Genomic DNA, 57671 nt, shown 5'->3' with positions numbered 1-57671 from the left:
TTGGCAGCTGGGATTCATTGGGATGCACCTGTTGCACCAAGTCGTCAGCCGCTGAATGGCGAGAGTTGGGTGATTACTGGAACATTGAGTACCATGGGGCGTGATGAAGCGACGCAAATGCTTCAAGCCTTAGGCGCACGTGTCAGTGGTAGTGTTTCGGGTAAAACCAAATGTGTGGTTGCGGGTGAAAAGGCAGGTTCTAAATTAGAAAAGGCTGAAAAACTGGGTATTCCGGTGATGAGCGAAGACGAGTTTATTGCCTTTGTACAACAGCATAATGCTTCTTAAGTATTGAAAATCAAACCTGAAAAGGTTGTGACTTTTGAACAAACGCCTGATGCATTGCATTGGGCGTTTTTATTTTGCTGCTTAACATGATTGCGTCAGCCTATCAGTTGTTGATGATAGATCAGACATCATTCCTCAACATCACTCACGAAATATTTTGTTAAAGCGTGAATGTATTGAGATACAATTTTAGCCATAAAAAAAAGCAGCTTAGGAGCTGCTTTTTTTATTCAGTGATCACATTATTCTTGATCAACTTTCATTGGTTTTACATCCATTTCTTGATATGAAACCAACTTGGTTTTGTGTTTCCACTTATAACCAAACCAAATGGCAAGGAATAAGAAAATACCAATATAGGTAGAAACAACGGCTAACCACTCACCATCTAAAACGGCTTGATAGTTCTGACCAAGGACCACGATGGCACACAAAATAAAGGCAAACCAAGGTGCAAATGGGAAGAATTTTGCACGGTAAGCAAGATCTTCCAATTTATTGCCTTGAGCCAAGTAGCCTTTACGGAAGCGATAATGTGAAACTGCAATACCGAGCCACACAATAAAGCCACACATACCAGACATGTTCAGTAACCAGTTAAAGACCGCTTGTTCACCGATAAAGGTGGTTAAGAAGCACAGTGCCGCAATCGCTGTTGTTGCATAAAGTGCATTCATTGGTACACCACGTGAATCTAAGCGACCAAAGACTTTCGGCGCACTGCCTTTACGTGCCATATCAAAGAGCATACGGGTAGAGGAGTACATACCAGAGTTACCCGCTGATAAAATCGCGGTTAAGATCACTGCATTCATTACTGATGCAGCAAAGGCAAAACCTGCTTTTTCATACAGTAAGGTAAATGGTGATAGTGCAATATTTTCAGTAGATGCCGCTTGTAATAAACGTGGGTCATCATAGGCAATGAGTGTACCGATAATGAAAATACACACGATATAAAACAACAAGATACGCCAGAAAATTTGCTTAATGGCAATAGGGATGGTCTTTTCAGGATCTTTCGATTCACCAGCAGCCACACCAACCATTTCAGTCCCTTGGAAAGAGAAACCGGCAATCATGGCTACACCAATCAAGGCAGATAAACCGCCGACAAATGGGGCTTCACCCTTGCTCCAGTTGGCAAATGTTTCTACGCCCGGTGTCAGCATGATTTTGCCAATCATAAACAAACCGATAATGATAAAGGCAACAATTGCGAGCACTTTAACTAGGGAGAAGAAGAATTCTGATTCACCAAAGCCTTTTACGGTCAGTGCATTAATGGCAAAGACGATTGCGAGGAAAATCGCACTCCAGTAGAAGCCCGGAATATCTGGAAACCAGAATTTCATAATGAATTGGACTGCAACCAATTCAAATGCCACGGTAATCGCCCAGTTATACCAATAGTTCCAACCCAAAGCGAAGCCGAAACCACCCTCGACATATTTGGTGCCGTAGGTAAAGAATGCACCCGAAGTTGGATTATGTGTTGCAAGCTCACCTAGACTGGTCATCAAGAAGTAAATCATGATACCAATTAAGCAGTATGCAAGCAGGGCGCCACCCGGGCCTGCATTGGCAATGGTTGCACCTGAGGCAAGGAATAAACCTGTACCAATTGATCCACCAATTGCAATCATGTTGAGATGGCGAGCACCCAACTTACGCTGAAGCTGAGCTGGTTTTTGAGTTTCGCTCATCATTGTTCCTTAAGATTTTTTTGCGTGCTCGCAAACAAGACTTTAAATCCTTGTTGGTCGGCTTTGATTGTACATTGACCGTAATGTTGCTCAATTAAAGTCGGATAATTGAGGAATCGGTTGGCAACAATCCAAAGCTCACCCCCAGACTTCAAATGTCTGCGCGAAGTTTTGCATAGATTTTCACTGGCATTGTAGTCGGTTTGAATCCCTTGATGGAAGGGTGGATTGCTGACTATGGCATGTAAAAATAATGGAGCATCCTCGATTCCTGTGACCGCTTTAATCTCAAGTTGTTCAGGTTCAAGCAAATTTTGTTCAAATGTCATTTGTGTAGACGCTAGTGCAAAGGCATCTACATCCATGGCAAAGATACGATTTTTAGGATTCAGTTTGGCTAAATAAGCACTGATAACACCCGCACCACAGCCAAAATCTGCAATTTTGCCAGAAGTCACCTGTGACAAATAAGGCAATAATGTAGCCGTACCCACATCTAAACGGTTCTGGCTAAATACACCCGGCAGTGCGCAAATCGTAAGCTCACCATTTGGGGTCTCTACTGGATATTTTTGCACCCAATCTTGCAGTGGCTTCAGTGTGACAGTTTTTTCCAATAGGGTTTGCCACATTTGACAGTGACGCGCACTATCAATTTTTAGGGTTTTACCAAAGGGTTGTAATTGTTTTGCTGCGCGTTCAACACCGCCTTTTTTCTCACCCACGAGGAAAATAGACGCACCTTGAGCAAGATGACTTGCGACATTGTGTAATAAATAATTCAGCAGTTCTTTTGATTTCGGAACAAAAATAACCGCTTGATCAAACTGACCTTCAGGAAAATCGACACCAAAATGGACGTTTGACTGTTGATTTTGAAAGTACTGAAAATCATTAAAATTCCAGCACCAAATCGATGGCTTAATATTGTCATTCAATTGACTGAGTAAGTCATCTGTCGGTGCATTTACGAAAAGCACGCGATCTTGTAATAAATCGATCTGTCGTATAACGACTTCACTTGTGAGATCCATAGATTTCTCCATCATAAAAAACACTGCCTAGGGCGGAACCTAGGCAGTGTTCTTTGACAAATGAACTTACTTCTTCACTTCAGGAAGAACAATATTCAAAATAAGGGCAGCGATACCACCAGTGGCAACGCCTGAACTGAAGATATTACGGAACAATTCAGGAAGATGTTCAAGGATTTGTGGTACTTGTGCAACACCTAGACCCAATGCCAATGAAATCGCAATGATTAATAGTGCGCGGCGGTCTAAATGAATGCCTGACAAGATATTAATACCCGAGGCAGCCACGGCACCGAACATGACCATTACAGCACCACCAAGCACGGCTTGTGGAACTGCCTGAATGACACCTGCTACAGCAGGAAGTAAGCCTAAAATAACCAATAGGGCAGCAATCCAAATGCCTACATAGCGGCTTGCAACACCTGTTAACTGAATAACACCGTTGTTTTGCGCAAATACAGAACTTGGGAATGTGTTAAAGATACCGGCAAGGAATGAGTTTGCACCATTCACCAATACACCACCTTTAATACGCTTCATCCATTCAGGGCCATCTACAGCTTGATTTGAAAGCTTAGAAGTCGCGGTAATATCGCCAATCGCTTCCAAAGATGTCACAAGGTAGATAAATGCCATTGGAATAAACAAGCTCCAAGAGAAGCTTAAGCCAAAGTGCATCGGTGTTGGAATTTGAACCAGTGGCGCATCTTTTAAACCATCAAAGTTTAAATGACCCATAAAGCCTGCAAGGATGTAACCGACGACTAAGGCAATGAGGATGGCAGAACTTTTTACCCATGTAATACGCACACGGTTCAATAAAATGATCAGTGCCAAAACGGTACATGACATGATGAGGTTGTCTGTATTGGCAAATGTTTTATCGCCCATGGCTTGATAACCACCACCCATGCTGATCAGGCCTTCTTTAATTAAAGTCAGACCAATCAATAGCACCACAATACCTGTTACCAATGGGGTAATCAGTTTTTTCACCCACGGTAAGATCCGTGACACACCCATTTCAATGAATGAACCTGCGATCACGACACCAAAAATTGCCGCCATAACTGCTTCTACAGGTGTACCTGCCGCAACCATTGCAGAACCAATACCGATAATAGGACCAATAAAGTTAAAGCTGGTTCCTTGTACAATCAGGAGACCTGCACCAAATGGACCGACTTTTTTACATTGTAAAAAGGTTGCGATACCAGAGATCACCAATGACATCGACAGAATCATATTGGTGTCTTCTTTTGACACACCAAGTGCCAAACAGATCAGCAGACCCGGCGTCACAATTGGGACAATAATGGCCAATAAATGTTGAAACGCAGCGAGAAAAGCAATAAAAGGTTTTGGTCGATCATTCAATCCATAGACTAAATCGAGTTGATCTTTTGCTTCGGGAGATTGGTTTAAATCAGACATGCGGCACTGAAAATTAAGGCTAGGTGGCGCTATTCTAATCTGTTTACACAGCTTTACAAAACCAAAAGCGTGCCAGTCGTCAAAAAAAATGCGATTGTCAATAAACTGTCACTACTAAAATCTATATTTTTTCTGTATAATTTGCCCTCAAACTTTAGGCGTATCGAATTCACATGTCAGATATTAAAACTCTCCGTAACATTGCCATCATCGCGCACGTCGACCATGGTAAAACTACTCTTGTAGACAAACTTTTACAGCAATCAGGTGCTCTTGGCGATCGCGCAGGCGAGATCGAACGTGTAATGGATTCTGGCGCTATTGAAAGTGAACGTGGTATTACCATTCTTGCAAAAAACACTGCAATCAAATGGTTAGACAAGCGTACTAACACTGAATACCGTATCAATATTGTGGATACCCCGGGACACGCCGACTTCGGTGGTGAAGTAGAACGTGTAATGTCAATGGTTGACTGCGTACTTCTTCTTGTTGACTCTCAAGAAGGCCCAATGCCACAAACTCGTTTTGTAACGCAAAAAGCGTTCGCACGTGGTTTGAAACCAATCGTAATTATTAACAAAGTCGACAAGCCAAACGCTCGTCCAGACTGGGTAATTGACCAAGTATTTGATTTGTTCGACAACCTTGGTGGTTCTGACGAACAGTTAGACTTCCCAGTTGTATATGCTTCAGGTCTTCGTGGTGTGGCTGGTCCATCTCCAGAAGAACTTGCTGAAGACATGACTCCATTGTTCGAAACAATTGTAGACATCGTTGAACCACCAGCGGTTGACGTTGACGGTCCATTCCAAATGCAAGTGTCTTCACTTGACTATAACAGCTTCGTAGGTGTTATCGGTGTTGGTCGTATTCAACGTGGTTCAGTGAAATTAAACACTCCTGTAACTGTAATCGACAAAGACGGTAAAACACGTAACGGTCGTATCTTAAAAATCATGGGTTACCATGGATTAGAGCGTATCGATGTTGAATCAGCTTCTGCTGGTGACATCGTTTGTGTAACGGGTATTGATGAACTTCATATCTCTGACACAATCTGTGATCCAAAAGCAGTTGAAGCTTTACCTGCACTTTCTGTAGACGAACCTACAGTATCGATGACTTTCCAAGTAAACAACTCACCGTTTGCTGGTAAAGAAGGTAAATTCGTAACTTCACGTAATATCCGTGAACGTCTAGATCGCGAATTGATTCACAACGTAGCATTACGTGTTGAAGATACTGACAGTCCTGACCGTTTCAAAGTGTCTGGTCGTGGTGAGCTTCACCTTTCAGTTCTTATTGAAAACATGCGTCGTGAAGGCTTCGAAATGGGCGTATCACGTCCACAAGTAATCATCAAAGAAATTGATGGTGAAAAACAAGAGCCATACGAAAACGTAACTTTTGACGTTGAAGAGCAGCACCAAGGCGCTGTAATGGAACAAATGGGTCACCGTAAAGGTGAAATGACCAATATGGAAGTTGACGGTAAAGGCCGTATCCGTATTGAAGCAACTGTTCCTTCACGTGGTTTGATTGGTTTCCGTTCTGAATTCTTAACAATGACTTCAGGTACAGGTATCATGACTTCAAGCTTCTCGCACTACGGTCCAATGAAACAAGGTACTGTTGCGAAACGTCAAAACGGTGTGTTGATTTCTATGGTTCAAGGTACTTGCTTGGGCTATGCATTGTTCAGCTTACAAGACCGCGGCCGTCTATTTGCACGTCCACAGTTAGAAGTTTATGAAGGTATGATCGTTGGTATTAACTCACGTTCAGACGACATGACTGTTAACCCAACTAAAGCGAAACAGTTAACTAACGTACGTGCTTCTGGTACTGATGATGCGTTGACTCTTGTTCCTGCAATTGAATATACGCTTGAACAAGCGCTTGAATTCATTGAAGACGACGAATTAGTTGAAGTAACGCCTAAGTCAATCCGTATCCGTAAACGCTGGTTGACTGAAAACGAACGTAAACGTAACCGTAACGGTTAATTTTACAGTTTCAAAAAAAACCGCTGACTTAGGTTAGCGGTTTTTTTATGCATGGGTGTTTTGAATAAAAAGGGAAAACTTGAATGACTTTATTCATTTGATCCGACATGCATAATATTGATAAATCCTTTTTAATAGAGTGAATTACTATAGTGAAAAATGTTTTGTGTGAATTTTTATACATGGTATTTAGAATCTAATATAAACCAAGTAAATTAGGTGGAAATGGTTATACAGATATAATGTATACTTCGTCACAAAATTAAAGCTGAAAAAATTTCTGGAGATCACATGAGTATTATTCAAGAATTTAGAGAATTTGCCATAAAAGGCAACGTGATGGACTTGGCTGTCGGTGTCATCATTGGTGGTGCGTTCGGTAAAATCATCGATTCCATGGTAAAAGACATTATCATGCCTTTTATTTCTTGGATCCTTGGTGGTGACGTTGATTATTCAAATTGGTTCGTTGTATTAGGCGATAATCCAAATAACCTCACCACGCTCAAAGCTGCACAAGATGCAGGCCTTAATGTTTTGGCTTACGGTAACTTCTTAACTATCTTAATCAACTTCTTGCTTTTGGCATGGGTCGTATTCTGGTTAGTGAAATTGATGAACAAATTGCGCCGTCAAAAAGTTGAAGAGCCAGCTCCAGAGGCGACTCCAGAAGATATCGAATTACTTCGTGAAATTCGTGATGAATTAAAACGTAAAGGTTAATCCTTTAGCAGTGAAAACGGCGCTTAAAGCGCCGTTTTTTATTGTGAATTTTGTTGAGGCGTCATTTTCATAAACTTAGGTTCTGATGTCGAAAAAACAATGCCATTTCGAATGCCTGTAAATACTTCATTTGCTTCTTCAGGTGATTCGGGTGCGCAGGCTTGTTGACCTAATATAAATAAGACTAAAGGGTGATTTTTGGATAATTTGCTAATTTGCTGTATCGCATCATACCATTTTGATTCATCGTTACGATTCCCATCTAAATCTAGTGCCAACTGGACTTCACCATGAGGGTTCATATCTTGATCATCATATAATGCTTGGATAAGTGCATGCTTTCGTTCACCTCGAATGATTGTAAAATCTGTTGTATCGACAGTGCCAAGACGAAAATAGTTGTAATAGCCCAATGGAATGTCCTTTGTTTATTATTAAGTAGAATTGATTTAGTGCAATGTTATCTGGTTGCTATGATTTATATTATATGATTGAAAACCGCCAGCCAATGTTCTGAACGATTGAAAAAAATACTGGGATTATGTGCTTTAAGATGAAAAGCACATATTCGCGATATACTCGTTATAGCATGTTCAATGTGGGTGCTATGTTACATCCGAAACTTAATTTCTAATAAATGCCAGCCAAATTGGCTTTTGATCGGACCATGCAGTTCACGTTCAGGTAGGGTAAATACCGCTTTATCAATTGGACCAACCAGTTGGCCTTTTTTAATGTCGCCAAGCTCACCGCCTTTTTTACCCGAAGGGCATGTCGAATGCTGCTTTGCAATTTTGGCAAAGTCCGCACCGCCTTTGATTTTCTTTTTCAGTTGCTCACATAGTTCTTTATCTTTGACTAATATGTGGCGAACAATCGCAGACTTCATGCTTTATTTCCTTTCAGGGTTTTCTTAGTCAGCATTTTAACCTTTTTTAAAGGTTGGCACTCAGGGCAAAACACCGAAGCACGCTGTCCCAGTTTGATATTTTGCATGGTGGTTTCACAGTTGATGCACATTTCACCTGCGCGTCCGTAGGCGAGTAGGGTTTGTTGGAAATAACCATTTTCGCCCATCGCATTGCTGTAATCGCGTAAAGTTGAACCGCCTAAATCAATCGCCTGTTTTAAAATACGTTTGATTTCGATGACCATTTTTTCAACTTGTTCAAAACTCAAACTCGATGCAGGCTGCGCAGGGTGTATGCCGAGGTTAAATAAGCTTTCCGTTGCATAAATATTGCCGACACCGACTACGATATGATTGTCCATGATCGATACTTTGATACCGGTCTGCTTATTTTTAAATTTTTGGAATAAGTATTCAGCATTAAACGCATCACTCAGCGGTTCAGGGCCAAGCGTGTCAATCAGTTTGCTTTGAGATGATGCATCTAACCATAAAATACAGCCAAAACGGCGCGGATCATGATAGCGTAATTGCATATCTTCAAAATGAATCACCAGATGATCATGCTTTCGTAATGCTTCATGACCTTCACAAATCCGAAAACTGCCAGACATGCCCAAATGCCACAACATGCTGTCCTGTTCAAATTCAGCCAAAATATATTTTGATCGACGGCTGAGCTGAAGCAGCTTTTGACCGACGAGTTTTTGAATGTCGTCAGGAATAGGCCAACGCAGGCTCGACTGAAAAACCTCAACTTTGAGAACCTTTTCATTCAATAATGGCAATAAACTGGTTTTAGTGGTTTCTACTTCTGGTAATTCAGGCATAAAGGTCGAAGCAATGGATCATTCAAGTTATGCATACTATTGGGCCTAGCCCTACAGAATGCAAGTTTCATCGCGGCCTAAGGGAGTGTATGAATAGGTTATTGATTATTAATTGTGAGAATAATAAACCAACAAGTCACAATAATGAGTTTGAATAAGCGATCAGAAGTTAAACAATTGAATTAATAGATATATAAGATATTGAAAAATAATCACTAAAAATATTGCATAACAATAGATTTATTTAAAATCATTTATTGATAAATTAAAGTTTTGTGAATGATAAAAATAATGCTGAGATAGAACGTGAAAAATTATGTAATTTTTGTGACATTAGATTTCAAGCCTTGTGGCTTGTCTAGAGACTCTCTCCAGATTTAGGTTTTACCATGAAAAAATACAGTCTAGCTCTTCTACCTGCATTTGTTGCAGCAGCCATGACACATGTTCACGCCGCAGAAGCATTCGACACTAAAGGTCAGTACATGCTCGGGGATTGGGATGGTAAACGTACCGAACTTGCACAACAAGGTGTGAAGTTTGAGGCCAATATTGCTGCTGATGCTGCCTATCTTGCTGATGGTGGTCGTAATCCGGGACATTCAGCAACGGTAGCCAGCCAATTGTGGTTAGGTACACAGCTTGATATGGAAAAACTTGCAGGTTGGGATGGCGTGACTGTGCGTGCTGTAATGACTGCTCGTCAAGGTCAAAGTACCTCAGTTCGTGATTTGCAAGGGGATGTTCCTCAATTGGCAAATGCACAAGCCAATTTTGGTCGTGGTAATCAGAAAACTCGCTTATCTGAACTGTCTATTGAAAAGCAATTTAAACAGCAAGGCTTAAGCATTAAAGCAGGCCGTTTAGGTTTGGGCATGGACTTTAACGTGATGGGCTGTGACTTTGCCAGTACTGCGTTTTGCGCTGCGCAAATGGGTAAATGGCAAGGCAATATTTGGATGAATACCCCAGTTTCACAGTGGGGCGCACGTGTGAAGCAAGAGCTTAGCCCAGAACTTGCTGTACAAGCGGGTGTGTATGAATACAACCCTGAAAATGCTTTGGAACGCCATGGTTGGAATTTGGATACCGATGATGCCGATGGTGTAACTATTCCTGTAGAAATCATTTGGACACCGAAAGCATTGGTGAATGGCTTACCGGGCAGCTACCGCTTTGGTGCGATGTACAACACTGCAGATAATGTAAAAAATCAAAAAGACATTATTTCGGGTGAAGCTGAAGATCGTACCTTTGGTGGTTGGGTAGCGATTGAGCAACAGTTAACGTCTACAGGTGAAGGCAAACGTGGTTTGCATAGCTTTGCCAATTTTACTTGGCATGATCGTGTCACCACAAAAGTTGATAACTCACAGCAGTTGGGTTTGAAATACATTGGATTGGCCGATCGTTTACCTAACGATATGGTGGGCTTGGGCGTGAACCGTGTACATGTCAATGATCGACTTTCTGCTGAGAAATTTGATGCAAGTGCAGAATATAATGTCGAGTTGAACTATAGCCATAACCCGACGAAATGGTTGATGATTCGCCCTAGTTTACAATATGTGATTAACCCAGGCTCAACAAATCGAGTTGATGATGCTTTCCTAATTGGTTTAAGCTCTAAGGTAATCTTCTAATGTCAAAATAGGTGCTCTATGCAAAGTAAATTTAACGTCACATCATTTAAGACACATTTACTTTGCCTGACGGCATGTATTAGCCAACAGCTGTATGCAGAAACAGGTTCTACGGAACCTGTTTTACTTCCTGAGATTACCATTGAAGCACCACGAACCAATACCACGTGGTTAAAAACACCTGCATCGGTATACCGTGTACAGCAGGCTGAAAATAATAACAATACGGGTGTAAATCTGTCCGAAACCTTAAAAGGTGTGCCCGGCCTGCAACTGAATAACCGTGAAAACTACGCACAAGACTTGCAACTGTCTATGCGAGGCTTTGGCGCACGTTCAACATTTGGTGTGCGTGGTATCCGTTTATATGTTGATGGAATCCCTGCGACCATGCCGGATGGTCAGGGACAGACGTCAAATATCGATATGAGTAGCTTAAATCATATCGAGGTATTGGGCGGGCCATTTTCCTCTTTATATGGTAACTCTTCGGGTGGGGCGATTTTAACAACGACCAAGCAAGGTACTGGAAAAGACTCCATCGAACTCGGCTATTCAGGCGGCAGTCATAATAAAAGCCGTGCTGATATTGTGCTGCAAGGTGGCTCAGAACAGGCCAATGAACCTAGCTATGTTGTGAGTTCTTCTTATTTTGAAACCGATGGCTACCGTGATCATAGTGCTGCAAATAAGGTACTCAGCAATGCAAAACTGACGTGGGATTTGGATGATGGTTCCAAGGTCAATTGGATTGTGAATCATGTGGATATCAATGCCGATGATCCACAAGGTCTGAATCGGGAGCAATTGCGTCAAAATCCGAAACAAGTTAATGATGCCAATAATACCTATGATGTACGTAAGGAAATTAGCCAAACTCAAACTGGGTTGACGTGGAAAAAACCATTGAATGAGCAGCATGAACTCAATGCAATGGTGTATATGGGGCAACGTGATGTGGTGCAGTATCAGTCCATCCCCAAAAATCCACAAAATAATGCGCGCCATGCAGGTGGTGTGATTGATTTTAGCCGTGATTATTATGGAACAGATATTCGCTGGACAGGCAAAGACCTTTTGCCGAATACGCGTTTTACTGCAGGCCTTGCCTTTGATTATATGGATGAAGACCGTAAGGGCTATGAAAATTTTGATGCCAATGGAAATTTTGGCAAGAATGGCAATATTCGTCGAAATGAAAATAACACCTTGTGGAATTTAGATCCCTATGTCCAAGCTTCGTGGAATTTTTTACCCAATTGGACTTTAGATACAGGGCTACGATATAGCAATGTTCATTATGAATCTGACGATAAATATGTCGTGGGTTTAAATAAGGATGACAGCGGTAAAACCGACTATGACAAAGTTTTACCTTCAGCAGCGTTAAGCTGGAATATTGCACCTCAACTCAATGCCTATGTCAGTTATGCCAAAGGTTTTGAAACACCGACCTTTACAGAAATGGCCTATTCTAAAGATGACGGCATGAATTTTGATTTAAAACCGGCCAGTAGCGATAACTACGAGCTTGGGCTTAAATCACAAAATGCATGGGGGAATTTCACTGCAGCGGTATTCCAAAGCAAAACTCAAGATGACATCGTCTCTGCAGGAAGTATCAATGGTCGTGCAATCTATAAAAATGCCGATAAAACCTTACGTGAAGGTGTTGAGCTTTCATGGAATAAACAGCTATGGCGAGATTTAAGTGCGCAAGCAAGCTACAGTTATATCGATGCTACATTTGATACCGCAATACCTGACAGTGATGTCGTCAGAGGCACCTATATTCCGGGTATTGCCAAAAACCAAGCGTTTGCCGCACTGAATTGGCTGCCAGATATTGGCTTTAATGCCGGCCTAGATGTTCGCTATATGGATAAAGTCTATGTCGATGATGCCAACAGTGATGCTGCGTCGAGCTATACCGTGGTTTCTGCCAACGCTGGTTATGTGTGGAAACAAGCAGATTGGAAAGTTAAAACCTATGTACGTGTAGATAATTTGTTTGATGAAAACTATGTCGGTTCAGTGATCGTCAATGATGGAAATGGACGCTTCTTTGAACCCGCGGATGGTTTGAATTGGAGTGCAGGATTAAGTGTGACCAAAGCCTTCTAAAAGGAGAGTAATGTGGCGTTGTTATTTCAACCAATTCAGTTTGGAACATTGGGGCTGACTAATCGAATCGTGATTGCACCCATGTGTCAATATTCTGCCAATGAGCAAGGGGAGTTAAGCTATTGGCATGAGCAACAATGGGCGAATTATGCCTTGTCAGGTGCCGGACTATGTATCATCGAGGCAACGGCCGTACAGGCAGAGGGGCGCATTAGCTATGCAGACCTCGGCCTTTGGAATGATATGCAACGTGCACAGATGAAGGCACTATTGGCCAAGGTGAAATCACTTTCACCTATGCCATTTGCTATCCAACTGGCACATGCGGGTCGTAAGGCATCGACAGATAAACCGTGGGCAGGACGTGGACAATTACCTCCAAATCATCCTCAAGGATGGCAAACTGTTTCAGCCAGTGATTTGCCCTTTAATGCCACAGATCATGCACCCCATGCTTTAAGCCGAGATGAAATCCAGCAGATCATTCAAGACTTTGCCGATTCAGCAAAACGTGCGGTAGATGCAGGCTTTGACTTAATTGAGCTACATGCTGCACATGGTTATTTGCTGCATCAATTTATGTCGCCATTGTCGAATCGGCGTAGCGATGAATATGGTGGCAGTCTGGAAAATCGCATTCGGCTGACGCTTGAAGTGTTCCAAGCCATGAAAAATGCCGTTCCTGAAGATTATCCAATTGGGGTACGTATTTCCGCAACTGACTGGATGGAATATACTGAAGCACCGAGTTGGGATCTAGACTCGGCAATTGGCTTGTCAAAAGCGCTTGCACAACTAGGAACAGCCTATATTCATGTTTCTAGTGGCGGCTTAGATGTTGCGCAAAAAATTCAATTACAAGCCAGTTATCAAGTGCCTTTTGCTGAAGCCATTAAGCAAGCCGTTCAGGTTCCCGTAATTGCTGTGGGTTTAATTACCGAAGCAATGCAAGCCGAAGGCATCTTACAATATGGTATGGCAGATGCGATTGGTCTAGCTCGTGCAATTCAATATGACCCGCGTTGGCCATGGCATGCTGCTGCAGAACTCGGTGAAAATTTAAAAATTTCTCCGCAGTACTTACGCTGTCAGCCGCATGCACAAAGAAGTCAATTTACGGCTTTCTAATTTTCAAAATAGAGGTCCGCTCCACACTCTCAGGTTGAGGGTGTGGATGGAAGAGTCTATTACACAGGATATTTCGTATGGTCTTTGAGGTGATTGGTCCAATCTTTTTTCTTTTGGCCTTGGGATATCTGTCGGTAAAATGCAGTTTATTGAGTAAAGAACAGGTCGGAACCATTGGTGCATTTGTGATTAAGATTGCACTGCCGGCTTTGTTTTTTCAGTCATTAGCTTCTAAAGATTTGCATCAAATTTGGTATCCCGGCTATTTCTTTGTTTATACCGGAGTCACGTTTTTACTGTATTGCATGGCCTATTGGCTATTGTCGACACATTTTAAAAATAATATGTCGCAAACAGCGGTACTGTCACTAGGCGCTGGCATGTCAAATACAGGCTTAATTGGCACTGCAGTGCTAAGCTTGTTGGTCGGTCAAAATGCGATGACCTATACCTCATTAATCGTCATCATTGAAAGTGTGCTGCTGATTCCAACGGTGCTGGTCCTTGCGCAATTAGGAAGTTCACAGCAAAAAGCCAATATTGGCGACATCATCAAAAATACCTTATTAACCCTGTTAAAAAATCCACTCTTTGCAGGGGTAATGCTAGGGATTGGGTTTGCAATTTTCCAAATCCGTTTGCCTCATCAAATCAATGATGTACTGGCGATGTTAGGTCAAACGGCTTCACCACTGGCGCTGTTTGCAATTGGTGGTGGGATTGTCGGTATGAGCTTAAAGTATATGAATGCTCAGAGCTTCTATTTGGTGATTTCAAGCAACTTGGTGATGCCTTTACTGACTTATTTAGGCTTACGCTATTTGACCGATGTCAGCCAAGAGATGTTATATGCAGGGACGATTATTGCCGCATTACCGATGCCGACGATTTTTGCCATGCTAGGACAAGTTTATGACTTAAATGAAAAGACCTTAACGCCTTTATTGATGAGTACCATCTTGGGCTTTGTCGTAACAGGTGTATTAATCAGTTTGTGGTGGGCGTGATTTTGATCAGCTCAAGATTTGCTTAAACCCATGAAAAAAGCCCTGCATGTGCAGGGCTTTTTTTAATGCTCAATTAACTCTTTTTCGCATTGGCTTTTGGCGCTTTGGCTTGTTCAGCAATCATTTTATCCACGGTTGCTAAAGATTCTTTGGCTTGTGGAATATTTTCTTTGGCTAAAGCGCTAAATATTTTTTTAGCTTCAGGCAAATTTTGCGGGATGATATTGCCATTTACAAACATATTGCCCACCGCCATCAATGCAGGGACATAGCCTTTTTTTGCTAATTCTTGAATGCTATTCAGACCTTGCTGAATAGGCTTTTCATTTTTAGTTTTAAAGCCCGCACTGATGTCATAAAGTGCTTTGGCATGAATCGCAGGGTAGTTGCCTTTTTTAATCAGCGGATCAAGTTTGCTGAGTGCCAATTTATCTGACTCAGGTTTATTTTCTGCAAAAAGTAAAATGGCATAGTCGATGGAGGCATCGTCAAAACCTGCCGAAGATGCGCGTTCTAAATATTGTTTGGCCTTATTGGTGTCTTGTTTTAAGCCCAGTGTGCCCGTTGCATAATTTTTACCTAAAACATAGTTAGCAACAGGGTAGCCTTTGGCTGCAGCCTGTTCATAGAGTTGGATGGCTTTTTTCTCATCCTTCGCTACGCCTTGACCTGTTTGAGTAAGATAGCCCAAATTATAAATAGCCTGAGCATTACCTTTTGCTGCAAGTTTGCTCAGTGTTTGGTAGGCGCCATTCATATCTTTGGCCTTGACCATGGCTTCCACTTTAGCAAATTCAGGATCGACGGCATCTGTTTTAGTTTCAGCAAAAGCCAATTGAGCGCTCATTGCTATAATGCTTGCGAGTAGGATTTTTTTCATCTTGAAACCTTTTGTAAATCATACACATAATTCCGTTTATGTGTTTTGGTGGTTATTTTTGTCGGTTTTTACATCATAGGTAGATTTACGTAAATGTAAAGTGAGGAATTGTGATTTAAAGCGTTTTTATAAAATAATGTTGATTGCCCTTAGCGCTTTAAATGCTATGACTTTATTGCATCAAAAGCCTTTGCAAAAAAGCAGGACTCTGATTTAATCGCGCATTGTTATTTTCTCTGGGGCAGCGCGATGTTTATTAAAGGCATTAAACGCAATTACGATAAAATTAATGCAGATGAATCGATTGCGGATGAAGATAAAATTGATGCGCTTTTGATGAAACTGGGTGCAGAGTTTTTAGTCAGTAAAGAGGATCGTGTTTATATTTTCAAAAAAGGCGATTTAGAAGCTAAATTTGATGCCAAACATGCGCGCGCCTATCATTTTAAAGAATATGTATGCAAAGATATGAATAAGTTATTTCATGGATTTTGATTAAAATCATGATTTAAAAACGAAGACGTGAGGGGGAATACAGTTCCTCCTTATTTTGACTGTTGTGTACTGTAACAGCGTATGTGATTAAAAAAACTTTAATTTTCAAAAGTATAATATTTTCTAAAAATATAAATTGAATAAAATAGATACAAGGCATCTATGATGAATACAGATATATATGATTCATTGAGATGTATTTAAATATGATAAAAATAAGCGCCATCTTGATCCTTGGTTTCGTCTGTTCAATGACCAGTTGGGCTCAACAACCCAAGCTTGTACCTCATCCAATCCATTTAAAAAATGGCAAGCAGTTTTCATTAAATTTGCCTGCAAATTTCGAGATCATTTCTGCTGCTGAAGGTCTCAAACGGGTACGCTTTTTTGCGCAAGCGCCTGATCGCAGAATGTTTGTCACGGATATGTATGATCTAACAGATAATAAAAAAGGTACTGTATATATATTGGATGATTGGAATGCTGACACAGGTAAATTTGGCAAAATCATTCCTTATCTGACCGGTTTGAGAAATCCAAATTCAGTTCAGTTTTATACCGATGCTCAAGGACAGGATTGGCTCTATTTGGCGGAAACGCACCAACTGACACGGCAAAAATTCAACAAAGGAGAAACTCAGCCTTCGAGTAAGGCTGAAGTTTTAGCGACATTTCCCGATTATGGTTTGAGTTATAAATACGGCGGTTGGCATCTGACGCGGACGATTGCAGTCGGTGGAAATGGGAAGATTTATGTGTCGGTTGGCTCGAGTTGTAACGCCTGTGTAGAAAAAGAAAAAGTGCGAGCCTCAGTCATCGAGATGAATCCTGATGGTTCAGAGCAACGGATGTATGCGACAGGTTTGCGTAATGCAGTTGGATTAAAATGGATCGGTAGATTTCTATTTGCGACCAATCAAGGTTCTGATCATTTGGGAAGTAAAAAGCCAGATGAAACTTTTTATGCGTTAAAGCGGGATATCGATTATGGCTGGCCCGCATGTTATTCATGGCAGGGCAAAGTCTTGGCGGATGCTAAATTTAAACGTGCATCAGGCTGTAAAAATGTTCCATCGCCCTATGCTTATTTCCCTTCGCATTCCTCAGCACTGGGTTTTGATTATTTTGATCATCCAGACACAGATGCCACCATTAAAAATGCATTTTTAGTGGCCTTGCATGGCTCTACCGACGAGGCGATTGGTCATGGCTATCAAATTGCAATGATGCGTAAAGGACAAAAACTTGAAACCTTTATGGATGGTTTTTTAGTCGGTAAAACGGTAAATGGGCGACCCGCGGATATTTATAAGATCGATGAAAAATCTTTTTATTTTTCGGATGATCGGGCAGGGGTGATTTATTATGTGAGTGAAAAAAATGAGTGATAAAAAGCCAAAGTCTTTAGGCTTTGGCTTTGAGTGCTTAGGGATAGTCTGAAAATTTAGATGGTCAGACCAGATGTCAAAATTCTAGTTTATATACGGTCAAAAATGGCTAATCATAGCGTTTCAGTTCTAAGTCTTCATTCTTGAAATGGGCAATCGAAATATGATTATTTGCTGCAATATTCTTAAAGCGTAACCATAGAAAAAATTCAATAAGATTGATTCCAATTCCCCAAAAAGATGTATTTAAGAGGGTGAGTTGGGTGTCGTAGGCAACATGAAACTCGAAGCCTGTGCTACTGAAGCCAAAAGAGCTTTGCATAAAGAGAAAAAAGCCAGTTGTTACTTTTGGATAGTAAATGACTAAGGGTGTGATAATAATCGGGACAAGGCTTAAGCTGATCCAAAACAGTATTTTCAAGCCTAGAACATCTCTTTTCCAATATTTGATAGCGCCCATTAGCATGAAAAAGAGTTGGACATACAGTACAATAATAATAATCAAAACAAGTAGAGATAGCTGAATTGAAAGCAATTGATTGCCGAGTATGACCATGCCTAGAAGAGCAAAAAATCCGTAATAAAGGGCAATGATCTTGTGCTTTGGGTCTTGAAATTGTGTCTGATGCATCGTTATATAGTTTATTGTTAAAATTCGGAGTGCATTTTAGTTTAAAAATAGTCAAATTAACATGATGAATTTTAAAATTTAAAACTTAGATTTATTATAAAAGAAGATAGCTAAATGTAGCTATCTTCTGAATTTATTTAAGCTGACTGCGGACGTGCCACATCACCATTTAATGCTTCAGGCAAGGCTAAAACAGTTACATCTAACTCTTCTAAAGCTTCTGGGCGTGCCACAACTAAAGCTACATAACCATTTTCTACAGCCGCGCTATTGACCACTTGTACGCCTTTATTCAGCTGTTCGCCTTGTGCAGGCGCAGTTCCTGTGCCTTGAATTGCATGCAACCAAGCTTTTGGTTTGGCTTTAAACCATAAACGTGCAATCACTTCCTGACCCAAATAACAACCTTTGTCATAGTGGACGCCTTCACGCTGATGTAGACGTAACTCTTGCGGTTGGAACACATGTTCAATGGCTTGGTCAATATAGGCCTGACCCGCTTGAATCGCTTGAATTTCCCATGCTGCAACATCCGTCGGTTCCGAAGCAAATGTCGTTTCATCACCGACTAAACTTGGAAAAACTGTACCAGTTTCTTCAAGTTTCATCTTAGAAAATGCACCAAATTTTTTAATATGTTTGGCAAATTCTTCGGCTTGATCTGCTGTAGTGACAATAGAAAAACTTTCAGCACTGTGTTTGGTGAGCCATAAACCAAAGTGAATACGGCCTTTGAGGTCGCAGATTGCAGTATAACGTGTTGCATTTTCTTCAAGGCGTTCAACATGCAAAGTCACTTGCCCTTGTAGAAATTTTTGTGCATCGACACCGTTGAGAGAAAAAGATGTGAATGCCATAGACGTTGTCATGACCAGCCTCAGTATAAATTTTAGATATCATTAATCATGTTATTTTGCAGCAAGCCGCAGTGTTAGGCAAACAAAAAGCCCATATTGATATGGGCTTTTGTACAGCATAGATCGGTCTTAGTGATTGTGTGTCGGCATATCGCTTGCAGTCATATCTATAGTGGAATGATGTGAAGGCGGTTCACTATTACAATCATATTGGTCGCCACAAATACGCACGGTTTCCATCATGCCTTGATCTTCATGGTCTAAAATATGGCAGTGCAGCACGAAGTCGCCTTCAAATTTTTCGTACTTGCTGCGCACAAAGATTTTATAGCCCTGTTTGACGAAGAGCGTATCTTTCCAAACGCCTTTCATTCCATGATATTGCGAGTCAATATTTCCTGCACCATCTTTATCTGAGCTGCCGATCGCACTGACATCGACACCATTTTCATTCAATATTTTCACGACTTGGAATGGATTGACATGAATATGGAAGGGATGACTGGCAACATTACTGCTCAACTCCCACTCTTGGGTTTGCCCGATTGGAAGCTTGCGGACATAGCTATGGTGGGTATGGTCTTCATCATGGTAGGCATCGCCAAAGCTGATCAAGGTACCTTCTTCGGCATGACGAATACCAAATTTAAAGCTGCCATCTGTATTGAACAGAATGTCAAAGTTGGTGATTTGCTTCGCCATCGTTTTGAGCATTTCATCGACTTCAGCAGTCATTAAACTCGCATGCGAGATAAAGGCTGATAAATCACCCTGTTCGAGCTGTGCAATCACTTCTGGTGCCAGTTTTAGTTGGGTGGCCTGACTTTTTAAGAAGTTAAACGGCGTTTGCTGCGGTAGTTGGGTTGCTTGCACATTGACTCAACCGAGGAGCTGCGTATTGAGTTTTTCTTCCGGTGCGCGACGCAGTAGCGGACTTGATTCAGGCGCATTAATTTCATCTTCTAGATTCAGCTTGGCATCGTATACACAGTATTTATTGGTGGTCGGGAAAGAGAGCATGGCATCAAAGCGATAACCCGGCTGAAAAATTTCAATCCCTTGCTTTTGGATTTTTCTCATGGTCAAGCCGTCTTGTGCAAGGGTATATAATGGTAATGTTTTCAGCGTTTTAAACTGTGAAGACATCGACTTGCTTTGATATTTTTGACATTCACTAAGGGTTTGCTCTGCGGTAAAGAGCGCAGAATCAGGCAGTTCTTTGATGGTCAAAGCAATGGTGTCACGGATACCGCCGTGAATCATGCGCCAGCGGTGGTATTGGTTCTGATCCACCTTAATTTCACCAAACATTTTGCCATTGATACTGGTAAAACGATTTTCATCCGCCCATGAGGTGGGTATATCGAGTTTTGAATAATCTTCTAAGCTATAGATGCAGGGTGTACCATTCACTTGGCTTAAATTGCTGTCGCAATCTTCATTGTATTGAATCTGCTGGAATAGCATGATTTTTTCATGATCATACTGCTGGGTTTTTTGATTTTTCCATAAGACGTCCAAATCTCCAGTCTGCTGAATTTGCCCCTGACGAATGACAGGTTTCCGCTCTCCCTCAATAATCAAAGGGCCAGCCATGCCGCTTGAGACCTGAATCGCGGTTGAACCATGCACATGAGAGTGATACCAAAATGTTCCCGCAGGATGATTCGGTTCGATCTTAAATTCGTAATGAAAATCTTGCTGAGGTTTTAAGCTCAAAAATACGTTGTCACTATTTCCTTGCGGGCTAACCCAAAGACCATGTGTATGTAAATTTGTGGTGTTAAAACAGTTCCCTTGGTTAATATTGGTCACTGGACTTGGGCAGGTCTCTGTCGATTCAACAGGGAGATGATTGACCAGATGGATTTTTAAATTGTCACCTTGTTTCGCACGAATTTGTGGGCCAACCAGTACATCAGAAACACTGCCATCGGTATTTTTTGAGTTCCAGAGTTCAGGTTTAGTCAGATAGCCTCTGACTTGTAATAGATCATTCTCACCCGTTTCAGGGTCGTATAAGGCTTGGCGTTTATAGGCAATCAGCAGTTCATGCTCACCTTGTGCATTGGCTTTCAAACGTGGTGGATTCGAGACGACAGTCGGTGAGTCTACTTCCTCTTCTTGAATCGTCGAATCCGTTGTCGATTGGTCGTTGTCGCCACAGGCAATGAAGCTAAGACAGCTTAAGAGGCAGCCAGCCCCAATGATGGTTTTAAATTTTGTCATGATCTTTCCCCAAAGCATAATGACGGTAGAACAGTAATCGCTGATTTATTTAGCTAAGATTTTGTAAATATTGTGATTATTTTGGCGAGTACAGCGAATTACTGTTCTTGTATGTCGTGCTTTTATTATCTGAGAGAGGGGTGATTCGACGCTATCCCTGCAAATAGGGATAAATTGAGAATTAAGATAAAATAAATAATAAAACTGTGTTTTGATTCACATTGTGGCTTTGAGGCGCAATGAGCTAATGAAGTAATTTAATGCCTTGATTATTAAATACTAAAATTGATAAGACTGATTTTTAATCAATTTGGTTGATATTTAGATTAAATATTATGCAGTGCAATTTACCTTAGACTAAAGAATGAGGCGGATTTGCAGCTATTTTTCAAAAAAATTCATATTTAGAGCGAATATTCCAAAGTTAGTGTAACTAAATATTTCAAAAACCCCTATTTTTATATTTAACTATATGAAATATATGAGATTTGGGAAATGGGTTTTCGGCAGTGTAGTATGCCTATCGAACAAAGATGAATTGTCTATGAAAAAGACAACGCAAAAAAATGAAAGACCGAGGGCAGGAACGCTATGAACAACAACTACCGTAAACCGCTGCAAGGCACCCAGCTAGAATACTTCGATGTACGCCAAGCCGTAGAAGATATTCAGCCAGGCGCATACGCAAAACTCCCATATACATCTAAAGTCCTTGCAGAGCAGTTGGTTCGTAAATGCGACCCTGCAATCTTAGAACAGTCTTTAAAAGAACTGATTAACCGCAAACAAGACCACGATTTCCCTTGGTACCCTGCACGTGTGGTGTGTCATGACATCCTCGGTCAAACCGCATTGGTTGACCTTGCAGGCTTGCGTGATGCGATTGCAGACCAAGGCGGCGACCCATCAAAAGTCAATCCTGTTGTTCCAACGCAGCTGATTGTCGATCACTCTTTAGCTGTAGAGTTTGGCGGTTTTGACCCAGACGCATTTGAGAAAAACCGCGCGATTGAAGACCGCCGTAACGAAGACCGTTTCCATTTTATTGAATGGACCAAAACAGCCTTTGAAAATGTCGATGTGATCCCTGCGGGCAACGGTATCATGCACCAAATTAACTTGGAGAAAATGTCTCCAGTAATTCAAAACCGTGATGGTTTAGCATTCCCTGATACCTGTGTGGGTACAGATTCACATACCCCACATACTGATGCATTGGGCGTAATCTCTGTAGGTGTCGGCGGTCTAGAAGCTGAAAACGTGATGCTCGGCCGTGCATCTTGGATGCGTCTGCCAGACATCATTGGTGTAGAACTTGTTGGTCAGCGTCAAGCGGGCATTACCGCAACTGACATCGTGTTAGCACTTACTGAATTCTTGCGTAAAGAACGTGTAGTCGGTGCTTATTTAGAGTTCTTCGGTGAAGGTGCTGACAGCATGTCAGTGGGTGACCGTGCAACGATCTCGAACATGACCCCTGAATATGGCGCAACGGCTGCGATGTTCTACATTGACCAAAACACCATTGATTACCTGACTTTGACAGGCCGTGAAGCGGATCAAGTGAAATTGGTTGAAGGCTATGCCAAAGAAATCGGTCTTTGGGCGTCTGATATGACCGCTGCGGAATACCCGCGTGTACTGCGTTTTGATTTGTCGAAAGTAACCCGTAACATTGCAGGTCCATCGAACCCGCATGCGCGTGTATCGACGGCTGACTTAAAAGCGAAAGGCATTGCAGGAAACTTAGAAGCAGCACGTGCGCAAGAAGCAGAAGGTTTAATGCCAGATGGCGCGGTGATTATTGCTGCCATTACCTCTTGTACCAATACCTCTAACCCACGTAATACCGTTGCAGCAGGTTTGTTGGCACGTAAAGCAAATGAATTGGGTTTAGTGCGTAAACCTTGGGTGAAATCATCATTTGCACCGGGTTCTAAAGCAGCCGCTTTATACCTAGAAGAAGCAGGTGTACTCGGTGATTTAGAAAAACTGGGCTTTGGTATCGTGGCATATGCATGTACCACGTGTAATGGTATGTCAGGTGCTTTAGATCCAAAAATCCAACAAGAAATTATTGATCGTGATTTGTACGCAACTGCGGTACTTTCAGGTAACCGTAACTTCGATGGTCGTATCCATCCTTATGCAAAACAAGCGTTCTTGGCTTCGCCTCCACTCGTTGTGGCGTATGCCATTGCAGGGACGATTCGTTTTGATATCGAAACCGATTCACTGGGTAATGACAAAGACGGTAATCCAATTTACTTAAAAGACATTTGGCCGTCTGATGCTGAAATTGATGCATTGGTGAAAGAAGCGGTTAAACCTGAACAGTTTAAGAAAGTGTATATCCCAATGTTTGATTTGGGTGAGCGTGAAAAAGCGGCAAGCCCACTATACGACTGGCGTCCGCAAAGTACTTATATCCGCCGTCCGCCGTATTGGGAAGGGGCATTGGCTGCACCGCGTACCTTGTCAAATATGCGTCCGCTTGCGATCTTGCCTGACAATATCACCACAGACCATTTATCGCCTTCAAATGCGATCATGATGGATTCGGCTGCAGGTGAGTACTTACATAAAATGGGCGTGCCTGAAGAAGACTTTAACTCATACGCAACCCACCGCGGTGACCATTTGACTGCGCAGCGTGCAACATTTGCTAACCCGAAATTGTTCAATGAAATGGTGGTTCGTTCTGACGGCACGATCAAACAAGGTTCAAAAGCGCGTGTAGAGCCTGAAGGCGAAGTGATGCGTATGTGGGAAGCGATTGAAACTTATATGAACCGTAAGCAGCCGCTCATCATCATTGCAGGTAAAGACTACGGTCAGGGTTCGAGCCGTGACTGGGCTGCCAAAGGTGTGCGCCTTGCAGGTGTGGAAGTGATTGTGGCGGAAGGTTTTGAGCGTATTCACCGTACAAATTTGGTGGGTATGGGTGTGTTACCGCTTGAGTTTAAAGCAGGGACTGACCGTAAAACCTTGAAGCTTGATGGTACTGAGTTGTATAGCGTGATTGGTAATATTGCGCCGCGTTCTGACCTGACTTTGGTGGTAGAGCGTTCAACTGCTGATGGTAAAAATGAAATCATTAAAGTGCCTGTGACTTGCCGTTTGGATACCGAAGAAGAAGTGCATGTGTATGAAGCGGGCGGTGTATTGCAGCGTTTTGCACAGGATTTCTTGGAAGGGAATGTGGCTTGATGTAATTCTTTAAATCCTCCCCTTACGGAATATATTCCTCACCTTTGAAAAAGGAGGGAGTTCCCCTTTTTAAAAGATGAGAAGTATTACTTCGCAAGGGGGAGATTAAAGTATTTGATATTGTTTAAAAAAGACCCTACATTGATGTAGGGTTTTTTTGAGTTGGGAATATGAAGTTTACTAAAGAGATAAAAGTTCAATTAGAAAGAATATTTCAAGATTTCAAATTAACAGATCCTTCATCTGAAACTAAATTAGATGAAAAAACAGTAATATCTATTTCTCGTGAAGATTTTCCAGTAGAGTCTATACTCTTATTTACTCTTCATAAAATATGTGGATTTAGAACAATATCCAGATGGGATAAAATGCATTGGGGGATAATTTTTGAATATAAAGGTGCAGTAAATTTAATTAGCTCTCACAAATTTGGTTTAAGATTGTATAGTGAACGAATAGCAGATGTTGAGGCTATTCAGAAAGAATTAATTAATAAATTAAAGAAAAATATTAAGTTTATTGAAAAGAATATTTTGAATCAGTATGCAGAAAATCAAGTTGCATTAAATAATTTTACAATTCCAAATCTTTTCCATAAATTAAGTGGTCAATATTATTATTTTCGCGACCAATCTAAAAAAATTTTTAAAAAAGAAATTGATAACGTTATTAAGAATAAAGACTTTTCTAGCATGTTGAATACATTTTTTGCTAAAAGAGATTTAGAGCAGTACGCAGTGTATAACTCCTTGGCAATGATTGATTCATATTTTAGTCGGTTAGAACATATTTTAGTGCTTGCATTGCCTTTTTCAAAAAATAAGAAGGAATATGATATTAAGAAATTTATTGGTGAGTTTTGGTCTAAAAAATACAGTGAAGTTTTTGACTTAAGTAATCCAAATAGTAAAAGAATACATGATGAACTCACTTTAATTAAAGAGAAGTATAGGAATACTTTTGCTCATGGTGGTTTTGAAAAGAAAGGGCAATCATTTCATTTTCATTTAGAAAATTATGGAGTAGTTCCTGCGACAATGTCAGATTATAAAGATAGTGTTCACTTTAACTTTATACCGCTGAATGAAAGTGAATTTGAAAATATTTGTCTTTTTTTTGATGAAGTAGATAATTTTTTTAAAGAAAACTTAGAGGTTGCATGGATGTTTTGTAATAGTGGCTTAGATCTAGTAATGGATGATAAATCGCTCTCACAACTGCTAAAGAAAGCAGAGGATATAGATGTTTTTGGAGACTGGCTAGATAGTGAGAATGAGCACTTATGTAATTATATCAATGCTAATTATTAACATTAAAAACTCACACTGATTTTTACAAGATATTTATATTTTTGATTGAAAAACACTCAATAAATACCTATCATAAGATATATATCAAAACTGATGGAGTAGCCCTATGACTACCGCAAAAGTTTTTATGACAGGTCGCAGCCAAGCTATTCGCTTACCCAAAGAATTTCGCTTTGAAGGCAAAGAAGTTGAAATCTTCCGCCGTGGTGACGAAGTCATATTGCGTGAAAAACCGGTCACAGCAGATCAATTATTTAAAGTTTTGGCACAAATGCCAGACGACTTTTATGCAGAAACAAGAGTGGATGAACCACCGCAAGAACGAGAAGAGTTCTAATGCCAACACAATATTTATTAGATACCAATATTTGTATTTATATCACCAAGCATCAACCCGAAATTGTACGTCAGCATTTTGAAAAACATTTACCTGACGGCAATATTTTTATTTCAGTGATTACTTTAGGTGAACTTCGCTTTGGTGCGGAAAAAAGCCAATGGAAAGACAAAGCTTTCAAAGTTATCGATGAATTAACTTCAATCATTCCTGTTATAGAGTTAGATGAACACACCGCCGTACACTATGCTCAAATTCGAAAACAGTTAGCGCTTCAGGGGAAAATGATTGGCAATAACGATTTATGGCTAGCTGCGCATGCACGATCAAATAATTGGGTCATGGTCACAAACAATGAAAAAGAATTTCTGCGTGTAGACGAACTACAAGTAGAAAACTGGCTCAGCAAATCGCTGTAAACCCACCAAAATTTCCATTCGAAATTATGCTTTGCCTAAATGCCATTATCAATTGTCGAAATGACCAATAGACATTCATCACAAGAGAGTTATACTGAATCTACCATTTCTAAAAACACATGGAGAACAAAAATGGTTACTGCTGGTCAAAAACCCGGAACAGGCTTCTATTTTTGTGTTCAATGCGGACACCGCGTCTACTTAGAAATTGGTACTGATCGTTTACCACCGTGTACCAAATGCCAAGGCAATCAATTTAACAATAAGAATGCCTAAGCTGCAAAACACTAACAGTTATCCGCTGTTTAGAAAGAAAAGCCCTATCACTCGATAGGGCTTTTTGCTAACGTATAACACAGCATATATAAAAACAAATTGTACGTTTAACCGTTCGGAGAAGCCCATGGAAACAATATTAGGACTGTGTATCGGTATTGGCTTAAGTGCTGCCTGTGGCTTCCGTGTCTTTGTACCTTTATTGGCGATGAGTGTTGCTTCCATTTTAGGACTATTCGAACCAATGAAAGGATTCGAATGGTTGTCTATGCCTGCAGTATGTATCGGCTTAGCAATTGCGACGGTTTGTGAAATCGCCGCATACTATATTCCTTGGGTAGATAATGCCCTCGACACCATTTCAACACCTGCAGCCATGATTGCAGGGACCATCGCTACAATGGCAGTAAGCTCAGGTGAAATGTCACAGTTTGCCAGTTGGGCGGCAGCAATTATCGTGGGTGGTGGTACAGCAACAGCAGTGCAAATGAGTACCGTCGCTGCACGTGGCGTATCTACCGCAACCACAGGTGGTGTTGCAAATCCAATCTTATCTACAGGGGAATGGATTGGTGCTGCAGTCTTGTCAGTATTGGCCTTTTTAGTCCCATTTTTCGTGGTGATCTTAGTGATTGCAATCGTGATCTGGTTGGTTCGCCGCATACGCCAAAAACGAACTGTACAGGTCGATACCCCTTTATAAACCAATCAATATTTCACTCTAAAATGAATCCATCTTTTAGAGTGGGTGATCTGCGTTTTGTTTAATAAATATAAAATTAAAAATCAGAAACTGAGTATTAGCAAAGTTTGATAAAGATTATAAAAATTATAAGAAGCGCTACTGATACACAGACCATCATACAGTTAGAGACAGTACTTTCGGTTGTGTGATTTGGACGCCGTATTTGTTGATGTCAGTTCGAGTGAAAAATACCTTTACTCAACATTCCAAGCACTTGGCTTAAGCGCAAAAAATGCAATCGAGCAATCAATCGCACCTATCCGTCCTAAAAGAGCACATCATTATGCGTTTAAGTCATCCAAGAGACGCCTAAAAAAATCTTTAAATTCGATTGATTTTTGAACAATAAAGGCATAATTTTAATATGTGATTATAAATCACATAATTTTTATATGGATTTATTAATCTTTTGAATTTTATAAAAAATAAAGAGGGGAATGGTAGATGATTAAATTTATAGTGGATGAAAATGCCTTATCGAATGGCTCGCATTTAATTCACAATGGCACGCAAGGATGCGTAGATATGCCGCAATTTGACCAGCAAATATTGATTGGTTATTTTGCCAATTTCGAACTCGCTTATAAGCGTGCGCGTATGAGCTGGCCAACAGAAAAAGTTGTTGGTTGCGATAAATGCTGTAATCAAAACTAGAAATTGAACATGCATTAACCTTGAAATAACGCTGTATATCCAAGAAAAATGGCGCAGAAATTGCTAACTAAAACAGGTAATCGCGTTATTTATAGGATATGCAGCATGACCACAGAAACCATCCGTTCTACAAAATATCCAGCACAGGCACATACCTATGCAGCATGGCCTTTGATCCTGATCATCATTGGTGGTGCGATTGGACTGGTATATGCTGTGATTGCTTATCTGATCAATCTCAAAATATATGCATCAGACCTCAGTCCAATGAATAAAATTTTGGCCAATTTACTTTGTGGCATGGCGGCATATAGTGGTTGGTGGTTTAGCGCACAGTGGGTACAAAGCTATTTAGCTCAATGACCAATCATGCGTTGAAAAGATCAACCCTAATATCTGCAGAACATGGATAGGCTTAGAGCTCTACTCAAAGGGCGGAGTTTTGTATGAAGTTAAGGGATGAATGTTCAGCGGCGATATATTTTTAAATTTGACGCTGTGTTTGGACGTTTTGTCTGTTGTAAAAGAAAATTTTCTTATAATTGGGCAAATCTGCAGATAAAAAACGCTGAAATGAGCTGAAAAGATAAAATATCCTGCTAAACCTAAAATGGCTGAAAAAATTTGCTGAATTTGCAGAAAATTAGAAAAACTTAGGAAATTAATCCCGATCCTCTTTGGTTAAAGTATATCTCAAGGGTGTGATAGAGATTGAAAAGAGTAGCATGCTGTCAGTGGTGCAAAACACGTGTACAGTACTCACCCAAAAGGTCTCGATTCAGCTTAGGACGCTATAAACCAGAAGTTTATAGGCTATAAGATCATGACTTACAAAGTGATGATAGTTGAAGTAAACAACATTGTTTTCTCTTATACCACCCCAAAAATTTAAGCCAAAATAAAAAAGAATAATGAATCATTACTCCTTTAATCTGCACAAAACAAACCACACCAGTGAAATCAGCACAAGCTCAAAGATCGTCAGGCATCTCTCTTAAAAATAGTCCAAATCTAAGCGGAAATTTAAAAGCAATATTCAATTGCTCGAAAGGGGCATAAACTAAGGATAAAAATACGCTTAGGAGATTTGCCATGAACTTGAGTCATTTAAGCGATTTCTTGCTGTATAGCTTAGTGATTAACTATCTGATTTTAATCATTTGGTTTGTGGTATTTGTCTTTGCTAAAGATTGGATGAAACGCCTGCATGGGCAGTGGTTTAAGTTGAGCGATCAGCAGTTTGACGCTATTCATTATGGTGGAATGGCTGTCTATAAAATTGGTATTTTACTTTTGAATTTAACCCCCTACATTGCATTGCACTATCTAAAATAAGCTTAAATCATAAAAAATATTGGGTGTAAAAGCACAAGCTGCTTGCATTAAATTTAGGCAAAACAGTATGCTCAAAAGAACATAAAATTCAATTGGGCAAGGCAAGAATGAACGGGAAAGTAGAATGCCGTACTTGTTTGGTGTGCAAAAAAAGTTTCCCACTGAAAAATATGATTCCAATGGGAACCGTGCGTAAAGTCATTACAGAAGAAATTGCTCAGGATTTTCCTGAATCTGGTGCTCAGGACTATATATGCCAAACTGATTTAACCAAATACCGTATGCAGTATGTGCAGTCAATTCTGAACTCCGAACAAGGCGAAGTCTCCAATTTAGAATATGAGGTGCTGAACAGCATGCAGCAGCATGATCTGATTAGCAAAAATGTTGAAGAAAAGCTGGATCAGTAGTGGAGTTTTGGCGAAAGGCTAGCGGATAAAATTGCAACATTTGGCGGTAGCTGGGCATTTCTTATTTGTTTTACATTGTTTTTAGCGGTGTGGATTTTAGTCAATACTGTGGTGATGGTGAAGCATCCTGCTGATCCTTATCCTTTTATTTTGCTGAATTTGATGTTGTCTTGCCTCGCTGCCATACAAGCGCCCATTATTATGATGAGCCAGAACCGTCAAGAAGCTAAAGACCGCATGCGTTCGGAGAATGATTATCAGGTGAATTTAAAAGCTGAATTAGAAATTCGCCATTTACATGAAAAGATAGATCATTTGTTGATGCATCAATGGGATCGTCTTGCCAAGATTCAGGAAATTCAGCTGGATTTGCTGTCTGAAATGAGTAAAAAGAAGTAATAGTTTGCTTTGAACAGCATAAATAATTGTTGTTTGAGTACTAAGTTGTGGCGGAAATTCTCGGAAAAAGTCATTTATAAGATGGAAAAAATGCTAAAAAATGATACAAGGAGAAAATATTTTCAATATATCTTTAAATGTGAAAAATATTTTTAAAATAAGCCAAAAACAGTAATTTTCAGGGAAACAATCCCTCTTCGATATCACTACTATATATCTCAAGGGTGTTACAGAGATTGAAAAGAGTAGCATGCTGTCAGTGGTGCAAAACACGTGTACAGTACTCACCCAAAAGGTCTCGATTCAGCTTAGGACGCTATAAACCAGAAGTTTATAGGCTATAAGATCATGACTTACAAAGTGATGATAGTTGAAGTAAACAACACTGTTTTCTCTTACACCCTAAAAAATTTTAAAGAATTCAATCGAATAATAAATCCTTCCATCTTTTTCAAAATTCCAGACTTCGCATGTATTCCCAACAAACTTTGATCATTGCTGATGTAATAAATATCACGCAGAAGATAGCAAAATTAAGCAAACCTTTAGATTGTCCTTTACCACAAAGTTGTTATGCTTAACTATCTAAATTTTAAATAATTTTGTTATGGGTTATCTGGATCAATTGATACAGGATTGTCTGCAGGCACAGCAGACTAAAGCTGAGCGTATATTTGAGTTTTCAAGCTTTGATGATCTTGCTCAACATGCACTTTATATTTACGTGATAGAGCTAGTCGGTGGCGATATACAGCAGACATATCAGGACTATGCCGCATTTAAGGCATTGAAAACCCATGCCTGTGCCAAGTTAAATCAACCCAATCACATTTTGTATGTCGGATCATCACGGACAGGGATAAAGAGCCGTTTAAAACAACATTTAGGTCTTGGGCCTAAACAAACCTATGCCTTGCATTTGTCGCAGTGGTTTCAGGGCGAATATCGCATCACACTACATCAGTATCCATCAACCACGAGTTCAAGCATCTTACAATTACTGGAGGATGATTTGTCTCATTCATTAGCACCTGCCTTTGGTAAATTGGGGACCAATAATCGTTAGGGTAGAACCTGATCGGTCAAAGTCGATTGACAGCGAATTAGTCAGTTGTTATTTTGCCGACATTCTCCCAGTACACAGTCTGTCCATGCCTTTAGATCCCAACTTTGTCTATGCGCCGCCTCAAGGTCCTCTACGTATTTTGTATGAAGATGCAGACTTGGTTGTCATCGAAAAACCAGCGGAATTGTTGTCGGTTCCGGGACGTTTGCCTGAGCATCATGACAGTGCCTATCTTCGTGTTTTGGAGCAGTATCCTGCTGCAAAAATTACCCATCGTTTAGACATGGCAACATCAGGCATTTTGATGTTTGCGAAACACCGCGATGCAGAAGTGGCGGTGAGTAAAATGTTCCAAGCGAGGACGGTTCAAAAGCAATATGTGGCTTTGGTTCAAGGCAAACTCGAAGGTGAGGGTAGTGTTGAAGTGCCCCTCATTACGGACTGGGAAAATCGCCCACGACAGATGGTGCATTTTGAATTGGGCAAACCTTCAAAAACCTTGTATCAAGCCATCAGCTATGACGCAAGCAAGGATATTAGCCGAGTATTATTAACACCAGTGACTGGGCGTTCTCATCAGCTACGTGTACACATGATGCATATTGGGCACCCAATTACTGGGGATCAACTGTATCACCCGAATGCCAAACAGAGCTCACTCGGACGGATGGCTTTACATGCTTGCGATCTGGCATTTACCCAGCCCTTAACCCAACAAGCTGTTCATATTCATTGCGCGGCAGAATTTTAAAGCATATTCATGTGAATGCTCATTGTTCATAAAACCTGCTGTGTTGCATTGAAACTTTTAGGGTATGTAAAAAGCGCAGAATATCTACAGCTTTAAATTAGTTTTTCTGCTTAAAAATGAAACATGATATACGCCATATCCCCAATTCTGGGGATATATAAATAATTTAAATATCTCTATAAAGTGTGTGAAAAATTTAGAAAGATTGATATTAAATTTATTTGTATCTTTTAGTAAATAAATACCATTTCTAAAGTTTTATTATATTTTCTAATGAATATTGATTGATTATTTTTTAATATGAAAAATATTTTATTAAATTTATTTAAAACAGTATTTTAGTTAAATTGTGTGCAAGTGTGTATTTGGTCAGATAAATACATTTTTTTGCATTTATTCTGCTAATATGAAATAAATTATTGATTTTAATTTTTATAAATTAGGTTTGTTTTGGGGAATAAACTTAAATTATTGAAGCTTATTTTGAGGATTGGCAAATGATCAATATTGCTTTAATCGTCCTTATCATCCTATTAATTGTGGCTCTCCTTTTTGTTTATAACCGCAAATTGAAAAATGATAAAACCCTACGTTCACTGCAGGAAAACTTCGATCGTGCACGGTTAAAACTGGCTAAAACAGAGTCGCAACAAGATGAACTGAATTATGAAATCAGTCAATTACGCATTCAAAACAGTGGCTTAAAAATCCAAGTCGATAAAGTAGCGAAATATCAACATATTGTGGATATTGAACAATATGTTGAGTATCGAACTTTACAGGCAGATGGCTTGTTAGAAGTCACCAAGGCCAATGCAGATATCATGTTGAATGATATTCGCGCACAGATCGAACAAGTGCGTCAGTATTTGAGCAAATATCAAGAAAAAGCCAAATTACAAACGCAGGAACAAGCCCGTGCCGAGTTAAAGGGTTTATATAGCCAAGCGCTGGATCAACAGCATTTGGAAAATATCAACCGTGCTTTGGACAACAAAATACGGGGCTATCAGTCAGCGTTCTTTTTGCCTTTACAGAGTGTATTAGAACAGCTGATGGATGGCATGAATGAATCTGCGGCAAAGCAAAATTTGACTGCGGTGCGTTGCAAAATGATTGATGCGATGGAGCAGCAATCGACTGCAAACTGTAACTATGTCGATGAAGAGCGTCGTTTGGCTGCGATGCAACTATTTACATTGGTGTTTAATAGTCGTGCTGACTTGTATTTGGCCCAATTAAATACCGAAAACTTAGGTGAGCTATTGCAGGCTTTGGCGGATGATTTCACCTTGCTCAATGCGCATGGTGTACATTTTAGTCAGGCACGGGTACTCGACAGTTATCTACAATTACGCTTAGAAGAATTGAAAATGGCAGCTTTGGTTTTACATCTTAAAGAAACTCAGGCCCACATGGATGTTGTGGTTTAATTTGAATTGTTATCAGAAAGATCACTTCGGCGGTCTATTTCTGATTAAAGAGATTTAGCTAATGCAAATTGCAACAATTATCCGTTAATCTAAGTCAACAGAATAAAATTCATAAACGATAAGGGAAAGTACAATGACTCGTGATTTTAAACAATTTCCAGATGATGATAATGGCAATGTGCTGTGGCAGATGCAGCAAGATGGTGATGATTTATCTGTGCCGCACGAAATCGAATATTCAATTGCCTTTTCGAACGAAGCGCAGGCTGAACAGTGTGCATTGTATTTATTGAAAGAAGAGCAAAAAATTTCATTGTTCCAAGATGAAGAATCAGATCGCGTGGAATGGATTATCACGGTCTATGTTTATATGGAACCTGATTATGAAGATATCGTTGATTTAGAGCAGTGGTTTATTAAAATTGCGGAACAACATTCGGGCGAATATGATGGCTGGGGTTGTATGGCTTATATCTATGAAGATGATGATCTGGAAGAAGATGAAGCACAATTGAGCTAAGTCTCACTATTGCATCTTTAGCAACAAGAACCCAGTCTTTCAACTGGGTTTTTTATTATTTAAATTTTAGAGAAATTGTGTAAAATTTTGATTTTTCAATATTTTTATAAAAAATCAATATGAATGCAGCTCACAAAACATAACACGGCATTGCGTTAAAGTGATGGGATCAATCTGTAGGATTCACTATAGTATTGAACAGCAATGACCTTTCTCGCATGTCTCAAAGCTGTTTCATTTAGAACGTTTCAGTGTGATAAAAATGGACGATAAAGCGAGGGTGAATGCATGTGGATGATTCAGTGAAAACAATGACACAAGGACATCATCATGAGCAATACTGTTCGATTACATCGTGTTTTTAGTGCGCCTGTAGAGCGCGTTTATCGTGCCTTTGTGGAGCCAGATGCTTTGGTGAAATGGATGGCACCGCATGGATTTACGGCCCATGTGGAGCATTCGGATGTGCGTGTAGGTGGCTCGTACCGCATGTCATTTCAAAATTTTTCAACGGGAACCACACACGCTTTTCATGGTGATTATCATGAAGTCGTGCCGAATCATTTACTGCGCTATACAGACCAATTTGATATGCCAGAGTTGGCCGGTCAAATCGAGGTCACTGTTGAGTTTAAAGCGGTATCAGTAGGAACCGAAGTGACGATTGTACAGGCAGGGTTGCCGAGCGTTATTCCACCTGATGCTTGTTATTTGGGTTGGCAGGAGTCTTTACAGTTACTGGCTTTTTTAGTAAATCCAGCGATCCCCGATGAATAATCTGAAGAATGATCGAAAAACTGCAAATAGATGAGGGAGGGCTTAATGACCGTACACATTAAACGTATTTATGATGAGATCAGCCCAGATGACGGTAAACGCATTTTGGTCGATCGCTTGTGGCCGCGTGGTATCAGGAAAGTGAGCGCAGCGCTAGATTTGTGGCCGAAGGCATTGACGCCATCGACAGATTTACGTCGTTGGTACCATCAAGACGAAGAAATGGTTTCTCGATGGGACGAGTTTAAGCAGCGCTATTTGCAAGAAATACAGCCCCATCAAGCCGAGTTAGAACAACTGCGCGAATGGGAAAAAGAGGAGCCTCTGACGTTACTCACCGCGGCCAAACATATGGATAAAAATCATGCGCATATCTTAAAAGCGTTGATATTAAACACCTCATTAGAGATCTAAAATTTAAACCTCTAAGTGCTGTAGCGTTGTGAAATTTACGACCTTCACAAGGTGATTAAACCATACGAAATTTATGGTTTTTAAGTTTATGAAATACATAAAAATGTTATATTAAGTTTTTATGGATTTTTGCATCCATCTTTTTTGAGGTCTATTATGTCTTTACCCAATTGTCCCCAATGTAATTCTGAATATACTTATAATGATGGCGATTTACTGATTTGTCCCGAATGTTCACATGAATGGCGTGAAGGCGAAAGCGCTGCAGATGAACAGGTGGTGATTAAAGATGCCAATGGCAATGTATTGAACGATGGTGACACGATTACTGTGGTGAAAGACCTTAAAATTAAAGGCTCATCTTCAGTGGTAAAAGTTGGCACCAAAGTTAAAAATATTCGTCTTTTAGCCGATGCGACTGATGGTCATGACATTGACTGTAAAATTGATGGTATCGGAGCAATGAAACTCAAATCTGAATACGTGAAAAAAGTTTAAGTTTCGTTTTTGTTCGCTCTAAAGCAGCCTTCAATCATCCTAAGCGAAGGCCACACTTGGCTTAGGATGTCTACTTAAACATGAAATTGATATCTAATCCGCTATAGATTTTACTTTTCAGCCTGCATAATAGACGCATTACAGGTTTGAAATGTCTTTACTATGCCGCATATTCATTTGGAATATTCCAATAACCTTGACGTCGAAGCTCGACCTTTACTTAAAGCGCTAAACGCTGCCTTATTTGAATCGGGTCATGTGAGTGCCATCAATGATATTAAGAGCCGTGCCGTAGCTCAGCAAGATTTTGTTGTGGGCTTGGATGAACACGCTCAACATGCGTATATGCATGCCAAAGTTTCATTATTGACGGGTCGAACGGTCGAAGTGCAAAAGCAAATTTCATTGTTGTTATTGGACGTGCTGAAACAACATGTCACAGCTTCAGTAGTAGAAGTGCAACTTTGTGTGGAAATTTTAGAAATGAATAAAGCGACGTATTCAAAGCAGATCGTGAGTTCTTAAGACATTCATTACATGCAGAAACGCGCATATATTTTGAAATACATCATGCTGTAAAAATGATGAAATCTGACTTCGGTCGGATTATTTTTTATTGGAATTATTTATTAAAAAATCCCTTTTTGATTAAATTTTGAGCTTTATACTGATCAAAAAAGACATTGAAAAATGTGACCGAGTTCATTTATATTCTGTAGATCAGGTTGAATTTCCAACAACAAATCCTGATCGAATAATAGATAAAACAATGAAAATGAAGGGGTAACCTATGTCGGGATGGTACGAGATCAGTCACTCTAATGATCAGCAGTTCCGTTTTGTTTTAAAAGCGGGTAACGGTGAAATCATTTTAACGAGTGAATTATATAAAGCGAAAGCATCAGCCCAAAACGGGATTGAGTCTGTACAAAAGAACAGTTCAGATGACAGTCGTTTTGAACGACTGACGGCCAAAAATGGCAAACCATATTTTAATTTGAAAGCGGCAAACCATCAAATTATTGGGACCAGCCAATTTTATGCCAGTGAGCAATCACGCGATAAAGGCATTGAATCAGTTAAAACCAATGGTGCAAGTACCCAAATTAAAGACCTAACGGCTTAAATTTGAAACAACCTGATCGAGACAGACTTAGCAGGATGAACAAAACCTGAAGGCTCGTCAAAATCACAAGATCAAAAGCAATATGGTTCTCAGATAAGCGCTGTTAGGTAGGATGCTATTCAATCTAGATCAGGCTTATTTGACGGTACATGGAAGTACCACAACTTCACTGGCTAGAGTGGTGAAAGATGAATAAGCAGAATCATATTTTGTATTATGGGCTCATTGCGATCTTGATCATCGTCGTGGGTTGGATGATTGCGTCTCCGTATTGGGTGCTTTACCAAATACGTCAAGCCTATGAGCACAATCAACCTGAAAAAATTGCTCAATATATCGATTTTTCGGCAGTCAAATCGAGTCTAAAACCACAAGTCGAAGACCTCATTCAACAGAAAACTGGGCTACAGCATTTACCTGAATTCGCCCAGTCTTGGGGTGGGCAGCTCAGCACAGTCCTGAGTGCAACGCTAGTCGACAGTCTGGTCAATCCAACCAGTATCATGCTGCTTTTACAAGGCAAAGCATTAAAAGAGTCGATCCAACTACCAGAAATAACCAAACTGACCAATCCGAGCATGATTAGCCCAGGGATTGAACTATTCACGCATGCTGAAAATAAGGTCGCAGAACAACCTTATGCGTCAACACTATCCAAAAATGACGAAACTGCAACCGCTGTTGCTTTAAAGCAAAGCCAGCCACTTGAACCCAAAGCCAGCTATAGCGCTTGGAATCGATTTGATCTGTATGTGCCGCTCCAAGGCCTAAGCGAAGAAAAATATACCGTATTTAGTATGCAACGCCGCGGTTGGAGCTGGAAGATCGTTAAAATTCAACTTCCAAACGCCGCCCAGAACAATGCTTCATAAAAAATAAAATAAATAGGTGCCAGAGATGCAAGATAAAATCAAAATAGTTGGTGACCAACAGGCCGCTGACGAAATTCTGCAATTTTTAGCCAATTGGGATGAGGTCATCTGCCAATTGAAAATTGAAAATATTGCTGAATCCTGCGCAGCAGATGTGTACTTTTTTGATGCCAGTTGTGAAATGCGTGGCTTAATGGCATATCAAAAAATGTGGGAATTTTATCGGGAGTATTTTCGTGAAGGCTTAAAGGTATTTAGGCGGGAATTGGTCATCCATGCAGATCCTGATATTGCCTTTCTGCACTGTTATTCCAAAATTGATGATAAGAGTGGAATACCAACGCCAGGGATCTCGTGGTGTCGTAATACCATTGGGATGAAAAAAACGCAGTCTCAATGGAAGATCGTTCATCAACATATTTCTGTTCCCGTGGATATTGTGACTCATCAAAGTAAAGTGATTACCTTTTAATTCCTCTCGAAACGCAGTATGAAAACAGAGCTATAAAGCTCTGTTTTTTTCTTTGCAAATCATTACATGAAATGCGTATGCAGCCCTAAAACTTCAGCCTAAATTAAAAAATAATGACCATCGTTCAGGATAAGAAAATGGATCATAAAAATAATAAATTAGCGCAAGAATTTGAATCATCACCATCAGGTCAAAAGCAAGGCTTGCAAGACCTGAACGCATCGAAGCAAATGCCCCCTGCAGATTTACATAAAGTGATTCGAATCACAGCAGGGTTTATCATCGGCAGTTTGCTGATTGCCGCCTTATATCTTGGCAAAGATATTTTTATTCCATTGGCACTCGCAATTTTATTGGCTTTTTTAGTTGATCCTTTGGTGATGAAACTCCGTGGTTGGGGACTACCACAGATGCCATCTATATTTATTGTGGTCGGTTTGGCTTTGGCGATTTTGTCCGGCGCAGCCTCATATTTGGGTTATCAACTGGGGCAATTAAGCCAAGAATTACCGCAATATCAGGGCACAATTCAAAAGAAAATGGATTCTATTCGTCAATTTGCACGCGGCCCAAGTGTTTGGGATGGCGCAAAAACCACCATAGATACCGTTGAAAATTCGATAGATGATGTGGTGCCAGAAGAGAAAAATCCTAAAGTGCAGCAAGTGAAAGTGGTGGGGCAACAACAAACCACGGCTGAAGCGGTCATGGCTTGGAGCGAGCGGGTGCTCAATCCCTTGGCAACTGCGGGTATTGTTTTTTTGTTTGTGATTCTGATTTTGGTCAATCGGAAAGATTTGCATGATCGTTTCCTTAAGCTGCTGGGCGGTAATTTAAATATTGGAACTGACGCACTCGATGAAGCGGCCAATCGTATCGGTAAATATTTACGTATGCAGCTGATGGTGAATGTGACCTACGGTATTCCGATGGCTTTGGGACTTTGGTTTATTGGGGTGCCGGCAGCAATTATGTGGGGAATAGTGGCGATTGTGATGCGCTTTGTTCCCTATGTCGGCCCGATGATTTCTGCGATTTTCCCCATTGCACTGGCTTTTGCGGTAGATCCCACATGGAATATGGTGCTGTGGACAGTCGGCTTAATCCTGCTCTTAGAGTTGGTCAGTAATAATATTATTGAGCCTTGGTTGTATGGGGAAAGTACTGGACTTTCAACTTTAGCCATTATTATTGCCGCCATGTTTTGGACGGCGGTGTGGGGGCCAATTGGTTTAATTTTATCGACGCCTTTAACCGCATGTTTATTGGTGCTTTCGAGCTATGTACCATCCTTAGGTTTTATTAAAACCCTGATCGGTAGTACGCCTGCATTGGAGCCGCATGAGCGCTTTTATCAGCGATTGGTCGCTGATGATGTGCAAGATGCCATGGATGTAGCACAGACTTTTATTGCTGAAAAGTTACCGAAAGATGCCACGGATGAAATCAAGGCACGTCGGGTCAATGCGTTTTATGCCAAAGTGGCGATTCCAGCCATACGGATTTTTTCGAGCGGACACAACACCGAGGCCAGTGCAGAGCATCGACTACGCTTACATCAAGGCTTAAAACTGTTTAATCATAGTTTTCAACGGGCATATCCAGTGGCACAGCAGGATCAGAAAGCAGCGGTGTTATGTATCAGCGCACGTTGGGAAATTGATGTTCAAGTATCGGCTATGTTGGCGCATGGGCTAAGTTTAAGCGGTATTCCGGCTCAGGCATTTAGCGACGTATTGATTCAAAATCAGCATCAAAGTATGGATGATATCCAAGAGGATATTCAGATCGTATGTATTTCGATTTTCCATACAGTACCAGAAGCTCAAATTCGCCTTTTAAGCCATGTTTTTAAGGCACAGTTTCCAGATATAAAACTGATTTTTGCACTGTGGAGCTGTGATGAGATATCCCAATTAGATGCGATCAAAGAAAATTTCACCGTCGATGCAGTGGTCAATAATATGAATGACTTGTTATTAACCATTGAAGCTTTTCAATTGAAGCATGGTGAATCTTGGTTGGATGAGCCTGATCCTAGCGTTGAAGCACAGCGCTTAAAAGCATTAGAAGAACTGAATGTTTTGGATGAGCGGAATTTACCGATTTATGAACAATATATTGAAGAAGCCCGACAAGCCTTCGATGTGAAATATGCACAAATTTCTTGGGTCAAGCAAGATTGGGTCTATACTCCAGGTAGCCCTTTGGCTAAGGCTACCGAGCAACCGATGCAGGTGCGCCAGTCGAAACAAGACTCAATCTGCAGCCATTTGGTATATCAAAATGAACGCTTGATTATTGAAGACTTACAACGTGACCCACGCTTTGCTCATTTACCTGAATTGATGCATAACCGCATTCGCTTTTATGCAGGCGTTGCACTTAGAGACCGTAATGGGGTGGCCTTGGGAAGTTTCTGTGTTTTAGATCGGCAGCCGAATCAAATGACCGATGATGATATGAGTCTTTTAAAAGGCCTAGCGGCAGATTTGATGAATACGCTCAGTGATGAAAATGCGAAACGAAAAAAATGTGAAGAGATACAGCAACTGAATGATTCATCTCTATAAATTTAAATCATGTAGCAGATCCATTTAAACTGGAGTTTCAGTGAAAAGCATTCTAAGATGGCTCTAATATAATTATTTTGAGCCAAAGACATGAACAAAAATAATGTCATCTGGCAACTTTTATTGGGCTACATTGCTGCATTGGGTTGTAGTGTGAGTTTTGCTCAAATTCAAGGAAATTATTTTTCACATAAGGATTGGGAAATCGCTTGTGATAATACGGGGACATGTCGCGTTGCAGGTTATCAAGCGGAAGGCAATCAGCCCGCTATTTCTGTGTTATTACAACGTGCTGCGGGAGCTCAAGCGCAAGTCAGCGCACGAGTAAAACTCGATCCTGAAACCTTCAATGCGGCAAATAAACCACTTCAACTTTACATTTTAGGTAAAAATCAGGGAACTGTGCAGCTTGATGCCAAAACCGCGGAGGGTCAGTTAAGTGCAGCTCAAACTCAAAAACTGATTCAAGCCTTACAAGCCAACCAACCAATTGTGTGGAAAGGCAACAACAAAACATGGTTATTGTCCGTGCAGGGCGCTAGTGCAGTTTTACTCCGTATGGATGATTTTCAAAAGCGCATAGGGACAAATTCGGCATTATTGCGTAAAGCCAATAACAGTTCGGTCAATGTACTCAAACCGAAAAGTATTCCGAAAGTGAATATTCAAAATTATAGTAAGGGCTTACAAACACGGTATGCCGTCAATGCGCCCACAGCCAAACAATTGTTTGGATTGATAAAGAAGAAAACGACAGTAGAAGATTGTCCTCAACTCTTTGATGCAAATTTCTTAGAGGATGATCGGGTCGTGGTGTTTCCAATCAATGGGAAAAATGCCTTGGTCGAAGTGCCATGTTGGCGTGGGGCATATAATAGTGGTAATGGCTATTGGCTGATGGATCGAAATTTAAAGCAAATCAAACAATCCGTGACCTTTTCCGGAAGTGGTTTTAGCGAAGGGCAGATTTTCTCCAATCAACGTGGACGAGGCATTGGCGACTGTCATAGTACGGGGGAGTGGTCATGGAATGGTCAGCGTTTTATCCAAACCTATATGGCAAAAACCACACAGTGCAAAGGATTTGCTGGTGGTGCGTGGGAAATTCCAACCTTGGTCTATCGCGTTCAACTCGACTCTTAATTTGAAAAAGCCCTGATATTCAGGGCTTTAAATGATATAGCGTTTTATTCTATGGGGTTTAAATAAATAACCGAGTACTTTAAAAACGTTTTGGTATTTTTTGTCCACCGACAACCGGTGATTCAGCGATTTTCAACACACCAAATAACCATGTTTCGGCATGATGAACAGCCGTTTTGAGCTCATCACCTAAGGCTAAACGCCCTGCAATAAAACTCGCCAATGAACAGCCCGAACCATGATATTCCCCATCCAGTCGTGGACAACGGGTTTCAGAGACTAATTCACCCTGAACATATAACGAGTTTTGAATATAGTCAGGCGTATTTTCATGCCCACCTTTTACTAATACCGCTTGAGCACCCATCGCAAAAAGTTGCGCAGTTGCTTTAGAAATATCCTCTTCACCTGTGAGCGCACGTAATTCTACGGTATTGGGTGTAAGCACAGTGGCAAGTGGAATTAGTTCTGCAAAGGCTTTGACCAACGTTGCTTGATCGCCCAAAGAGCCACCACTATTGGCAACTAAAACGGGGTCGAGAACATAGTGATATTCGGGATGTTCACGTAAAAACTCAGCGAGAGCCGCGATATTTTCAGTCGTTCCTAACATTCCTGATTTTACACAGCGAATAGGGAGGTCACCGACGACGGCATGTGCTTGAGCCAGCAATAACTCACGAGAGGTTGCTTCAAACGAATACACTTGTTGTGAGTTTTGAACGGTTAATGCTGTACACGCAATGGCAGCATGTGCGCCACTTTGACCAATGGCTTCAATGTCCGCTTGCAGTCCTGCACCACCTGAAGGGTCAAGACCTGAAAAGCACAGTACAGTAGGGCGCACAATGATGTCCTTATTACACAAAATTTGCGATAGTATAGGCAACTTTGAGCGAACACTCGATAGTATTTTTGCAGAAGTGAATGGATAAGGTAAAAGCTGTGATTAAGAATATATTGATCGATCTCGATGGAACATTAACAGATCCAAAAGTTGGCATTACCACTTCAGCACGCTATGGACTGGCGAAAATTGGACATCCCATTTCGGATGAGACCAATATCGATTGGATCATTGGACCACCTTTGAAAGCCTCTTTGGCCGAAATCCTCAATGTCGATGTGCATAATGTACTTGCAGATCAGGCTTTACTTGGCTATCGCGAGCGCTTTGCCGTTACCGGTTTATTTGAAAATAAAGTGTATCCTGCGGTTGCCGAAACTCTAGCAACTTTACAACAGCAAGGCTTTCACTTGTACGTCGCTACAGCAAAGCCGACGGTCTATGCCCGCCAAATTTTAGAACATTTTGATTTGGCACAATATTTTACTGTGATCTATGGCAGTGAACTGAACGGTGAGCGCACCAACAAAGGCGATTTAATTGAATACATTTTGCAGCAAGAACAGTTGGATGCGAAGGAATGTGTGATGGTGGGAGACCGTGAGTACGATATTTTAGGCGCACGCCGTAATGCAGTGCAGAGTATTGCTGTGAGCTATGGTTATGGTAGTGCAGAAGAAATTCAAACGGCTGCACCGGCACTGGTGATTGATCGTTTTAACGATTTGATTTCGAGTATTGAGCAATTGCAGCAGCAGAAAGTGTCGTAGTTGCACCTAATCAAGAGAATGATGCTGATTATTTAAAGATAATCAGCAAAATCAGAAAAATCAGCCCACAGAAAAACCATTTGAGCAAAGGTGACTCATCATTTTTGATGGTTTCTGCTTCGAGTGCGATGCCATGTTTATCGTAGACAAATACAAAATGTGCATTTGCGCTTAGAGCCATTTCTTGAATGGCTTGTAGCTCGAGTGCGCTGACTTCTTCACTTAAGCGTTCTTTTAACTGAATAAAAATAACCGGCTGTCCAAACTCATACCACTTGAAGTGGATCTGTTGTATGAGTTGGTTGAAGCACTGTTCTGCAACATGATAGTTTCGGACAAAACTTCCACGTTCTATAAAAGCCAGAGGGCAGTTTTGTTCAGCTACAATTTGATGATCACGCGTTAAAACTTGCATTTGATCATAATGAATCTGTACCCAAACTGCGTCAGGAAAAGACGCTAATTTTTCTTCTAACATTACTTTTAGGTTTCATTATTATTTTAGTGGATAGCAGTATGTCATTAAAATTTAGAGAAAAATATAGCTGAGATATAAAAAACACATCGATCTATCGAGTTTTTATCTTAAAACGTCTTTCGCAGTTTTGTCACTTTGAATTTTTAACTTCTACAATTGAAATATCTAAAGCTTAAGTAGGTTTTTAAAACCATTATCCTTTTTCTAGAAAACTGTTTCTCATCTGATTTATGTAATCGATCTTGTAACTGTTTCAGGCTTTTGAAAAAATTCAGACAGAAAAAAATAAAGCTGAATGCTATGTCCAAATCATTTTTATTCCCTAGTCAGTGGCTCAAACCTTTGCACCCACGTGATCCACATGAGCATCATCGTGTCGCGACCTCTTTAGAATTGCTTTTTGACTTGATCTTTGTCGTTGCGATCGCAACAGCAGGGCAGCAACTGCATCATGCCATTGTTGAAAATCATTTGGCTCAGGGTTTAACGCTGTATGGCATGGTGTTTTTTGCCTTGTGGTGGGCGTGGATGAACTTTAGTTGGTTTGCTTCGGCGTATGATAATGATGATGCGCTCTATCGAATCTTAACTTTCGTACAGATCATTGGTTCTTTGGTCATTGCTGCAGGTATTCCAAGCGCTTTTCAAAAGCAGGATTTTGACGTAATTGTGATTGGTTATGCCATTATGCGTCTGGGCTTAGTTACGCAGTGGTTTCGCGTTGCAAAGCATGATCTGTCCCGTCGGAAAACAGCATTACGCTATGCGTTTGGAATCATACTGGTACAAGTGGGGTGGCTGTTCTTTCATTTTTCACCGCTGCATTTCACCGTTTATCTTTTCATTTTGCTCGCAATTGCTGAACTGTCTGTGCCAGTTTTTGCAGAAGCTGCAAGCCGTACACCTTGGCATGCGCATCATATTGCAGAGCGATATTCACTGCTCACCATTATCGTTTTAGGCGAATCTATTGTCGGATGCTCGATTGCTATAACCGATGCATTAACAAATCAGCGTTTTAGTACTGAACTGATCTTTTTGATGGTAGGCGGCCTGATGATGATGTTCACCATGTGGTGGTCTTATTTTGATACCAGTATTGCAGAGCGTTTAAATAGCCGCAAAATGGCATTTACATGGGGCTATGGGCATTTCTTTGTCTTTATTAGTATTGCAGCGATTGGTGCTAGTTTAGCTGCGGCAGTCGATGTGGTTTCGCATGAGGCACTGATTAGTTCTGAAAAAGAAAGCTACTTTGTGGCGATCAGCCTTGTGATTTATACGACAAGTTTATATTTACTCCATGAATTGCATCATCAAAGTGGTTTTAGAAAACTTTTATATCCTTTAACCGTGGTGATTGTTTTGTGTATTCCGTTGTTTATCACACCCGCAGGTTATGCAATATTTGCGATGGCAGTGGTATATGCATTGAGGTTGATGTTTACAAAATGCTATTTGGCAAGATAAGTTAATGATATGATATTCATCAATAATTCGTTATATTGCTGATGAAAATAACGTCCAAGAATCATCAAATAAAGATAAAACATAGAGGATTATATGAAAGGGCAAATACTCGATTTTTCTGTTCAAAATAATACAGGCATCATCAGCGGAGATGATCAGAATCGTTATCAATTTTCTGGAAGCGATTGGAAAGGACAAACTGTTCCTGCTCGTGGACAATTTGTTGATTTTGAGACAAGTGGAATGGGTTACGCAACCGATATTTACTTAGTCGCTGTGCCGAATGCTTTAGGCACGCAATACGGTCAAAAGAGTCGAATTGTTGCTGCACTCTTAGCATTCTTCCTTGGTGGATTTGGTATCCATAAATTCTATTTGGGTCGTATTGGATGGGGGATTGTGTATCTACTATTCTGTTGGACCTTTATTCCATCCATTGTTGCTTTTATTGAATTTATTATTTATCTATGCACTTCAGATGAAGATTTTGCACGTAAATATGGCTAAATTTTTGTGTTAAAAGATAAGGCGCATTGTGCGCCTTATTTTATTGTTGCAGATCTCTAGCGGGTTGACCCCATTGGTTGTTCTCGGCTTTGGTGTCTGTAGCCCACCAGATAATCAGTGGGATGATCCCAATGATTGTGAGCATTAAAAGTTGCCACCAACCTGAACGTCCCGTGTCATGTAGTCGACGTGCGCCAACAGCTAAGCTAGGAATAAGTAAAACGATATTGGTAATATTTTCTAGCCAAGGTTCACTGCCAATAACGAGATCGCAAATAGAGGCAAGTATAGTGACCAATATACAAAATAGCCAAAAGAACCAGAACTCTTTACGTCGAGCACGTCCTTCAAATTCAGCAAACTTTTTCAGTGGTTTGAATGACCACGCGAAAAAGTCATAGTTTTCCTCTTCTTCACTGTAGTTTGCTCGCGTATTCGTGGAAAAACTTTGTTGGTGTAATGCAATATAGACTTGAATCGCTTGCCCACTTTCATCCAAAGCAAAATCAACCTGTTCTCCACGTGTAGGTGGTCTTTGACCGCGCCATTCATGACCAGCAAATTGATAGTGTTTTCCATCTTCAGCACTAATCACCCCAGTATTAGTTTGAATCGAAAAATCTAGTATTTGTCCTTTCATATTTTTCCTGAGTTAATGTGCTGTAGATAGGGTGGCTACATAAATAGTAGCCACGATTTTTTATTTATTTGGCAGGTTGTCCCCATTGGTTTACTTCAGGTTTGGTTTCTGTTGCAAGCCAAATTAGAACCAGAATTGGTCCAACGAGCGGAATCATTTGTATTAACCAATACCAACCAGATTTATTAATATCATGTAAACGACGTACTGCAACAGAAAGGGACGGAATAACCATTGCTAAGATGAAAATACCTGTGAATATTCCTTTGGTTCTAAGCACTGAATCGACAATCAGAGTAATAATCATTGCGATAAGATAGACCAATACAAAAAACCAATATTCTTTACGGCGTGCACGTCCAGTAAAGTTGGCATAATTTTTTAGACATTTGACAAACCAATCAATCATGTTGAATTTTGATTCAGCTTGGTCTTGGTTTGAAATTTTATCGAGTTGCTGTGAAATTTGTTGAATAGGATTACTGCTGCCAAGAGCATTGAATACTTGAACAGCTTGACCTTCTGGACTGATATCGAAATCTACATGATCGCCGCGTTTAGGTGAGTTCTGGCCACGCCATTCTGCACCTGTAAACTCATAACGGTTTTGATCATCTCCACTGATGATGCCTGAATTGGTTTGTACTGAATAATCTAATATCTGACCTTTCATTCTGTCCTCTTTTTTATGTGATTTTTATTAATTGATGTATTTTTATACCGTTTTATATTAGCAGAATATGAATTAAATTAAATGCATAGATTTGCTTGGGTGAATGAAATTCTTCATAAAAAAAGCGGAACACTTGGTTCCGCTTTTGATATTTCGCTGAAAAATTTATTACCAGCTTAACGCACCACCAGTTTGGTAATCCGTTACGCGAGTTTCAAAAAAGTTCTTCTCTTTACGTAAGTCCATCATTTCTGACATCCACTGGAATGGGTTATTCACACCTGCAAATTGTTCAGGTAAGCCCAATTGGCTTAAACGACGGTTACAGATGAACTTCAAGTATTCTTCCATCATGCCTGCGTTCATACCCAATACACCGCGTGGCATAGTGTCACGTGCATATTCGATTTCAAGCATTGTACCTTCAAGAATCATTTGAATGATTTCTTCTTGGAACTCAGCAGTCCATAGGTGAGGGTTCTCGATCTTGATTTGGTTGATCATGTCGATACCAAAGTTCAAGTGCATAGATTCATCACGTAAGATGTATTGGAATTGCTCAGCAACACCATTCATCTTGTTACGACGACCCATAGACAAGATTTGGCTGAAACCACAGTAGAAGAAGATACCTTCAAGTACGCAGTAGAACGCGATCAAGTTGCGAAGCAAGATTTGGTCGTTTTCAGGTGTACCTGTTTTGAACGTAGGATCACTTAAAGATTGTGTATATTTTAGACCCCATGCCGCTTTACGAGCCACTGAAGGAATTTCACGGTACATGTTGAAGACTTCGCCTTCGTCCATACCTAAAGATTCGATACAGTATTGGTAAGCGTGCGTGTGAATCGCTTCTTCAAATGATTGACGTAAGATGTACTGACGGCATTCAGGGTTGGTAATGTGACGGTAGATTGCAAGAACCAAGTTGTTTGCAACCAATGAATCCGCAGTCGAGAAGAAACCTAAAGAACGCATAACAATAGTACGCTCATCTTCGGTTAAGCCATTTTCAGACTTCCAAAGTGCGATGTCATGGTTCATGTTCACTTCTTGCGGCATCCAGTGGTTTGCACAACCGTCTAGATATTTTTGCCAAGCCCATTCGTATTTGAATGGTACAAGTTGGTTTAAGTCTGCGCGGCAGTTGATCATCGCTTTATCGTCAACTTGAACACGCTGAGCACCCATTTCTAGCTCTTCTAAGCCAGGTGCAACGTCTAGATTTTCTAGAGCGTTAGATGCTCTTGCCAACGGATCGGTTGGATCTGTTGGTCGATTTGTACTGGTTCGAGCGGGTTGTGCAGCTGCCAAATTCGGCGATGAGTGCTGTGCATTAGATACCACTTGCGAATCAGTCGTTTTTTGCGGTTCGACGGGCGCAGGCTGGTGAGCTTGTGCAGCTTGTTTCGGTTCATCATCTTCGAAATCGTCCCAACTTAGGATAGACATAACAGTTCTCTCTTCGTTGCTTTATATCTTTTATAGACATCCAGCGTCGCTGAGATGTCCTACTATACGCTCAATTTGTGTAAGCAAAATTAAGTTTTGTCGATCACTGCTCTAAAAGTGTTCGGTAGAGCAAATATCCCCACTACTTATTTTGATTACGCGATTTATATGCCTTAAACCAGAAATAGGCGATCGGGACATAAAAAGTCAAAATAAAGGAAACCACCAAAGCAATAAGCCCTAACTGATAGTTATGCGTCATATGTGGCATGGTGGTTTCCTTTTTTATTTATCTTCTTTGAATCCTCCCCAAACCCCTCCTTTAATAAAGGAGGGGCTTCACGTGAATTTAAATGCTTCACGGAAGTCCTCCTTTGCAAAAGGGGGACTTAGGGAGGATTTATTATTAAGCAACTACCTGGGTAGTTGGCTTAATGTCTTCAATATTTTGCTCATTCGTTTGGTTTATGGAAACAAATATTGCTACTGAGCAAGGAAGTAAGCATGTGAAGCAAAAGGTTTGAATTTCTTTACGTACAATGCGAACTTTCTTTTTAAATTCTTTGAGCTTTTTCGACATGTTCTTTTCCTCTAAGGGAATCAATCATAACGAATTAGCAATAAAGTGAGTTCTTATGCTAACCACTCATAAGAATCAACCATTGCTAATACCGCAATAATGAGAAAATCTCGGTTGATTCCTAAATGGGTTAACTTACTGACAAGCCTCACAATCAGGGTTGTCAATTGAACATGCCATTGGCACTGGAGCTGCTTGACCAAAACCTTCTTCTTCAGCAGCAACTTCAGCTTTAGGTTCTTCTTTCGCAACAGCAGTTACAGGTGCTGCAACAGTAGCAGGCTTAACCGCGTTCAATGCACCAGTGTTAATGGTTGATTTCTCAGCAGACGTCGCACCCAATGCACGTAGGTAGTAAGTGGTTTTTAGACCACGTAACCATGCCATTTTATACGTCATGTCGAGTTTCTTACCGTTTGCACCAGAGATGTAAAGGTTAAGAGACTGAGCTTGGTCGATCCATTTTTGACGACGTGATGCAGCATCAACAATCCAACGTGGTTCAACTTCGAACGCAGTCGCGAAGATTGCTTTAAGCTCTTCAGGAATACGTGCGATTTTTTGAACCGAACCTTCGAAGTGTTTCAGGTCGTTCACCATTACAGAATCCCAAAGACCGCGATCTTTTAACGCACGTACTAGGTACGGGTTGATCACTGTGAATTCACCAGAAAGGTTAGATTTCACATACAAGTTTTGGAAAGTTGGTTCGATTGATTGAGACACGCCACAAATGTTCGAAATGGTTGCAGTCGGTGCAATCGCCATCACGTTTGAGTTACGCATACCGTCTTTTTGAACTTTAGTACGTAAAGTATCCCAGTCCAAACGTGTTGTACGGTCAACTTCGAACATACGGTCAGGACGTGCTTTTTGTACGATATCTAAAGAGTCAATTGGCAAGATACCTTGATCCCAAAGTGAACCTTTAAATGTCTCGTAAGTACCACGTTCAAGTGCCAAGTCGCTAGACGTTTGGATTGCGTAGTAAGAAATCACTTCCATAGATTCGTCAGCGAACTCAACCGCAGCATCAGAACCATAAGCCAATTTCATTTCGTATAAAGCATCTTGGAAGCCCATGATACCCATACCCACTGGACGGTGTTTCAAGTTCGAGTTACGAGCTTGTGGAACAGCGTAGTAGTTGATGTCAATCACGTTATCGAGCATTCGAACAGCAGTTTTAACTGTACGAGCAAGCTTTTCACGATCTAACACACCACCTTGCACGTGTTGTACAAGGTTGATTGAACCTAAGTTACATACTGCGATTTCATCTTCGTTAGTGTTCAGCGTAATTTCTGTACACAAGTTAGAAGAGTGAACTACACCAACGTGTTGTTGTGGTGAACGTAAGTTACATACGTCTTTGAATGTGATCCAAGGGTGACCAGTTTCAAACAACATAGACAACATTTTGCGCCATAAGTCTTTCGCACGGACTTTCTTATGTAGCATGTTGGTTTCTTTCGCAATGCCTTCATAGTAAGCATAGCGTTCAGCAAATTCTGCACCTGTTAGGTCATGCAAATCAGGTGTTTCAGATGGTGTGAACAGAGTCCATTCAGCATCTTCGAATACACGTTGCATAAACAAGTCAGGAACCCAGTTCGCTGTGTTCATGTCGTGTGTACGACGACGGTCATCACCTGTGTTCTTACGAAGTTCTAGGAATTCTTCGATGTCCAAGTGCCAAGTTTCAAGGTATGCACATACTGCACCTTTACGTTTACCACCTTGGTTGACTGCAACAGCAGTATCGTTGGCAACTTTAAGGAACGGTACAACACCTTGTGACTTACCATTCGTACCTTTGATGTACGAGTTAAGCGCACGAACTGGCGTCCAGTCATTACCTAAACCACCCGCCCATTTAGACAACATTGCGTTATCACGCATTGCGCCATAAATGTTGTAAAGGTCATCTGAAATCGTTGTTAAGTAACAGCTAGATAACTGTGGACGTAAAGTACCAGAGTTAAATAGCGTAGGAGTAGACGCCATGTAATCGAAGCTAGACAATAAGTTATAGAATTCGATTGCACGTTCTTCACGATTTTCTTCGTTCAATGAAAGACCCATTGAAACACGCATGAAGAATAATTGTGGTAATTCGAAACGTACGCCATCTGAGTGGATGAAGTAACGGTCAAATAAAGTTTGTAGACCTAAATAAGTAAATTGGTTTGAGCGTTCTGGTTGAATCGCAGCAGCCAATTTTGCAAGGTCAAAGTTAAGTAGTTCTGGAGAAAGAAGATCAAGCTCGATACCTTTCTTCAAGAAAGTTTCTAAAGCGTCGCCTTCATTCGTGTCACTATCTAAACCTAAGAACTCTAACCCTGTAGCAACAAGGTCGTTACGCAATAAACGCGCAGTCACATATGTATAGTTTGGTTCTTGTTCGATACGTGTACGAGTAGCCATCATCATAGTTGTTGAGATGTCTGACTCTTTTACGCCGTTATAAAGGTTTTTTACAGTCTCATCGATAATCGCTCGAACATCGATGCCTTCTAAACCTTCAGCTGCTTTAACAATATTTGCCTCAAGTGCGCCAAGATCAAGCGGTTTAAGCTGACCGTTTGAACCTGTCACTTGTAAAGTAGGGTGGTGGTGAGCACCAGTTTGTTTACGAGCTTCGGCACGTTGTTCGCGGTAAATCACGTAAGAGCGAGCAACTTTTTGCTCACCTGTACGCATAAGCGCAAGTTCAACCTGATCCTGAATTTCTTCAATATGAATGGTACCGCCAGAAGGTAAACGACGGTTAAAGGTATTCAATACCATCTCAGTTAGTTGAGAGATACGGTCATGAATACGGCTGGAGTCAGCGCTTTGCTGGCCTTCAACGGCCAAGAACGCTTTACCAATCGCCACAGAGATTTTTTCTGCATCAAAAGGTGCAACGTCACCGGTGCGTTTAATCACCTGAATTTGACCAGGGGTTGAATTCGTTACGCTCATGCTAGCATAGCTCCATTTGTCATCTATTTTTATGTTAGGACCGTTTGAACTGGGCAATTTTTATGCCACAGTGTTTGAGGTTTAAACACAAGACCTAGTGGTTTAAAAATTTATTGAACACAAGATACGGGAAAATTCAGGGTATATCAATATTGACATTTTACTAAATGCTTTGAATATTTCTGGCAGAAATCCATCTCAAAAAATCCCTATTTTTTATCTTTGTTATATATGCCTTATCCGACAAGGGCATAGCATAGCAAACTCGAAAAAGAGTGCTTATAGATAACATTGTGGATAACTTCAGAAAGCCTAAAAAGTTGTGAATTAATCAGTCAGTTTTTATTCGATGAAAATGTATCCAAATTTATAATTGTTGGTATTGTGAGCAATAGGGCATGGAAATGATTGGTAAATACGGCTGCAAAAATGTAGCAGGTTAAAATTTATTACAAAATACGATATTGATGTATCAGTTTGGTGAATGCCATCTTGTTTACAATGTAAACGTGTGTATATTGCAAACTATGTTTAAGCGTATCTATCGGATTTCAAATAGGATACGCCCAATCAAATAAGGGGCAATCAATGAGCCAAGAAGAAAAGTTACCTAAAATTTTAATTGTTGAAGACGATGAGCGTCTTGCTCGTTTAACTCAAGAATACTTAATCCGTAACGGACTTGAAGTTGGGGTAGAACCAGACGGTAATCGTGCGATTCGCCGTATTATCGCTGAACAACCAGATATGGTATTACTCGACGTGATGCTTCCGGGTGCCGATGGTTTAACCATTTGTCGTGAAGTTCGTCCACACTACCATCAACCAATTTTAATGTTGACTGCACGTACCGAAGACATGGACCAAGTGTTGGGTCTAGAAATGGGTGCAGATGATTATGTTGCAAAACCTGTTCAACCTCGCGTTTTACTTGCGCGTATTCGTGCATTATTACGTCGTACAGACAAAGCACCAGAAGATGAAGTTGCACAGCGCATCGAATTTGATGATCTTGTAATTGATAATGGTGGTCGTTCTGTCACACTCAATAATGAGTTGGTTGACTTTACCAGTGCAGAATATGACCTTTTATGGTTGTTGGCATCTAATGCGGGTCGCATTCTTTCTCGTGAAGATATTTTTGAGCGTCTGCGTGGTATTGAATACGATGGTCAAGACCGTTCAATTGACGTGCGTATCTCGCGAATTCGTCCAAAAATTGGTGATGATCCAGAAAACCCGAAACGCATTAAGACCGTACGTAGTAAAGGTTATTTATTCGTAAAAGAAACCAACGGCATTTAATGTAAAATACCGTCCCTTAGTTTGGCAAAGTAGGACACTTTTACGTGTTTAAACACAGTATATTTTTGCGCGTTTATGCGGGGCTACTGATTTTAGTCTTTTTAGTCGCTACATTTGGCTATTTGCTGGTGCAAATCATAAACTACCAGCGCGCGCAAGAATATCGTGAATCGCTTACTGACGGTTTGGCTTTCATTATAAGTGAAGGTATTGCACGTCAGCCAAATGAACAACAAAAGTCAGATTGGGTGTCAGATGCATCTGATCTACTTGAGTTGCCTATTTATTATGTAAAAGCTAATCAGGTTGATTTAACCCGAGCGGAAACAAAACGTATAGAAGAGCGTAAAGCTGTAGTGCGTTGGGATGCACAAACGACGGCAGCCTATATTATTATTGGCTTAAAAGATGACCCTGCGCATCTGCTGTATATCAAAGCCGATAATATTTCAGAACGCCAAATGAAGGCGTTGCCTGTCTTTATACTGGATTATTTGGTTTATTACCCAGGTCAAGAAAAACAATATCTTGAAAAAATTCAGCATCATTTTTCATATCCAATTTCAATTCAAAATGTTCAGAGTTTACCTTTAGATTCTGAGCAAATCGGCCGATTACGCTTAGATCACAGCATTATTTTGTATCGTGACAGTGCGACGGAGCGCGGCACGACCATTTCGATTGTATCGCCAATTCCAAGTTCAACTTCAGAAGTCTTGGTCATGGGGCCGGTACCATTATTTAATTGGATGCCTTTCCAGTTGGCAGCCGGTATTACGCTACTAAGCTTATTTGTCTTGAGCTTGGGTGTTTATGGTCTATTGGTGCCGATGCAACGTAAGTTACGTGCTGTAAATTATGCGTTAAATAAAATGAAGGGCGGGGACTTATCTGTACGTCTGCCTGTCGAAAGTACCGATGAATTTGGTACCTTGGCATCGAGCTATAACTCAATGTCAGATCATATTGAACGTTTAATTGAAGCACAGCGTGAGTTGATGCGCGCGGTATCGCATGAACTGCGAACACCTGTGGCGCGGATTCGCTTTGGTGTAGAAATGATGGCGGATGAAGACGACTACGACTACCGTCAGCAGCAAGTTGAACAAATCGACAAAGATATCGAAGCTCTCAATACCTTGATTGATGAGATCATGACTTATGCCAAGCTCGAACAGGGCATGCCATCTTTAGAGTTTGAAGATGTCAGCTTGTTTGAAGTTTTAGATCAGGTCTTGATTGAAACCGAAGCCTTAAAGACTGGGAAAACTTTGGAATTGCAAGCACCACCGATTGGGGTGATTGTGGAAACCGAGCGTCGCTATTTACATCGCGTTGTACAAAACTTAGTGGGCAATGCAGTGCGTTATTGTGATGATAAAGTGCTGATCAGTGGTGGTGTGAATGATGAAGGTATGGCTTATATCTGTGTTGAAGATGATGGTCCCGGCATTCCAGAAGAAGATCGTAAGCGTATTTTTGATGCCTTTGCACGTTTAGATGATAGTCGTACCCGTGCTTCAGGGGGCTATGGTTTAGGTTTATCGATTGTTAGCCGTATTGCTTACTGGTTTGGTGGAACTGTTGGTATTGATGGAAGTCCAACATTGGGTGGGGCGCGTTTTACCATGACATGGCCTGCGACACGTTTTAAGAAAAATAAGCCGAAGCTAGATGGTAAAGAGCTTAGTGCCAATGAAAGCTAAACAGCCTAAGAAATCTAACTCAGCTGTATTTAGCGAGTGGTACATATAAAAAGCCATTCAATTTGAATGGCTTTTTTACATCAGGTTTTTATTTATTCGGTAATCGTTGCATCAGGTTCAATAATGGGTTTGCCATTTTTCAGAGCAGCAAGGGCATCTGCATTGAAATCGATGAGTAAAGAGTTGTTTTTAGCATCGATAGAATAATTGCTAATGAGTTTTTGGTCGCCGTTTAGGGTCTCAATTTTATATTCATCTACAATATTCATAATCCCGCTAAGGTTGGTGGTTGCAGAAGCTAAATCTTGACGTAATAACTCATAGATATCACGTAAATCAAAAATGGCATTTTGAGCATCAGGATGCTTATCTAAGTAGTTTTTAATATGGTGAATCACCAATTGCGCAGATAGAAAATAATCAGGTTTATGCGTAAATTCTAAAGTCATTATTGTCTCTCCGTTGTGATTGCTTTTTGTGTTTTAACTACAAATATCACACTCTTTATAGGTCGTGTCAAAGAATTGCAAAAAAGCCACAATAAGCTAAAAAAATGCCTTTTTACATAGAATCAATACAGCTCGGTTTTTATTTTAAGAACAGACCAAAATCAGAGGAGGTGAATAAACAAACAACAAAGTTGAGGTGGGGGAGTATTTATTTAATAAATGACACAGTTAATAAAAATGCGGCAAATTTGCTGTGTATGTTGAGAAATGAGGGGTTTGTTCATAAAACTGAACAGTCATAATTTTCTGATAAAATCACATAAATGTAATAATTAATAAAAAAATGCAATCTAATCTAATTAAGCGATTAATCCTAATTTTAAGGGAGTAAACCCAATTTAAATGCTGAAATGATTAAAAAATCATCCTAAAGACGAATACCGATAAGCTAGCAAGAAGCCTCCTCAATCAGGTACAATTGGCGGGATTAATTTTGTGTTTGGTGTATTTGAAGGCCAATACATACATTCTTTGTTAATAAATAGGCCTGCCAGGAGTTATCCCCGCATGAGTGCCATTACTCCATACGATTGGGCAATTATTGCCTTCGTGATCGGCGTTACATTCCTTTGCGTCTTTATGCTGACCGTCCCTTTACTCCTTGGGGGTAAATCATGGGGTCGTGCTAAGCAAGAGCAGTTTGAGTCAGGTGTAGTAGGTGCTGGTGGTGCACGTATTCGCTTGTCTGCGAAATTCTATTTAGTTGCAATTTTCTTCGTCGTGTTTGATATCGAAGCACTTTATCTATATGCATGGTCTACTTCTGTTCGGGAAGCAGGCTGGTTTGGTTTTACTACCGTGGTTATTTTTGTGGTCGATTTATTGATTGCTTTAATTTACGCGGTAAAAGTAGGTGCATTAGATTGGGCGCCTTCTGATAAGCGTAAAGCTGCAGGTAAAGCGTTGAAAATTGGTTCACCAAATATGGACATCGCAGAAATCACACGCTTTAACTCTATTGAAGAGTTGGTTATGGACCCTACAGGTCAAATTCCAGCGCAATCATCTGGTCGTGTGAAATCTAAGTCACCGACTGCATCATCTGACAAGGAGTAAGACGGGATGAAATATACATTAACCCGTGCGAATCCGGATGCTGATCAATATCCACTTCAAGAGCGTCAAATCGTTACCGATCCGCTTGAAGAAGAAGTGAATAAAAATGTGTTCATGACTCGTTTAGAGGATGTTGCACATACAGCAGTAAACTGGGGTCGTAAAAACTCAGTTTGGCCGTTCAACTTTGGTACATCTTGCTGCTACGTAGAGTATGCAACGACTTTAACAGGCGTGCATGACTTGTCACGTTTCGGTGCCGAGGTTATTCGTGCTTCACCACGTCAGGCTGACTTGATGATTGTTGCAGGTACATGCTTCATGAAAATGGCGCCTGTAATTCAACGTTTGTACGAGCAAATGCTTGAGCCTAAATGGGTAATCTCAATGGGCGCATGTGCAAACTCTGGTGGTATGTACGACATTTATTCAGTTGTACAAGGTGTGGATAAAATCATCCCTGTCGATGTGTATATCCCGGGTTGCCCACCACGTCCTGAAGCTTTAATTCAGGCATTGATGTTATTGCAAGACCAGATTCAACTTGAGCGCCGTCCTTTATCGGCCGTGATTGGTGATGATCTTAAGCCAGTGTATAAGCCAAAGATGATGCCAGAACGTGACCGTAAGAACGCACAGCGTATTGCAGTGA

At 40.6% G+C, this 57671-nt stretch carries 57 protein-coding genes and 2 pseudogenes (2 of these 59 running past the window's edge); 40 read left to right on the top strand and 19 right to left on the bottom strand.

What is annotated here, in order from left to right; translation table 11 throughout:
• Positions 1-288, top strand: partial view of an NAD-dependent DNA ligase LigA gene (gene ligA / locus FTU65_RS03295; RefSeq protein WP_180009893.1) — the 3' end only. Its footprint begins 1746 nt before the window's first position; the window shows 288 of its 2034 coding nt (coding positions 1747-2034); its start codon lies off the left edge, out of view; its stop codon occupies positions 286-288.
• A 242-nt stretch (positions 289-530) separates the two neighbouring features.
• Here the strand turns inward: ligA and FTU65_RS03290 are convergent, their stop codons facing one another.
• The 3 genes from FTU65_RS03290 to FTU65_RS03280 form a co-directional block, all read right to left on the bottom strand.
• A complete protein-coding gene (locus FTU65_RS03290; protein WP_180009892.1) occupies positions 531-1994 on the bottom strand; it encodes an amino acid permease in 1464 nt (487 codons plus the stop codon).
• On the bottom strand, positions 1994-3028 hold the full coding sequence (locus FTU65_RS03285) for a methyltransferase (protein ID WP_078192341.1): 1035 nt from the start codon (positions 3026-3028) through the stop codon (positions 1994-1996). Before FTU65_RS03285 ends, FTU65_RS03290 begins: the two co-directional genes overlap by 1 nt.
• Positions 3029-3094: 66 nt before the next feature.
• Complete coding sequence (locus FTU65_RS03280; RefSeq protein WP_180009891.1) at positions 3095-4465, bottom strand: uracil-xanthine permease family protein; 1371 nt, start codon at positions 4463-4465, stop codon at positions 3095-3097.
• 173 nt (positions 4466-4638) lie between these two features.
• Here FTU65_RS03280 and typA point away from each other — a divergent pair, with 173 nt between their 5' ends.
• Both typA and mscL read left to right on the top strand, forming a co-directional pair.
• Positions 4639-6474, top strand: a complete 1836-nt coding sequence (gene typA / locus FTU65_RS03275) for a translational GTPase TypA (protein ID WP_078191150.1) — start codon at positions 4639-4641, stop codon at positions 6472-6474.
• 291 nt (positions 6475-6765) lie between these two features.
• Positions 6766-7197: a large conductance mechanosensitive channel protein MscL gene (gene mscL, locus FTU65_RS03270; protein WP_180009890.1), complete on the top strand. Its 432-nt coding sequence runs from the start codon at positions 6766-6768 to the stop codon at positions 7195-7197.
• 38 nt (positions 7198-7235) lie between these two features.
• Here the strand turns inward: mscL and FTU65_RS03265 are convergent, their stop codons facing one another.
• The 3 genes from FTU65_RS03265 to mutM form a co-directional block, all read right to left on the bottom strand.
• The gene (locus FTU65_RS03265; protein WP_005007840.1) at positions 7236-7610 is read right to left on the bottom strand and encodes a hypothetical protein; all 375 of its coding nucleotides are present in this window, start codon (positions 7608-7610) and stop codon (positions 7236-7238) included.
• 197 nt (positions 7611-7807) lie between these two features.
• On the bottom strand, positions 7808-8086 hold the full coding sequence (locus tag FTU65_RS03260; protein WP_078192338.1) for a peptidylprolyl isomerase: 279 nt from the start codon (positions 8084-8086) through the stop codon (positions 7808-7810).
• Positions 8083-8937, bottom strand: a complete 855-nt coding sequence (mutM, locus tag FTU65_RS03255) for a bifunctional DNA-formamidopyrimidine glycosylase/DNA-(apurinic or apyrimidinic site) lyase (protein ID WP_180064962.1) — start codon at positions 8935-8937, stop codon at positions 8083-8085. The genes FTU65_RS03260 and mutM overlap by 4 nt, the downstream gene beginning before the upstream one ends.
• Positions 8938-9326: 389 nt before the next feature.
• On the opposite strand from mutM, the gene FTU65_RS03250 reads away from it, so the two are divergent.
• From FTU65_RS03250 to FTU65_RS03235, 4 genes are all read left to right on the top strand, one after another.
• The gene (locus FTU65_RS03250; protein WP_180064961.1) at positions 9327-10580 is read left to right on the top strand and encodes a carbohydrate porin; all 1254 of its coding nucleotides are present in this window, start codon (positions 9327-9329) and stop codon (positions 10578-10580) included.
• A gap of 18 nt (positions 10581-10598) precedes the next feature.
• On the top strand, positions 10599-12704 hold the full coding sequence (locus FTU65_RS03245; RefSeq protein WP_180064960.1) for a TonB-dependent receptor: 2106 nt from the start codon (positions 10599-10601) through the stop codon (positions 12702-12704).
• Between the two features lie 12 nt (positions 12705-12716).
• Positions 12717-13832, top strand: coding sequence for an NADH:flavin oxidoreductase/NADH oxidase (locus FTU65_RS03240; protein WP_180066340.1), 1116 nt, complete (start codon positions 12717-12719; stop codon positions 13830-13832).
• Between the two features lie 77 nt (positions 13833-13909).
• On the top strand, positions 13910-14839 hold the full coding sequence (locus FTU65_RS03235) for an AEC family transporter (protein ID WP_180064958.1): 930 nt from the start codon (positions 13910-13912) through the stop codon (positions 14837-14839).
• 73 nt (positions 14840-14912) lie between these two features.
• On the opposite strand, the gene FTU65_RS03230 is transcribed toward FTU65_RS03235, so the two are convergent.
• Positions 14913-15719 (bottom strand): tetratricopeptide repeat protein, encoded by an 807-nt coding sequence (locus tag FTU65_RS03230; RefSeq protein ID WP_180064957.1) that lies wholly within the window; start codon positions 15717-15719, stop codon positions 14913-14915.
• A 249-nt stretch (positions 15720-15968) separates the two neighbouring features.
• Between FTU65_RS03230 and FTU65_RS03225 the strand changes: the two genes are divergently transcribed.
• Both FTU65_RS03225 and FTU65_RS03220 read left to right on the top strand, forming a co-directional pair.
• The gene (locus tag FTU65_RS03225) at positions 15969-16214 is read left to right on the top strand and encodes a hypothetical protein (RefSeq protein ID WP_078191141.1); all 246 of its coding nucleotides are present in this window, start codon (positions 15969-15971) and stop codon (positions 16212-16214) included.
• A 206-nt stretch (positions 16215-16420) separates the two neighbouring features.
• Entirely contained in the window at positions 16421-17602 is a 1182-nt protein-coding gene (locus FTU65_RS03220) for a sorbosone dehydrogenase family protein (protein ID WP_180064956.1), read from the top strand.
• 109 nt (positions 17603-17711) lie between these two features.
• Here the strand turns inward: FTU65_RS03220 and FTU65_RS03215 are convergent, their stop codons facing one another.
• The 4 genes from FTU65_RS03215 to FTU65_RS03200 form a co-directional block, all read right to left on the bottom strand.
• Positions 17712-18233, bottom strand: a complete 522-nt coding sequence (locus FTU65_RS03215; protein WP_180009882.1) for a hypothetical protein — start codon at positions 18231-18233, stop codon at positions 17712-17714.
• 137 nt (positions 18234-18370) lie between these two features.
• On the bottom strand, positions 18371-19102 hold the full coding sequence (locus FTU65_RS03210; protein WP_257222577.1) for a folate-binding protein YgfZ: 732 nt from the start codon (positions 19100-19102) through the stop codon (positions 18371-18373).
• A gap of 117 nt (positions 19103-19219) precedes the next feature.
• Positions 19220-19963, bottom strand: coding sequence for a multicopper oxidase domain-containing protein (locus FTU65_RS03205; protein WP_257245674.1), 744 nt, complete (start codon positions 19961-19963; stop codon positions 19220-19222).
• 6 nt (positions 19964-19969) lie between these two features.
• The gene (locus FTU65_RS03200) at positions 19970-21319 is read right to left on the bottom strand and encodes a multicopper oxidase domain-containing protein (RefSeq protein WP_180009881.1); all 1350 of its coding nucleotides are present in this window, start codon (positions 21317-21319) and stop codon (positions 19970-19972) included.
• Between the two features lie 591 nt (positions 21320-21910).
• Between FTU65_RS03200 and acnD the strand changes: the two genes are divergently transcribed.
• The 24 genes and pseudogenes from acnD to FTU65_RS03080 all read left to right on the top strand — a co-directional run bounded on the left by acnD (position 21911) and on the right by FTU65_RS03080 (position 42059).
• Positions 21911-24529, top strand: coding sequence for a Fe/S-dependent 2-methylisocitrate dehydratase AcnD (gene acnD / locus FTU65_RS03195; protein ID WP_180009880.1), 2619 nt, complete (start codon positions 21911-21913; stop codon positions 24527-24529).
• Between the two features lie 170 nt (positions 24530-24699).
• Positions 24700-25839, top strand: coding sequence for a hypothetical protein (locus FTU65_RS16210; RefSeq protein ID WP_257222575.1), 1140 nt, complete (start codon positions 24700-24702; stop codon positions 25837-25839).
• A gap of 106 nt (positions 25840-25945) precedes the next feature.
• On the top strand, positions 25946-26176 hold the full coding sequence (locus tag FTU65_RS03185; protein ID WP_078191134.1) for an antitoxin: 231 nt from the start codon (positions 25946-25948) through the stop codon (positions 26174-26176).
• Entirely contained in the window at positions 26176-26595 is a 420-nt protein-coding gene (locus FTU65_RS03180; RefSeq protein ID WP_180009879.1) for a type II toxin-antitoxin system VapC family toxin, read from the top strand. Before FTU65_RS03185 ends, FTU65_RS03180 begins: the two co-directional genes overlap by 1 nt.
• 39 nt (positions 26596-26634) lie before the next feature.
• Positions 26635-26871 carry a hypothetical protein gene (locus FTU65_RS03175; protein ID WP_306669532.1) on the top strand — a complete coding sequence of 79 codons (237 nt, stop codon included), beginning with the start codon at positions 26635-26637 and terminating at the stop codon, positions 26869-26871.
• Positions 26872-26998: 127 nt separating this feature from the next.
• Positions 26999-27574, top strand: coding sequence for a DUF4126 domain-containing protein (locus FTU65_RS03170; protein ID WP_180009878.1), 576 nt, complete (start codon positions 26999-27001; stop codon positions 27572-27574).
• 178 nt (positions 27575-27752) lie between these two features.
• Positions 27753-27839: pseudogene (locus FTU65_RS16525) on the top strand (DUF2569 family protein); the annotation flags it as partial.
• A gap of 221 nt (positions 27840-28060) precedes the next feature.
• The gene (locus FTU65_RS03160; protein ID WP_180009877.1) at positions 28061-28270 is read left to right on the top strand and encodes a hypothetical protein; all 210 of its coding nucleotides are present in this window, start codon (positions 28061-28063) and stop codon (positions 28268-28270) included.
• A gap of 105 nt (positions 28271-28375) precedes the next feature.
• Positions 28376-28633 (top strand): hypothetical protein, encoded by a 258-nt coding sequence (locus FTU65_RS03155; RefSeq protein ID WP_180009876.1) that lies wholly within the window; start codon positions 28376-28378, stop codon positions 28631-28633.
• A 729-nt stretch (positions 28634-29362) separates the two neighbouring features.
• Positions 29363-29605 (top strand): DUF6868 family protein, encoded by a 243-nt coding sequence (locus tag FTU65_RS03150; protein WP_078191128.1) that lies wholly within the window; start codon positions 29363-29365, stop codon positions 29603-29605.
• A gap of 107 nt (positions 29606-29712) precedes the next feature.
• A pseudogene (locus FTU65_RS03145) lies at positions 29713-30414 on the top strand (DUF1003 domain-containing protein).
• A gap of 607 nt (positions 30415-31021) precedes the next feature.
• On the top strand, positions 31022-31480 hold the full coding sequence (locus tag FTU65_RS03140; protein WP_180064954.1) for a GIY-YIG nuclease family protein: 459 nt from the start codon (positions 31022-31024) through the stop codon (positions 31478-31480).
• A gap of 85 nt (positions 31481-31565) precedes the next feature.
• Entirely contained in the window at positions 31566-32231 is a 666-nt protein-coding gene (locus tag FTU65_RS03135) for a pseudouridine synthase (RefSeq protein WP_078191125.1), read from the top strand.
• Positions 32232-32728: 497 nt separating this feature from the next.
• Positions 32729-33664 (top strand): hypothetical protein, encoded by a 936-nt coding sequence (locus tag FTU65_RS03130; protein WP_180064953.1) that lies wholly within the window; start codon positions 32729-32731, stop codon positions 33662-33664.
• Positions 33665-33797: 133 nt separating this feature from the next.
• A complete protein-coding gene (locus FTU65_RS03125; RefSeq protein ID WP_168378552.1) occupies positions 33798-34184 on the top strand; it encodes a ribonuclease E inhibitor RraB in 387 nt (128 codons plus the stop codon).
• A gap of 330 nt (positions 34185-34514) precedes the next feature.
• Positions 34515-34961: an SRPBCC family protein gene (locus FTU65_RS03120; RefSeq protein WP_180009873.1), complete on the top strand. Its 447-nt coding sequence runs from the start codon at positions 34515-34517 to the stop codon at positions 34959-34961.
• A gap of 45 nt (positions 34962-35006) precedes the next feature.
• The gene (locus FTU65_RS03115; protein ID WP_180064952.1) at positions 35007-35375 is read left to right on the top strand and encodes a DUF488 domain-containing protein; all 369 of its coding nucleotides are present in this window, start codon (positions 35007-35009) and stop codon (positions 35373-35375) included.
• Between the two features lie 156 nt (positions 35376-35531).
• A complete protein-coding gene (locus FTU65_RS03110) occupies positions 35532-35873 on the top strand; it encodes a zinc ribbon domain-containing protein YjdM (RefSeq protein WP_180064951.1) in 342 nt (113 codons plus the stop codon).
• A 162-nt stretch (positions 35874-36035) separates the two neighbouring features.
• On the top strand, positions 36036-36398 hold the full coding sequence (locus tag FTU65_RS03105) for a 5-carboxymethyl-2-hydroxymuconate Delta-isomerase (protein WP_180009304.1): 363 nt from the start codon (positions 36036-36038) through the stop codon (positions 36396-36398).
• A 265-nt stretch (positions 36399-36663) separates the two neighbouring features.
• On the top strand, positions 36664-36999 hold the full coding sequence (locus FTU65_RS03100; RefSeq protein ID WP_168378556.1) for a YegP family protein: 336 nt from the start codon (positions 36664-36666) through the stop codon (positions 36997-36999).
• Between the two features lie 188 nt (positions 37000-37187).
• Positions 37188-37871: a DUF2939 domain-containing protein gene (locus FTU65_RS03095; protein WP_180064950.1), complete on the top strand. Its 684-nt coding sequence runs from the start codon at positions 37188-37190 to the stop codon at positions 37869-37871.
• 25 nt (positions 37872-37896) lie between these two features.
• Positions 37897-38343 (top strand): nuclear transport factor 2 family protein, encoded by a 447-nt coding sequence (locus FTU65_RS03090; RefSeq protein ID WP_218949636.1) that lies wholly within the window; start codon positions 37897-37899, stop codon positions 38341-38343.
• A gap of 137 nt (positions 38344-38480) precedes the next feature.
• Complete coding sequence (locus FTU65_RS03085; RefSeq protein ID WP_257222574.1) at positions 38481-40916, top strand: AI-2E family transporter; 2436 nt, start codon at positions 38481-38483, stop codon at positions 40914-40916.
• 90 nt (positions 40917-41006) lie between these two features.
• Positions 41007-42059, top strand: a complete 1053-nt coding sequence (locus tag FTU65_RS03080; protein ID WP_180021350.1) for a DUF1176 domain-containing protein — start codon at positions 41007-41009, stop codon at positions 42057-42059.
• A gap of 79 nt (positions 42060-42138) precedes the next feature.
• Here the strand turns inward: FTU65_RS03080 and FTU65_RS03075 are convergent, their stop codons facing one another.
• Positions 42139-42906, bottom strand: a complete 768-nt coding sequence (locus tag FTU65_RS03075; RefSeq protein WP_078191115.1) for a hydroxymethylpyrimidine/phosphomethylpyrimidine kinase — start codon at positions 42904-42906, stop codon at positions 42139-42141.
• Between the two features lie 98 nt (positions 42907-43004).
• Here FTU65_RS03075 and FTU65_RS03070 point away from each other — a divergent pair, with 98 nt between their 5' ends.
• Entirely contained in the window at positions 43005-43676 is a 672-nt protein-coding gene (locus FTU65_RS03070; RefSeq protein WP_180055601.1) for an HAD-IA family hydrolase, read from the top strand.
• 28 nt (positions 43677-43704) lie between these two features.
• Here the strand turns inward: FTU65_RS03070 and FTU65_RS03065 are convergent, their stop codons facing one another.
• Positions 43705-44154, bottom strand: a complete 450-nt coding sequence (locus FTU65_RS03065) for a hypothetical protein (protein ID WP_168378559.1) — start codon at positions 44152-44154, stop codon at positions 43705-43707.
• Between the two features lie 300 nt (positions 44155-44454).
• Here FTU65_RS03065 and FTU65_RS03060 point away from each other — a divergent pair, with 300 nt between their 5' ends.
• Together FTU65_RS03060 and FTU65_RS16205 are read left to right on the top strand one after the other, a co-directional pair.
• Positions 44455-45624 (top strand): low temperature requirement protein A, encoded by a 1170-nt coding sequence (locus FTU65_RS03060; RefSeq protein ID WP_180064948.1) that lies wholly within the window; start codon positions 44455-44457, stop codon positions 45622-45624.
• Positions 45625-45717: 93 nt separating this feature from the next.
• Positions 45718-46131, top strand: a complete 414-nt coding sequence (locus FTU65_RS16205) for a TM2 domain-containing protein (protein WP_228144741.1) — start codon at positions 45718-45720, stop codon at positions 46129-46131.
• A gap of 40 nt (positions 46132-46171) precedes the next feature.
• Here FTU65_RS16205 and FTU65_RS03050 read toward each other — a convergent pair whose 3' ends face one another.
• From FTU65_RS03050 to FTU65_RS03030, 5 genes are all read right to left on the bottom strand, one after another.
• Positions 46172-46771 carry a DUF805 domain-containing protein gene (locus tag FTU65_RS03050; protein ID WP_180066338.1) on the bottom strand — a complete coding sequence of 200 codons (600 nt, stop codon included), beginning with the start codon at positions 46769-46771 and terminating at the stop codon, positions 46172-46174.
• Between the two features lie 64 nt (positions 46772-46835).
• On the bottom strand, positions 46836-47444 hold the full coding sequence (locus FTU65_RS03045) for a DUF805 domain-containing protein (protein ID WP_168378561.1): 609 nt from the start codon (positions 47442-47444) through the stop codon (positions 46836-46838).
• A gap of 168 nt (positions 47445-47612) precedes the next feature.
• Positions 47613-48896 (bottom strand): ribonucleotide-diphosphate reductase subunit beta, encoded by a 1284-nt coding sequence (locus FTU65_RS03040; protein WP_078191110.1) that lies wholly within the window; start codon positions 48894-48896, stop codon positions 47613-47615.
• A 406-nt stretch (positions 48897-49302) separates the two neighbouring features.
• On the bottom strand, positions 49303-49476 hold the full coding sequence (locus tag FTU65_RS03035; RefSeq protein WP_180009865.1) for a hypothetical protein: 174 nt from the start codon (positions 49474-49476) through the stop codon (positions 49303-49305).
• A 135-nt stretch (positions 49477-49611) separates the two neighbouring features.
• Positions 49612-52443 (bottom strand): ribonucleoside-diphosphate reductase subunit alpha, encoded by a 2832-nt coding sequence (locus FTU65_RS03030; protein WP_180009864.1) that lies wholly within the window; start codon positions 52441-52443, stop codon positions 49612-49614.
• Positions 52444-53031: 588 nt separating this feature from the next.
• On the opposite strand from FTU65_RS03030, the gene bfmR reads away from it, so the two are divergent.
• On the top strand, positions 53032-53748 hold the full coding sequence (bfmR, locus tag FTU65_RS03025; protein WP_067764711.1) for a response regulator transcription factor BfmR: 717 nt from the start codon (positions 53032-53034) through the stop codon (positions 53746-53748).
• Positions 53749-53792: 44 nt separating this feature from the next.
• Positions 53793-55454, top strand: coding sequence for a sensor histidine kinase BfmS (bfmS, locus tag FTU65_RS03020; protein WP_180039654.1), 1662 nt, complete (start codon positions 53793-53795; stop codon positions 55452-55454).
• 92 nt (positions 55455-55546) lie between these two features.
• Here the strand turns inward: bfmS and FTU65_RS03015 are convergent, their stop codons facing one another.
• The gene (locus FTU65_RS03015) at positions 55547-55903 is read right to left on the bottom strand and encodes a hypothetical protein (RefSeq protein WP_180009319.1); all 357 of its coding nucleotides are present in this window, start codon (positions 55901-55903) and stop codon (positions 55547-55549) included.
• 567 nt (positions 55904-56470) lie between these two features.
• Here FTU65_RS03015 and ndhC point away from each other — a divergent pair.
• Together ndhC and FTU65_RS03005 are read left to right on the top strand one after the other, a co-directional pair.
• A complete protein-coding gene (gene ndhC / locus FTU65_RS03010; protein WP_078191106.1) occupies positions 56471-57019 on the top strand; it encodes an NADH-quinone oxidoreductase subunit A in 549 nt (182 codons plus the stop codon).
• A gap of 6 nt (positions 57020-57025) precedes the next feature.
• Positions 57026-57671 carry the 5' portion of an NADH-quinone oxidoreductase subunit B family protein gene (locus FTU65_RS03005; protein ID WP_078191105.1) on the top strand. It continues 32 nt past the right edge of the window, so 646 of the gene's 678 nt are visible here — the first part of the coding sequence; the start codon lies at positions 57026-57028; its stop codon lies beyond the right edge, outside the window.

It is taken from the genome of Acinetobacter sp. YH12129 (genome assembly GCF_013418685.1).
Classification (GTDB): domain Bacteria; phylum Pseudomonadota; class Gammaproteobacteria; order Pseudomonadales; family Moraxellaceae; genus Acinetobacter; species Acinetobacter amyesii.
This window is presented reverse-complemented; position numbering and strand designations above follow the sequence as displayed.

Excerpts from the sequence above, each read along its gene's own strand:
- FTU65_RS03290 (WP_180009892.1), bottom strand. The coding sequence starts at position 1,994 with ATGAGCGAAACTCAAAAACCAGCTCAGCTTCAGCGTAAGTTGGGTGCT.
- FTU65_RS03285 (WP_078192341.1), bottom strand. The coding sequence starts at position 3,028 with ATGGATCTCACAAGTGAAGTCGTTATACGACAGATCGATTTATTACAA.
- FTU65_RS03280 (WP_180009891.1), bottom strand. The coding sequence starts at position 4,465 with ATGTCTGATTTAAACCAATCTCCCGAAGCAAAAGATCAACTCGATTTA.
- typA (WP_078191150.1), top strand. The coding sequence starts at position 4,639 with ATGTCAGATATTAAAACTCTCCGTAACATTGCCATCATCGCGCACGTC.
- mscL (WP_180009890.1), top strand. The coding sequence starts at position 6,766 with ATGAGTATTATTCAAGAATTTAGAGAATTTGCCATAAAAGGCAACGTG.
- FTU65_RS03260 (WP_078192338.1), bottom strand. The coding sequence starts at position 8,086 with ATGAAGTCTGCGATTGTTCGCCACATATTAGTCAAAGATAAAGAACTA.
- mutM (WP_180064962.1), bottom strand. The coding sequence starts at position 8,937 with ATGCCTGAATTACCAGAAGTAGAAACCACTAAAACCAGTTTATTGCCA.
- FTU65_RS03250 (WP_180064961.1), top strand. The coding sequence starts at position 9,327 with ATGAAAAAATACAGTCTAGCTCTTCTACCTGCATTTGTTGCAGCAGCC.
- FTU65_RS03245 (WP_180064960.1), top strand. The coding sequence starts at position 10,599 with ATGCAAAGTAAATTTAACGTCACATCATTTAAGACACATTTACTTTGC.
- FTU65_RS03235 (WP_180064958.1), top strand. The coding sequence starts at position 13,910 with ATGGTCTTTGAGGTGATTGGTCCAATCTTTTTTCTTTTGGCCTTGGGA.
- FTU65_RS03230 (WP_180064957.1), bottom strand. The coding sequence starts at position 15,719 with ATGAAAAAAATCCTACTCGCAAGCATTATAGCAATGAGCGCTCAATTG.
- FTU65_RS03225 (WP_078191141.1), top strand. The coding sequence starts at position 15,969 with ATGTTTATTAAAGGCATTAAACGCAATTACGATAAAATTAATGCAGAT.
- FTU65_RS03220 (WP_180064956.1), top strand. The coding sequence starts at position 16,421 with ATGATAAAAATAAGCGCCATCTTGATCCTTGGTTTCGTCTGTTCAATG.
- FTU65_RS03215 (WP_180009882.1), bottom strand. The coding sequence starts at position 18,233 with ATGCATCAGACACAATTTCAAGACCCAAAGCACAAGATCATTGCCCTT.
- FTU65_RS03210 (WP_257222577.1), bottom strand. The coding sequence starts at position 19,102 with ATGACAACGTCTATGGCATTCACATCTTTTTCTCTCAACGGTGTCGAT.
- FTU65_RS03200 (WP_180009881.1), bottom strand. The coding sequence starts at position 21,319 with ATGACAAAATTTAAAACCATCATTGGGGCTGGCTGCCTCTTAAGCTGT.
- acnD (WP_180009880.1), top strand. The coding sequence starts at position 21,911 with ATGAACAACAACTACCGTAAACCGCTGCAAGGCACCCAGCTAGAATAC.
- FTU65_RS16210 (WP_257222575.1), top strand. The coding sequence starts at position 24,700 with ATGAAGTTTACTAAAGAGATAAAAGTTCAATTAGAAAGAATATTTCAA.
- FTU65_RS03185 (WP_078191134.1), top strand. The coding sequence starts at position 25,946 with ATGACTACCGCAAAAGTTTTTATGACAGGTCGCAGCCAAGCTATTCGC.
- FTU65_RS03180 (WP_180009879.1), top strand. The coding sequence starts at position 26,176 with ATGCCAACACAATATTTATTAGATACCAATATTTGTATTTATATCACC.
- FTU65_RS03175 (WP_306669532.1), top strand. The coding sequence starts at position 26,635 with ATGCCATTATCAATTGTCGAAATGACCAATAGACATTCATCACAAGAG.
- FTU65_RS03170 (WP_180009878.1), top strand. The coding sequence starts at position 26,999 with ATGGAAACAATATTAGGACTGTGTATCGGTATTGGCTTAAGTGCTGCC.
- FTU65_RS03160 (WP_180009877.1), top strand. The coding sequence starts at position 28,061 with ATGATTAAATTTATAGTGGATGAAAATGCCTTATCGAATGGCTCGCAT.
- FTU65_RS03155 (WP_180009876.1), top strand. The coding sequence starts at position 28,376 with ATGACCACAGAAACCATCCGTTCTACAAAATATCCAGCACAGGCACAT.
- FTU65_RS03150 (WP_078191128.1), top strand. The coding sequence starts at position 29,363 with ATGAACTTGAGTCATTTAAGCGATTTCTTGCTGTATAGCTTAGTGATT.
- FTU65_RS03140 (WP_180064954.1), top strand. The coding sequence starts at position 31,022 with ATGGGTTATCTGGATCAATTGATACAGGATTGTCTGCAGGCACAGCAG.
- FTU65_RS03135 (WP_078191125.1), top strand. The coding sequence starts at position 31,566 with ATGCCTTTAGATCCCAACTTTGTCTATGCGCCGCCTCAAGGTCCTCTA.
- FTU65_RS03130 (WP_180064953.1), top strand. The coding sequence starts at position 32,729 with ATGATCAATATTGCTTTAATCGTCCTTATCATCCTATTAATTGTGGCT.
- FTU65_RS03125 (WP_168378552.1), top strand. The coding sequence starts at position 33,798 with ATGACTCGTGATTTTAAACAATTTCCAGATGATGATAATGGCAATGTG.
- FTU65_RS03120 (WP_180009873.1), top strand. The coding sequence starts at position 34,515 with ATGAGCAATACTGTTCGATTACATCGTGTTTTTAGTGCGCCTGTAGAG.
- FTU65_RS03115 (WP_180064952.1), top strand. The coding sequence starts at position 35,007 with ATGACCGTACACATTAAACGTATTTATGATGAGATCAGCCCAGATGAC.
- FTU65_RS03110 (WP_180064951.1), top strand. The coding sequence starts at position 35,532 with ATGTCTTTACCCAATTGTCCCCAATGTAATTCTGAATATACTTATAAT.
- FTU65_RS03105 (WP_180009304.1), top strand. The coding sequence starts at position 36,036 with ATGCCGCATATTCATTTGGAATATTCCAATAACCTTGACGTCGAAGCT.
- FTU65_RS03100 (WP_168378556.1), top strand. The coding sequence starts at position 36,664 with ATGTCGGGATGGTACGAGATCAGTCACTCTAATGATCAGCAGTTCCGT.
- FTU65_RS03095 (WP_180064950.1), top strand. The coding sequence starts at position 37,188 with ATGAATAAGCAGAATCATATTTTGTATTATGGGCTCATTGCGATCTTG.
- FTU65_RS03090 (WP_218949636.1), top strand. The coding sequence starts at position 37,897 with ATGCAAGATAAAATCAAAATAGTTGGTGACCAACAGGCCGCTGACGAA.
- FTU65_RS03085 (WP_257222574.1), top strand. The coding sequence starts at position 38,481 with ATGGATCATAAAAATAATAAATTAGCGCAAGAATTTGAATCATCACCA.
- FTU65_RS03080 (WP_180021350.1), top strand. The coding sequence starts at position 41,007 with ATGAACAAAAATAATGTCATCTGGCAACTTTTATTGGGCTACATTGCT.
- FTU65_RS03065 (WP_168378559.1), bottom strand. The coding sequence starts at position 44,154 with ATGTTAGAAGAAAAATTAGCGTCTTTTCCTGACGCAGTTTGGGTACAG.
- FTU65_RS03060 (WP_180064948.1), top strand. The coding sequence starts at position 44,455 with ATGTCCAAATCATTTTTATTCCCTAGTCAGTGGCTCAAACCTTTGCAC.
- FTU65_RS16205 (WP_228144741.1), top strand. The coding sequence starts at position 45,718 with ATGAAAGGGCAAATACTCGATTTTTCTGTTCAAAATAATACAGGCATC.
- FTU65_RS03050 (WP_180066338.1), bottom strand. The coding sequence starts at position 46,771 with ATGAAAGGACAAATACTAGATTTTTCGATTCAAACTAATACTGGGGTG.
- FTU65_RS03045 (WP_168378561.1), bottom strand. The coding sequence starts at position 47,444 with ATGAAAGGTCAGATATTAGATTATTCAGTACAAACCAATTCAGGCATC.
- FTU65_RS03040 (WP_078191110.1), bottom strand. The coding sequence starts at position 48,896 with ATGTCTATCCTAAGTTGGGACGATTTCGAAGATGATGAACCGAAACAA.
- FTU65_RS03035 (WP_180009865.1), bottom strand. The coding sequence starts at position 49,476 with ATGTCGAAAAAGCTCAAAGAATTTAAAAAGAAAGTTCGCATTGTACGT.
- FTU65_RS03030 (WP_180009864.1), bottom strand. The coding sequence starts at position 52,443 with ATGAGCGTAACGAATTCAACCCCTGGTCAAATTCAGGTGATTAAACGC.
- bfmR (WP_067764711.1), top strand. The coding sequence starts at position 53,032 with ATGAGCCAAGAAGAAAAGTTACCTAAAATTTTAATTGTTGAAGACGAT.
- FTU65_RS03015 (WP_180009319.1), bottom strand. The coding sequence starts at position 55,903 with ATGACTTTAGAATTTACGCATAAACCTGATTATTTTCTATCTGCGCAA.
- ndhC (WP_078191106.1), top strand. The coding sequence starts at position 56,471 with ATGAGTGCCATTACTCCATACGATTGGGCAATTATTGCCTTCGTGATC.